Raw genomic sequence first — 55,271 nt, forward strand, 5'->3', positions numbered from 1 at the left:
CTAAAATGCCTGAAATCATAACCCTACCTTTTAATCACGATGGCTCATTGACCCAATGCGTTGCCACTGTCGCGGAGCAGTACTCTAAGGAAGCAATAACGCGGACAGGTTGTCCGCGATCAACATAATTGCACTCAATGGGGCAAAGGAGTCGGTTTAATGGCTTGCCGGAGCGGAATTACTCCAGTTCAGCCATCAGTTTGACCAGATGCTCAACCGCCTGCTGCTCGTCTTCACCTTCTGCAGAAAGCGTAACAACCGTACCCTGAGTCAGACCCAGAGTCTGCAGTTTGAACAGGCTTTTCGCGCTGGCAGATTTGCCGTTAGAAGTAACGGTGATTTCAGACTGGAAAGCCTTCGCTTCTTTCACGAACTGAGCTGCAGGACGGGTATGGAGGCCGTTAGGTGCGGTAATGGTAACTTCTTGCTGGAACATTCTATTTCCCCAACTTTATCAGGTTTGGTGTTATGGATCTAAAGTCTAGCCTGGAGCCGTAACTTTAGCCTGTGTAGGTGCGCTGGTACGGCATCACGCTGACCAAAAAATGCGCTTGAATGAAAAAGTCATTTTTTCGATGACGGATCAAAACTGCTGCAATACGTCACTCTGCTGATTATGCCGTGATTCGCCGTTTCACCAAATCAGTAAATCGATTCAGCTTGATCCACTTCAAAGGCAGATTAATTTCAGGCACCGAAATAATTGGCTGCTTAAATACCAGAGCCGCATCACTGAAATCAATCTGCCCGGTGGTAAAAGTGAGATCTGCGCCACAAAAAAGCACCCATTTGGGTGCTTTTTTCATCATTTTCAGACTCTGGCGTTTACTGTTGCAGCTCTTTTTCGGTGAACAGATCGGCAAACAGTGCGGTACTGAGATAGCGTTCGCCGGAAGAGGGCAGAATCACCACGATGTTTTTATTGGCGAAGGCTTCATCTTCCTGCAGCTTAAGGGCAGCCGCCACTGCTGCACCGGAAGAGATACCGGCCAGAATGCCTTCCTCTTCCATCAGCTGACGCGCGGTGCTGATCGCTTCTTCATTGGTGATGGCCACCACGCGGTCAATCAGTTTCAGGTCAAGGTTGCCCGGAATGAAACCGGCACCAATCCCCTGAATCTTGTGCGGGCCCGGTTTGATCTCTTCTCCCGCCAGCGCCTGCGCGATGACAGGGGAATCCGTAGGCTCAACGGCCACGGTGATCAAATCCTGCTTGCCTTTGGTGTTCTTGATGTAGCGGCTCACGCCGGTCAGCGTACCACCGGTGCCCACGCCGGCAATGAAGACATCTACGGCGCCGTCAGTGTCTTCCCAGATCTCCGGGCCAGTAGTCTTTTCGTGAATTTCCGGGTTGGCCGGGTTGCTGAACTGCTGCAGCAGCACATATTTGTCCGGATCGCTGGCAACAATCTCTTCTGCTTTAGCGATGGCGCCCTTCATGCCTTTTGGCCCTTCGGTCAGCACCAGATTGGCGCCCAGCGCTTTCAGCAGCTTGCGACGTTCAATCGACATGGTCTCAGGCATGGTCAGCGTCAGCTTGTAGCCGCGCGCAGCGGCGACATAGGCCAGCGCAATGCCGGTGTTGCCGCTGGTTGGCTCTACCAGCTCAACGCCCGGTTTCAGAATACCGCGTTTTTCTGCGTCCCAAATCATATTGGCACCGATACGGCATTTAACGCTGAAGCTCGGGTTACGCGACTCGACCTTCGCCAGAATGCGTCCATTACCGATGCGGTTCAGTCGAACCAGCGGCGTATGACCAATTGTCAGAGAGTTGTCTTCATAGATCTTACTCATAGCCCGTCCTTAACTGTATGAAATATTGGGAACCCTCAGAGCATACCTGTTCTGACCCCCGGCGGAAGGAAAGAAATCGTATATCTATATAGCCTGCGACCATAAGCCTGATGCAAAAATGCATAAGGCTTTTTGATGCATTATAGATGACGCGCATGCTGGCTGCGGTAGCGATCGACCCACATGGCGGTCGCGCCGCATACCGCGACCGGCATGATGGCGAGATTGAGGATCGGAATCATGGTGAACAGACTGACCAGCGCGCCAAACTGCATATTGGCGGTTTTATGCTGACGCAGCGCGTTACGCATCTGAGGAAAACTGACTTTGTGGTTGTCGAACGGATAGTCGCAATATTGTATCGATAGCATCCAGGCGCTAAACAGAAACCACAACACCGGCGCCACGGTCTGGCCAAAGCCGGGGATAAAATAGAGCAGCAGCAGGCCCAGTGCGCGCGGCAAATAGTAGCCGAGCTTCTGTAACTCGCGCTTCATGATGCGCGGGATGTCTTTCATCATGCCGAGCCAGCCACTGTCCGGCAGGGGTTTTCCGGTCAGACGCCCTTCCAGCTGCTCCGCCAGCAGGCCGCAAAACGGCGCGGCAATCCAGTTGGCGATGGTGGAGAAGAAATAGCTGAATACCAGCACAATCGAAATCACCGACAGCGGCCACAGCAGATAGCTCAGCCACTGCAGCCAGTCCGGCACGTGCGACATCAGCCGGGGAATCCACTGGCCGAGGCGCTGAAACAGCCAGATAAACGCACCGCCCAGCAGCACAATGTTTACCAGCAGCGGGATGATGACGTAGCGGCGGATACCGGGCAGACGCACCAGTTTCCAGCCCTGGGCAAAATAATGAATACCATTCATGGATGAGACCGAATTCTCAGCGGGCATAGCGAGCCTTTCTCCTTTATGTAGCGGCGCCAACATCATAACCTGGCTTTTTATCGGTGACAGGCGCACTTTGCGCGAAAAAACAGCAAAAAAGCGTGGGGCAGCTATCTTATTTGTCAGAAAATACTGCACAGACTTGCACTTGTGTAGCTGGGCAAATACAGTTAGAGGATAAAGTTTGCCGTGGTGGCAAGGTATTGGAACAACAGAGAATACAATGATGCAGGATTTGCGTCTGATATTAATCGTTGTTGGCGCGATCGCCATAATAGCGCTGCTTCTTCACGGACTGTGGACCAGCCGTAAAGAGCGCTCTTCCGTGTTTCGCGATCGCCCGCACAAACGTCTGAAACAGCGTGAAGAAGCGGATGACGATGATCTGCTGAACAGCGAAGACGATGGCGTCGGCGAAGTACGCGTGCGTCGTCAGCGTGATGCCGAAGACGAGCCGCAGTTCGATGCGCCGGTCACCAAACCTGCTGCTCCGCGTGCGCCGGAACCGGTGCGTCAGCCGTTTCCACGCCAGGAAACGCCGTTAAGCGGCGATCCGCTGCTGGACGATGAGCCGGTACGTCAGCCTGCACCTGCGCCACAACCGCAGGCGCCGGTGGCGCAGCCCGTGCCACAGCCACAACCGATTCAGGCCGATCCGCTGCTGGATAATGAACCGCTGTCCGCCACCCAGCCGGCTCCGGAGTTTACCGCCGCCGAGCCTGAGGTTAAACAACCTGAACCTGCGCCTGTGCAGGAAGCTGCACCGCAACCGCAGCCCGCTGCGCCGGGCAGTAAAAAAGAAGCGGTGCTGGTGTTGCACGTTGCCGCGCATGCCGGTGGCGCACTGAACGGTGAAGCGCTGCTGCAGGGCATTCTGCAGGCCGGCTTCCAGTTTGGTGAAATGAACATTTTCCATCGCCATCTTAGCCCGGCCGGTAGCGGTCCGGTGCTGTTCAGCCTGGCAAACATGGTCAAACCGGGTTCGTTCAATCCGGATGAAATGGGCGATTTCACCACGCCGGGCGTCTCAATCTTTATGATGGTGCCGTCCTACGGTGACGCCAATCAGAACTTTAAGCTGATGCTGCAATCGGCACAGCGCATCGCCGATGATGTCGGTGGCGTGGTGCTGGATGATGAGCGTCGCATGATGACACCACAAAAGCTGGAAACCTACAAAGCACGCATCCGCGAGGTTATTGGCTAAGCGCCGCCAGCAGTATCACCCTTTAACTAAATAACCCCCGCTTGCCGGGGGTTTTTTATCGGACGAGAGAATATGACATCGGTTCAGGAGCAGATCACCGCGCTGCGCACCACGTTACGCCACCACGAATACCTCTATCACGTGATGGATACGCCGGAAATCCCGGATGCAGAATATGACCGATTGATGCGCGAACTGCGTGAGCTGGAGAGCGCGCATCCAGATTTAATCACCCCGGATTCTCCCACCCAGCGCGTTGGCGCGGCACCGCTTGCCACCTTTGAACAGGTACGCCACGAAGTGCCGATGCTGTCGCTCGATAACACCTTTGATGAAGCCGGATTTCTTGCCTTCAATAAGCGCGTGCAGGATCGCCTGAAAAGCACTGACGATCTCACCTATTGCTGCGAGCTGAAGCTGGATGGTCTGGCGGTAAGTTTACTGTATGAAAACGGCCTGCTGGTGCGAGCCGCCACGCGCGGCGATGGCACCACCGGCGAAAACATCACGGCGAACGTGCGCACCATTCATGCCATTCCGCTGCGCCTGCACGGCGACAATATTCCGGCGCGGGTAGAAGTGCGCGGCGAAGTATTTATGACTGAAAGCGGCTTTGAGAAGCTGAATGAGGAAGCGCGACGCACCGGCGGCAAAGTATTTGCCAACCCGCGTAATGCGGCGGCCGGCTCGCTGCGCCAGCTCGATCCGCGAATCACCGCGAAACGTCCGCTGACCTTCTTCTGCTACGGCTTTGGCCTGCTGGAGGACGGCGAAATGCCTGCCAGCCACTGGCAGCGTCTGCAACAGTTTAAGGCCTGGGGATTACCGGTCAGCGATCGGATTCGCCTGGTGCACACCGCAGATGAAGTGCTGGCGTTTTATCGTCAGGTTGAGCAGGACCGTCCGTCACTCGGCTTTGATATTGACGGCGTGGTGATCAAAGTCGACTCGCAGGCGCTGCAGGAGCAGCTGGGCTTTGTGGCCCGCGCACCGCGCTGGGCGGTAGCATTCAAGTTCCCGGCGCAGGAGCAGATGACGGTGGTGCGCGACGTTGAGTTTCAGGTCGGACGTACCGGCGCGATTACGCCGGTGGCGCGCCTCGAACCGGTGCAGGTCGCGGGTGTGATAGTCAGTAATGCGACGTTGCACAACGCCGATGAAATCGCCCGGCTGGGGCTGCGTATCGGTGACAAAGTGGTGATTCGCCGCGCCGGTGACGTGATTCCGCAGGTGGTCAACGTGGTGGAATCCGAACGTCCGGCGGATGCGCGCGAGATTGTGTTTCCCAGCCACTGTCCGGTTTGCGGTTCTGACGTAGAGCGTGTGGAAGGCGAAGCCGTAACGCGCTGTACCGGCGGGCTGATTTGCGGCGCGCAGCGCAAAGAGGCGCTGAAGCACTTTGTCTCACGCCGTGCGATGGACGTGGACGGCATGGGCGATAAAATCATCGACCAGCTGGTGGAAAAAGAGTACGTCAAAACCCCGGCCGACCTGTTCCGTCTTACCGCCGGCAAGCTGACCGGACTGGACCGCATGGGGCCGAAATCAGCGCAAAACGTGGTGGACGCGCTGGAAAAAGCCAAACTCACTACGCTGCCGCGCTTCCTGTATGCGCTCGGCATCCGCGAAGTGGGCGAGGCGACGGCGGCCAACCTGGCGAACCACTTTGGCGAGCTGGAAGAGGTCATGAACGCTGACCTTGATGCGCTGATTGCGGTACAGGACGTCGGCAAAGTGGTGGCAGCGCACGTGCGCAACTTCATGGAAGAGGAGAGCAACCGTGAAGTGATTCGCCAACTGACGGAGGAGGTGGGCGTGCACTGGCCGGCGGTGGTGGTGGTCAAAGCCGAAGAGATCGACAGCCCGTTCGCCGGAAAAACCGTGGTACTGACTGGCTCGCTGTCGCAGATGAACCGTGACGATGCCAAAGCGCGGCTGACGGCGCTGGGAGCCAAAGTCAGCGGCAGCGTATCGAAAAAAACCGATCTGCTGATCGCCGGTGAGGCCGCCGGTTCCAAGCTGGCAAAAGCGCAGGAGCTGGGGATTGCGGTGATCGATGAAGCCGAGATGATTCGGTTACTGGGCGCCTGAGATGGATAAGCAGCAGCTGGTTGAGATTGCCAATACCGCAATGCCGTTTGGCAAATACAAAGGGCGGATGCTGATCGATGTGCCGGAAGAGTATCTGCTGTGGTTTGCGCGTAAAAATGAATTTCCCGCCGGCAAACTGGGTGAGCTGATGCAGCTGACGCTGGCGATCAAAATCGAAGGCTTACAGGGCTTAGTTAAACCGCTCAAGCGCAGTGAATAAGTGACAGGCCCGCGATTGCGGGCCTGATATATTTATGACTTCTGCGCTTCAATCTGCTGCTTCGCCAGCTTCTTCTCATTACCGACTTTATAGCGCTGGGCAATGAACGAGCACACCATCAGCTGGACCTGATGGAAGATCATCAGCGGCAGGACAATAATCCCCACTGCGCTGGCCGGGAACAGAATGTTAGCCATCGGCACACCGTTTGCCAGGCTCTTTTTCGAGCCGCAAAACAGCACCACAATCTCATCCGCACGGCTAAAGCCAAACAGCCGGGAAGCGCCAAGGTTGATCGCCAGTGCGACGAAAAGAATCAGCAGGCTGCCAGCCAGAATCCACAGCAGGGTATCAACGCCGACGCGATGCCAGATGCCGTTAACCACCGCTTCACTGAACGCCGAATAGACCACCAGCAGAATCGAGGTTTGATCGGTTTTGCCAATCAGGCTGCGATGCTTCTCCACCCAGCCACCAATCCAGCGGCGTGCCAGGTGGCCCAGCACAAAGGGCACCAGCAGCTGCAGCATGATTTTACCAATCTGCTCCAGACCGTTACCCGGCGCATCGCTGTGCACATTCATCACCAGGTTAACCAGCAGCGGCGAAATAAAGACGCCCAGCAGACTGGAGGCGGAGGCAGCACACACCGCCGCGGCAACGTTACCGCCCGCCATGGAGGTGAAAGCAATCGCGGACTGCACCGTCGCCGGCAGGATACACAGGTAGAGGAAACCGGTGTAAATCTCCGCGCCGACGTTAACCGGATGCCACCACACCAGCAGCAGGCCAAGGATCGGGAAAATCACGAAGGTGCTGCACATAATCCACAGATGAAGCCGCCAGTGGCTGCTGCCGGCGATGATCTTCTCACGCGACAGTTTGGCACCGTGCATGAAGAACAGCAGGGCGATGGCCGCAGTGGTCAGGTATTCGAAGAAATCGACAAACCCGCCTTTGGCCGGGAAGAAGCTGGCCAGCAGCACGGTGATGATGAGTTTGACCATCATCGGGTCAAGTCGTAAAAAGCCCATTGTTACAATCCGGTTAAATGTAATAAATGATGCTGCTGATTGTGCGTCAGACGCGTTTAGAAATAAAATTGATTTATTGCATTAATCTATGAGCGCAATAGATGAATTACACCTTACGACAGTTGCGCACCTTTGTGGCGGTGGTGCAGCACGGCAGTTTCAGCCAGGCAGGGCAGGCGATTGGGCTGAGCCAGTCGGCTGTCAGTCACAGCATTAAAGAGCTGGAAGCGGAGATGGGTGTACGGCTGCTGGATCGCACCACGCGCGAGGTGTTACTGAGTGAAGCCGGACAGCAACTGGCAACGCGGCTGGAACGACTGCTGGAGGAGCTCAATACCACGCTGCTCGATGTGCGCAGCTATGGCGAGCAGCGCAGCGGCACGGTGCGCGTGGCGGCCAGCCAGACGCCCTCGGCGCATCTGATGCCGCAATGCCTGGCCAGCAGCCAGCTGCGTTACCCCGACATTCGGGTGATTCTGCACGACCGCGTGCAGCAGTGGGTATTGCAGAGCGTGCGCAATGCGGAAGTCGATTTTGGCATCGTCATCGGTCCGCTGCAGGATGCGGATTTCGATAGCGAGGAGATTCTGCAGGAGCCGTTTTTACTGTTGTGTCATCAGGATGATGCGCTGGCGCAGGTGCCGCAGGCCCAGTGGTCAATGCTGGCTGGTCGCGCTATGGTGCTGCAGGATTACGCGTCGGGCAGCCGATTGCTGGTCGATGCCGCATTGCAGCGGCTGGCGCTGAACGTGCAGGTGGTGCAGGAGATTGGCCATCCGGCCACGCTTTATCCGATGGTGGAAGCGGGCATTGGCATCAGTATTTTACCGGCACTGGCGCTGCCGCTGCCGTCCGGACGTAAGCTGACGGTGCGCCGGCTCTATCCGGAGATCAATCGCAGCCTGATGCTGATTAAACGCAAAAACCGTTCACTCACGCCGGCAGCGGAGGCTATCTGGCAGGAAGTGCGTCAGCAGGCGGCGCTGCTGACGCAGGATCGCGCGCTTAATCCGGCGTTTTAAACATAAACGTCAAGTTGGTTGCTGTCGGTTGGGCGGTTGATGCCATCCGCTTTCACTGCAGTAACCTCCTGTTTCTCCTGCTTCTGCTCCGCTTTCTCCTTTTCCTGCTTCTGCAACTGCTGGATTTGCGCCTGCAGCAGCTGAATCTGCGCGTTAATCGTCTCCTGCTTATCCTTTCTTTGCTTCTCGGTCAGGCTTTTGTCCTTCGCAATGTCTTTCAGTTCATCGTTCAGGCTGGCAATTTGTTTGGTCAGGCTGGCGATTTTCGAGGCGCTATCGCTACTGCCGGATGCGCTTCCGGAGCCGGAAGTACTGCTGCTGCCAATATTGGTATTGGTCGAAATGGTGGTCATAACGTTCTCCTTGCAAATGTGCTCTTTGGTTATCGGAACGCAGCCGCTGCGGCTTGATAGTGAGAAGTGTTAAATTTGCGAAAAGGTTTCGCCAGGAACGAGGGCGGAAGGGGACAGGGCGGGCACGGCCTCAGGCAGAGCGGGTGCTTTCTTCACGGCTGAAGCAAAAAAGTGCCTTGAGAAAGTAAGAGCGGTCAGGTAAGGCAACCGCAAGTCGCACATTATTCGTAGCGGCGCGATTAATCGCGCAATAAATTGCGGCGCTACCAAACGTGCAACCGTGGTTGAATGCAGTTTCAGCTTTACTGGCAGCCCGGGGGAACGTGAAGAAACGAAAAAAGCGCCCGGTGGGCGTAAGGGCAACCAGGTAAGGCAACCGCAAATCGCACACCATTTGTAGCGGCGCGATTCATCGCGCAATAAATTGCGCCGCTACAACATGTGCAAACGTGGTTGAACGCAGTTGCAGCTTAACTGGCAGCCTGGGAAGTGGGATATGAAGAAACGAAAAAAGCGCCCAAAGGGCGCTCTTTTCTGAATTTGGTGGGTCGTGCAGGATATGCCTCGGCCCATCCGGGGCCTCGCCCTGCGGGTGATACTGGCGCATCAGCCTGAATCGCTCCCGGCGATTCAGTCGAACCTGCAGCAGGTCCTCATCCTGCACGTTCAGCATCGGTGCACAGAAACGAAAAAAGCGCCCAGAGGGCGCTTTTTCCAGAATTTGGTGGGTCGTGCAGGATTCGAACCTGCGACCAATTGATTAAAAGTCAACTGCTCTACCAACTGAGCTAACGACCCGAAGTGGTGGGTGATGACGGGCTCGAACCGCCGACCCCCTCCTTGTAAGGGAGATGCTCTACCAACTGAGCTAATCACCCACTTCGGTACTGCTTAACAAGAGTGTCATCTGACTAAGATATGGTGGGTGATGACGGGCTCGAACCGCCGACCCCCTCCTTGTAAGGGAGATGCTCTACCAACTGAGCTAATCACCCATATCTTATCTCTTGTTCACTGCGGGCCATCTCATTAAGAGTGGTGGGTGATGACGGGCTCGAACCGCCGACCCCCTCCTTGTAAGGGAGATGCTCTACCAACTGAGCTAATCACCCCCGCTGTGTGGAGTCGCATTATAGGGATCCTTCGAAGTGAGTCAACGCTTTTTAAAACATAAATGTGCGTTCGCTTTAAATTTAGACATCATGCAGCGCTTTTAGCCAATGTGCTGGTTTTATTAGCAGAAAAACGCACTTCTGCCCGCGCCGCCAGCGTGACAGTGATTGAGGAATCAGCCTCACCTGCTAGAATATGCGCACTGTTTTTCCGCGTTAACCCGTTTTTTTGTCATCCAGACAACGAAACCTGCGCATTTAAGGCAATGCTGAATGAAAATCAAAACTCGCTTCGCACCCAGCCCGACGGGCTACCTGCACGTCGGTGGTGCGCGTACTGCGCTTTACTCATGGCTTTATGCTCGCCATAACCAGGGCGAATTCGTCCTGCGTATCGAAGATACCGACCTGGAGCGCTCCACGCCGGAAGCGATCGAAGCCATTATGGATGGGATGAACTGGCTGAATCTCGACTGGGATGAGGGCCCGTACTACCAGACCAAACGTTTCGACCGTTATAACGACGTTATCGACGAAATGCTGGAAGCCGGTACTGCTTATAAATGCTATTGCTCGAAAGAGCGTCTGGACGCGCTGCGTGAAGAGCAGATGGAAAAAGGCGAGAAGCCCCGTTATGACGGCCGCTGCCGCGACAGCCATGAACATCATGCTGCCGATGAACCGTGCGTGGTGCGCTTCCGCAACCCGCAGGACGGTTCGGTGATTTTTGACGATCAGATTCGTGGTCCGATCGAATTCAGCAACCAGGAACTGGATGATCTGATCATCCGCCGTACCGACGGTTCACCGACCTACAACTTCTGTGTGGTGGTCGACGACTGGGATATGGGCATCACGCACGTTATTCGTGGTGAAGACCATATCAACAACACGCCGCGTCAGATCAACATCCTGAAAGCGATTGGTGCGGAAGTGCCAACCTATGCGCACGTATCCATGATCCTCGGCGATGACGGTAAAAAGCTGTCCAAGCGTCACGGCGCAGTGGGCGTCATGCAGTATCGCGACGACGGCTACCTGCCGGAAGCGCTGCTTAATTATCTGGTGCGCCTCGGCTGGTCACATGGCGATCAGGAAATTTTCAGCGTGGCGGAAATGACCGAACTGTTCACCCTCGATGCGGTGAGCAAGTCGGCCAGCGCCTTCAACACCGAGAAACTGCAGTGGCTCAACCACCACTACATTAATACGCTGCCGCCGGAATATGTCGCGACCCAGCTGCAGTGGCACATCGAGCAGCAGAATATCGATACCCGCACCGGACCGGAGCTGGCGAAGCTGGTGACGCTGCTGGGTGAGCGCTGCAAAACGCTGGTCGAAATCGCCGCGTCCTGCCGCTACTTCTATGAAGAGTTTGACGCGTTTGATGCGGATGCAGCGAAAAAGCATCTGCGTCCGGTGGCGCGTCAGCCGCTGGAAGTGGTGCGCGACAAGCTGGCGGCCATCAGCGACAGCGACTGGAATGCGGAAAACGTGCATCACGCCATTCAGGCTGCTGCGGATGAACTTGAGCTCGGCATGGGCAAAGTCGGTATGCCGCTGCGCGTTGCCGTAACCGGTGCCGGTCAGTCGCCTGGACTCGACGTGACGGTGGAAGCCATCGGCCGCAGCCGCAGCGTGGCGCGTATCGAAAAAGCGCTGGCGTTCATCGCGGAGCGTGAAGCACAGGCCTGATTGAGCTGAACAGCGGCCTGTCAGGCTGCTGTGATGAGGCAGGCAACAAAAAAGCCGGAAGCATCTCACTGCTTCCGGCTTTTCTATTCTTCCTGGATTCCTAACCGCTGTAATACGCCCCTGATCCCTTCCCGCAATAACAGCGCCGCCAGTTGTTCCTGTTCGGTGGCCGTCATTTGCTGGACAGAATTTATTAATAACGCAGGTAACGTATTTTGCTGAGCGCCGTAATTCGCCGCCGGTTCGTTTGCATGGCGGGTGGACTGAATGAAGCTTTTGACACGCTCATCAATGTGGATTAATCGCGCCTTACCGCCCTGTACACCGGGCTTGGGCGTGGTCGTCCAGTTTTCACGCTTGATCCATTTATTCACCGTCTGCCGACTGTAGCCCGTTTCCAGCGCGAGCTCTTCGGGAGTGAGCCATTCCTTTTTCACGATGCTGTCCCTGTTAAATACATTAGCTCTACATATTACAACAAAACGTTACGGGGAAAAGTAATCAAGGCAGAAAATGCCTTTTGCTGTGCGACAAAAGGCAAAATCGGTTTACTGCGCTTCGCTGACCGCCGCCTGTGCCGGACGGAAGGCGAGGAAATAGGTGAGGCCGACAAAGATCGCACCGCCCACACCATTGCCTAAAAATACCGCAACCACGTTAGGTGCAAATTCTGCCCAGCTCATCTGACCGGCAAAAATTGCGGCAGGCACGATAAACATGTTGGCCACCACGTGCTGGAAACCGATTGCCACGAAGGCCATCACCGGGAACCACATGCCGAAGATTTTGCCGACCATATCTTTACTGGCGAAGGCCAGCCACACCGCCAGACACACCAGCCAGTTGCAGCCGATGCCGGAGATGAACGCGTGCATGAAATCGGCGTTCACTTTGGCATGGGCGATCGCCACGGTTTTCTTCAGATAGTCGCCTTCGGTCATGCCGAGCAGATGGCCGAAGAACCATGCTACCGCAACGCTGCCAATAAAATTGGCGATGGTGACCCAAAACCAGTTACGCAGCACGCTGAAACCGCTAATGCGGCGCGCGAACCAAGCAATGGGCAGCGTCATCATGTTGCCGGTCAGCAGTTCGCCACCCGCCAGCACGGTCAGAATCAGTCCGACCGGGAATACCGCCGCACCGAGGAAGCCGGCAAACGAGCCCCATTCAGCAGGCAGCTGGTTAATAACGTGCAGATCGAGCAGGAAGCCGGTCGCGATAAACGCGCCAGCCATAAAGCCAAGAATTAATAAGGTGGAAACCGGCAGACGGCTTTTAGCCACGCCGGCCTGAATCGCCAGTTGCGCGATCTCTTTAGGTGTATGCAGCGACATAGTTCACTTTTCTTTTATTAAACAAGGAGGACGTGCTGGCCGGTTAGCGAGTGAATACCCTGGACGGCTAACCGGTTAATTAGCGCGCTAAGTTTTACACGCACCATTAACGAAAACAAGCCTGACGCTAACATCTTTAACCTAAAGTTAACCTCGGCGTGGTGCACCGTTGAGGCGGCGTTGAGATAACGGCTGAGGGCAGGGATGACGAGCACGCGCTGCGCTGAAAAAAAAGCCACGGCGACACAGGGTTGCCGCCTTTTTCAGCGATCGCACGCAGAACGAGAATTTGCCGTTGACACTCAAACAGCGGTCTCATATTATGCCGTCCGTCGAGGTAACTCGGCGGTTTTTTCGGTACGGGGCTATAGCTCAGCTGGGAGAGCGCTTGCATGGCATGCAAGAGGTCAGCGGTTCGATCCCGCTTAGCTCCACCAAACCGCTCCCAACGGTTTGCACTGAAAAAACGAATTCCAGATGTGGGGGTATAGCTCAGCTGGGAGAGCGCTTGCATGGCATGCAAGAGGTCAGCGGTTCGATCCCGCTTATCTCCACCAATTCTCTGTTCGTTCAGAACAAACGTATTCAAAACCCGATAATAATACTGCCCGTTTGCGCAGTGTGACGTTGCATTCGCCGACTGGCTGCGTGCAATGGCGCTGACCTGCAGCGCCTTTCCATGTTAAACCGTCACGGCTTGTGGCTGCAGCTGCAGCACGCGAAAACCGTGGGTACCGTCGCGATCCAGTTGCGCCACCAGACCATATTCCCAGTCGAGATAGGCCTGCATCACGTCCGGTTCAATATCGGTGCCTTCGTACGGGCGGCGATAACGATCGATGGGCGGCGAGAGCAGGCGCTGCTCGCCCTGTTCGGTGGGCAGACCGGCGGCACGCCAGGCTGCATTGCCTCCCGCCAGCACCCGCACTGGTTTGCCGGTCAGCGTGGCAATTTGCTCCACGGCATAGCTGGCCAGCAGGCTGCTGCCGCAGGTCAGCACGTAGCGGCCAGCATCGGGCAGTAGTGCCTTGCCCTGCTGCTGCAGGGTGGAACGCAGCAGCCAGGCCGCACCGGGAATATGGCTGTTGCGGTAATTGGCGAGCGTGGTGAAATCCAGCACCTGCGTGTCGCCAGTGGCCAGCCACTCGGCCAGCTGCGCGGGTGAGATCGATTCCGGCGCAGCAACCGGCGCGACCTGCGGCTGCCAGCTACCGACAGCGCTGAAATCGCTGGCCTGCAATGCGTCAGGCACCGCCACCTGCCAGCCAAGCTGCGCCAGCCAGGGGCCGGTCATATTGGCGCGGACACCGTCATCATCCACCAGCACGATACGCGCACCGCGCACGCTGGCGTAATGATCGGTCTCCTGTACCAGCTGGCCGCCCGCCACGTGGCGGCTGCCCGGCAGGTGACCGGCGGCGTACTCTTCGGCATCACGCACGTCAAACAGGTAGGTGGTGCGTGCTTCCTGCTGCCAACGCGTCAGCGTCGCCAGAGAAATGCGCGTCACGCCGGCGCGATCGGCAATGGCGCGGGCCTGGCTCGCGGCCTGACGTTGCGCGGTTTCGCTGGTGTTGCCATAGCGGCGGCTCTGCCCATGCTCCAGCGCATGACCGGCCAGCGTCCAGCCAATGGTGCCGTTGCGCAGCGCGAATACCGGATTACGAATACCGGCATTGACCAGCGACTGCGTGCCAATAATGCTGCGCGTGCGTCCGGCGCAATTCACAATCACTGTGGTGCGCGGTGATGGGGCTAAATCGCGTACGCGCAGCACCAGTTCGCCGCCCGGTACGCTGGTGGCGCCCGGAATGCTCATGGTGTGATATTCATCGAAGCGCCGCGCATCCAGCACCACCACGTCGGCATCATCGCTAATCAGCGCCTGTACCTCATCGGCGGAGAGCGAAGGCGTGCGGGCATGATGTTCCACCAGTTCGCCAAACGCTTTGCTGGGTGAATTGACATCGATAAACAGCTCGCCGCCAGCCGCCTGCCAGCCGGCTAAATCATCGGCCAGTAGCGTGACCTGCTGATAACCCAGCGCGGCGAGACGTTCAGCGGCGGTCTGCGCCAGGCCTTCGCCGTTGTCATACAGCGTAATGGCGGTGTGACGTTGGGGAATGCGGTCCAGCAGCTCCAGCTCCAGCTTTGACAGCGGAATGTTGACGGCAAACAGCGGATGCCCGGTGGCAAACAGCGCTTCATCGCGCACGTCAATGATCGCCACTTCCTGTTGCTGACGCAGCGCTGCCAGCAGTTCCGCCGCCTGGCGAAACGGGAAAACCGGTTTAGTCATGTGAAAGGTCCCAAATGTTAGGTAGATAACGGTTGCTGTAGCCGGAAATAAAGCGCTTTTCGTGGCCGTCGGCGGTGTAGACCGCGCGCTCAACCGCGCCGATATTCGCGCCATACACGTGGATACTGACAGAGACGCGATCGTCAAAGGCGTTGCTGACGCGATGGATATCACCGACCGTTGGCGACACCGCCTCCACGTTGCCGGGTTCAAGCCGCACCGGCGCACCTTCTGCCTGTAAACCGTGCGGGCCCGGCTGCCACGATTGTGAAATCTCGGCGCCGCGCAGCATGCCAATCAGTCCCCAGACGCGGTGATCGTGAATCGGCGTCTGCTGACCCGGCCCCCAGACAAAACTCACCACGGAAAAGCGCTGCTGCGCATCGGCATACAGCAGATATTGCTGATAGTGCTGCGGATGGGGCTGGGTAAACGCCTCATCCAGCCAGTCATCGTGGCGAATCAGTTCGGCCAGCCAGCCGCTGCCCTGCCGCAAAATGGTCGCTTCGTCCGGCTGGCTGTCGAGCAGGGTGGCCAGCCGGGCGACGAAGGTGCGCAGGCGATGGTGCTGATAATCACTCATGATTTGTCTCCCGGCGCGTGCTGGGCGATGCGGTTAGCGGCGGCGGACAGACTGAAGTCAAACGCCTGGCTGACATCGACCTGTTTTGGCAACACCTGATAACGATGGAAAAAGTCGGCGGATTTCTGCAGCGTGGCAATCAGGTGCGTGTCAAACACCAGCGGGCGGATGCGCGCATCGTCAATCCAGCTACGGGTAATGGCGGGGGGCATATTCAGGGTTTTGCTCAGCACGCCGGCGAATTGCTGCGGATGGTATTGCGCCCAGATTTGCGCCTTCGCCAGTCGCGCCAGCAGGTCGGCAATCGCTTCCCGCTTGCCGGCGTCCTGCAACGCTTCATTGCGGGCCAGCGCGTAGGAGTAACCGGACATAATGCCTTTACCGCCGCCGTCCGGCACGCGCACCGTGCCGTCGATGACGGTCGAGGTGGCGATATAAGGCTCCCACGGCGCCCAGGCCGCGACCGCACCGGACGTCAGCGCCGCGCGACCATCCACTGGTCCGAGGAAGCGCAGCGTGACATCCTGCGGCGTCAGGCCAGCGCGCTCCAGCAGGCCAAGCAGCAGATAGTGTCCCCAGCCGCCGCGGTTGACCGCGATCTGCTTACCTTTTAAATCCTGCAGCCGGTGAATGCCGGCGTCGGGGCGGGTCAGCAGGGCGATGCTGTCCGGGTTATTCTGCCAGGCACCCACGGCTTTCACCGGCGCGCCTGCCGCATAGACAAACAGAAACGGCAAATCGCCGGTAAAGCCAACGTCGAGCGCCCCGGCATTGAGCGCTTCCTGCACCGGTGCGCCGGAGTCAAAGGCGGTGAGCTTAAGATCGTAAGGCAGATTGTTCAGTTCGCCCGAGGCTTTCAGGGCGGCAAAACGATCGCCTTTCACATCGCCGAGGCGCAGTGTGACTTTATCGGCCGCCAGTAGCGGCTGGAGTGACGCGAGGGCCAGCGCAACACCGGCAAACAGAGCGACGAGACGCATCAGGCGCTCCTTTTTTCAGTTGCGCTGAGCGCAGCCACTTTTTCACGCGTCAGCGGCAGCAGTTCACGGCCGTATTCCACCGCGTCATTCAGCGGGTCAAATCCGCGGATCAGCACGCTATGAATGCCGAGGCGATAGTAATCCAGCAGGGCCTCAGAAACCTGATCCGGCGTGCCGACCAGCGCGGTGGAGTTGTAGCCGCCCTGCACCAGTTTTGCCACGCCGGTCCACAGCACTTTATCGTGGCGATCGCTCTCATGCGCCGCCGCCAGCAGACGCTGCGCACCGACACTCTGCGGCTTCGGCAAACCAAAGGTATAGCCGGTCTCCGCCAGCTGCTTCTCTGCGGTGGCGCGGATATGTTCGGCGCGCTCCCAGGCTTCTTTTTCGGTGTTACCCAGAATAGGCCGGAAGGAGATGTTAAACGCAATCTGGCGCCCCTGCGCGGCCGCCGCCGCACGCACGTTACGTACCGTCTCGGCCGCGCCTTTTAACGGTTCGCCCCACAGCGCGAAGACATCAGCATGCCGCGCCGCCACGTCAATCGCCTCCGGTGACGATCCGCCGAAATAGATCGGCAGCTTATGTTGCAGCGGTTTAATGGCAGAGAAAGCCTGCTCAGCCTGGTAAAACCGGCCCTGATGATCGTAAGGCTGTGGCGACTCAAGGCTCTGTTTCAGCACGCTGAGAAATTCGTCGGTGCGCGCATAGCGTTCAGCCTTGCTGAGAAAATCACCGTCGCGGCGCTGTTCGCTGTCGCTGCCGCCGCTGATAATATGCACGGCCAGGCGGCCGTCGGTGAGATGGTCGAGCGAAGCCAGCTTGCGGGCCGCCAGCGTGGGTGCGACAAACCCCGGACGGTGCGCCAGCAGGAATTTAATCTTCTGGGTATGCGCCGCTGCGTGAGCGGTGACCAGAAAGCCATCGGGTTGATCGGACCAGTAGCCGACAAGAATGCGATCGAAGCCGGCCGCTTCATGGGCGCGGGCAAAGCGGGCAATGTAATCTTTATCGAACAACGTGCCGGATGCGGGAATGATTTCTGAGGCAAGCCGGTGGCCAATCATGCCAAGGAACTGAATGCTCATGCGATTCTCCTGAGGTGAGGTCAGAAGGAAAAGCTACGGGCGCAGACGGCAACAACGGAAATTCGATATTGTGCAAAGGGTTTGCGGGAAACGGTGAAGCAGGGCGTGACGCGGCGGCAGGCTGACTGGCGCGGGATATAACGCTTAGGTATATAAAAGAAGAGAAGGGCGAGCCGCAGCCCGCCCTGTAGATCAGAAGCCCAGCACCAGACCGGCGATGGCGGCGGAAAGCACGCTCACCAGCGTCGAGCCGTACAGCAGTTTCAGGCCGAAACGTGATACCACGTTACCCTGCTCTTCATGCAGACCTTTGATCGCGCCTGCGACAATGCCGATGGAGGAGAAGTTGGCGAAGGAGACCAGGAACACCGACAGAATGCCTTCCGCATGCGGCGACAGCTGACCGGCGATTTTCTGCAGGTCCATCATTGCAACGAATTCGTTAGAAACCAGCTTGGTCGCCATGATGCTGCCCACCTGCAGCGCTTCGCTGGATGGTACGCCCATTACCCAGGCAAACGGATAGAACACATAGCCCAGCACGCCCTGGAAGCTGATGCCGAAGATGGTATCAAACAGCGCGTTGAGGCCGGAGATCAGCGCGATAAAGCCAATCAGCATCGCCGCAACGATAATCGCCACCTTGAAACCGGCCAGGATGTATTCACCCAGCATCTCAAAGAAGCTCTGACCTTTATGCAGATCCTGCAGCTGCAGGTCTTCTTCGCTGTCCACGCGGTACGGGTTAATCAGCGACAGCACGATAAAGGTACTGAACATGTTGAGCACCAGCGCGGCCACCACGTACTTTGGCTGCAGCATCGTCATGTATGCACCCACAATCGACATCGACACCGTCGACATCGCGGTGGCTGCCATGGTGTACATGCGGCGCTGTGACATTTTGCCAAGGATATCCTTATAGGCGATAAAGTTTTCTGACTGTCCCAGAATCAGAGAGCTGACGGCGTTAAAGGATTCCAGTTTGCCCATGCCGTTGATCTTCGACAGCACGGTACCGATAGCGCGAATCACCCACGGCAGGATGCGGAAATGCTGCAAAATACCGATCAGGGCTGAGATGAAGACGATAGGGCACAAAACATTGAGGAAGAAGAAGGCCAGACCTTTCTCGTTCATGTTACCGAACACGAAATTGGTGCCTTCTGCTGCATATTTGAGCAGATGATCAAACAGCCCGGCGAAACCTTTAACAAAACCGAGGCCTGCTTCGGAGTTAAGGAAGAACCACGCCAGCAGCACTTCAATCACCAGCAGCTGAACGATATAGCGAATCCGGATACTCTTACGATCGTGACTGACGAGTAACGCCAGCACGGCTACCACCACCAATGCTAAAAGGAAGTGCAAAATATGGGACATATCGGCTCCAAATTTGAGGAGGGTTGTATTTTGCTGCGTATTCTATGTAACGCGTTACTTAAAAACGAGATCAAAACCACAATATAAGTATTCGGTATCGCTTTATTTCTCGGATTAGTCTCACCGCTCACAACCTGTTTACAAATCGATCACAAGAAATATCCACAAAGAGATTGTCTATAATTTGACCCGGGAGTAGAGTGAAACCTGTTGCATAATTTTTAGCAAGCGCTAACTTTACCTTGTGGTATAGCAATGGCTATACTTTATAGCACCATCTATCAATGCGATAACTATAACCAAATTTCACTTGCCTTGAATGCCCCGTAAGCTGGATGGGTCAGACAAGCGTTAGGACAGGGTCAAAACTATGTCAGAAAGTCGCACCGCCGAGCGCGCCGCTCGCGGAGCCAGAAAGATCAAGCTCGCGCTGCTGGGACCGGCCTTCATCGCGGCCATTGGTTATATCGATCCCGGCAACTTTGCCACCAACATCCAGGCGGGGGCCGCGTACGGCTACAAACTGCTGTGGGTGGTGGTATGGGCCAACATTATGGCGATGTTGATCCAGCTGATGTCTGCCAAGCTGGGTATTGCCACCGGTAAAAACCTCGCCGAGCATATTCGCGATCGCTTCCCGCGCCCGGCGGTGTGGTTCTACTGGGTACAGGCGGAGATTATCGCCATGGCCACCGATCTGGCGGAATTCATCGGGGCTGCGCTCGGCTTTAAGCTGCTGCTCGGCATCTCGCTACTGCAGGGCGCGGTGTTAACCGGTATCGCCACGTTCCTGATCCTGATGCTGCAAAACCGTGGACAGAAGCCGCTGGAGCTGGTGATTGGCGGGCTGCTGCTGTTTGTCGCCGCCGCTTATATCGTTGAGCTGTTCTTCTCGCAGCCGCGCGTCAGCGATCTGGTGGTGGGCATGGCGCTGCCGAGCCTGCCTACTTCGGACGCGGTATTCCTCGCGGCTGGCGTACTGGGCGCGACCATTATGCCGCACGTCATTTATCTGCACTCGGCGCTGACGCAGTACGGTAATAAAGGCAGCAAGGCGGAGCGCTACTCCTCCACCAAGCTCGACGTGGCGATCGCCATGACCATTGCCGGTTTCGTTAACCTGGCGATGATGGCCACCGCAGCGGCCGCGTTTCACTTTAGCGGTCACACCAGCATTGTCGATCTCGACCAGGCCTATCTGACGCTGCAGCCGCTGCTGGGTCACGCGGCGGCGATTGTGTTCGGGCTGAGTCTGGTAGCGGCCGGCCTCTCTTCTACCGTGGTGGGCACGCTGGCCGGCCAGGTGGTGATGCAGGGCTTTATCCGCTTCCACATTCCGCTGTGGTTCCGTCGTACCATTACTATGCTGCCGTCCTTTATTGTTATCTGGGCGGGCTGGGATCCGACGCGCATTCTGGTGATGAGCCAGGTGCTGCTGAGCTTCGGTATTGCGCTGGCGCTGATTCCGCTGCTGTCGTTCACCGGGAACCGTGACATCATGGGCGATGAACTGGTGAACTCACGCCTGATGCAAAATGCCGGTCGGCTGATTGTGGTGCTGGTGGTGGCGCTGAATATCTATTTGCTGGTGGGCGAAGCGCTCGGCTGGTAAACAAATGACTGAATAAAAAAATCCCGGCTGCGTCTGCGCCGGGATTTTTTTTAATGGTGATGATGGTCGTGGCGGTCGTGCCGGTGATCGTGACGCCAGTGTTCGCGACGTTCGCGCTCGTGCCAGCGGCGCTCACGTTCACGCTCCCAGGCACGGTGGCGTTTCCACTCTTCGTGACGCCACCAGCGATGATCGTTGTACTGATAGCGATCGTGCCACCAGCGCGGTTCACGCCAGCGACCACCGTCCCAGTAGTAGCCGCGACGATCGCGATCGCCGAGATGCAGCGTGACGCCAGGGGCCAGATTGATGGTAGCGCTACTGGCTTCAGCTGTGTGCAGCGCCAGAGGGGATAACGTTGCCAGCAAAGCGGCAAACAAAATTGCACGTTTCATACTTTCTCCTCATCGATAGCATCGAGGCTACCGTGGCGCTAGTGTGCCATATCGGACCAGACACGCCTTGAGATTTAGTCTGAAAAAGTGTCAGCGAAAGGTTGTGCAGCGTTTTCTGCTAAAGACAGCGCCCGGAAAATTCCGGGCGGGTAAACGGTTACACCAGAATTTGCTCAATGGCAGCGATCTCGTCCGCCGTTAATTCAGGCTGGCTCAGCATGTCGACGGCATCATCAATCTGTGCGGTTTTACTGGCGCCGATCAGCACTGACGTGACGCGCGTGTCGCGCAGCACCCAGCGCAGCGCCATTTGCGCCAGCTTTTGACCGCGCTGCTGTGCCAGCGCCTGCAGTTGCTGCACCTTTGCCATCTTCTCTGGCGTTAGCTGGTTTTCGTTGAGGAATTTGCTGCCGCTGGCGATGCGCGAATCCTGCGGAATGCCCTGCAGATAGCGGTCGGTCAGCACGCCACCGGCCAGCGGCGAGAAAGCAATACAGCCGACGCCATTGTCACCCAGCACATCCAGCAGACCCTGTTCCGGCGTGCGTTCGAACATCGAATAGCGCGGCTGGTGGATCAGGCAGGGGGTGCCGAGATCGCGCAGCATGGCGATAGCGGCGGCGGCTTTATCCGCCGGGTAGTTCGAAATCGCCGCGTACAGCGCTTTACCCTGACGCACCACCTGATCGAGCGCGCGCATGGTCTCTTCCAGCGGCGTTTCCGGATCCGGACGATGGTGATAAAAGATATCCACGTACTCCAGCCCCATGCGCTTCAGGCTTTGATCAAGGCTGGAAATCAGGTACTTGCGTGAGCCCCAGTCGCCGTACGGACCGTCCCACATGGTGTAACCCGCTTTGGTCGAGATCACCAGCTCGTCGCGCAGGCCGTGAAAATCTTCGCGCAGAATGCGGCCAAAGTTGCTCTCCGCGGAACCGGGCGGCGGCCCGTAGTTATTGGCCAGATCAAAATGGGTAATACCGCGATCGAACGCGTGACGCAGCAGCGCGCGGCTGTTGTCGACGCGCGTGCTGTCGCCAAAGTTGTGCCATAGACCCAGCGAAATTGCCGGCAGCTTCAGGCCGCTGCGGCCGCTGCGGCGATACTGCATCTGGTGATAACGTTCGGCGTGGGGAAAAGTACTCATGCAGCGTTCCTGTCTCAGGTGGGAGAAAGTGGCATCAGCATAGCAGTGTATGCGTTTACACTGCGCCGTAACGCGGCAAAGATCGCAACTTACAGAATTTTCTGTCGTCGTAACGAATGCTTGCCATGCATTACAGCGCGATGATGGCGAAAATCTCGCCAGTTCAGCCACATCGCTAATACTCCTGATCATTCCCCCTCACAGGAGCGGTCGATGAACACTCTTAACGTTGGCGACTATTTACTGCATCGTTTGCACCAGGCGGGTATCCGCCATCTGTTCGGCGTACCCGGCGACTACAACCTGCAATTTCTCGACAGCGTCATTGACCATCCCGGTATTACCTGGGTCGGCTGCGCTAATGAACTCAATGCCGCCTATGCGGCCGATGGTTACGGTCGCTGCAACGGCGCGGCCGCGCTGCTGACCACCTTTGGCGTCGGTGAACTCAGTGCGATTAACGGCATCGCCGGCAGCTACGCCGAATATGTGCCGGTGATTCACATCGTCGGCGCTCCCGCCAGCCACGCCCAGCAGCAGGGCGACTGCGTGCATCATTCGCTCGGCGACGGCGATTTCGGCCATTTTCTGCGCATGGCCCAGGAAGTCAGTGCTGCCAGCGCGGTGCTGAGCGCCGACAACGCCGTGGCTGAAATTGATCGGGTCATCGCTAGCGCGCTGCAGCAGCATCGTCCGGGCTATCTGCTGCTGGCGGTGGATGTCGCCGCCGCCACGGTAACGTTGCCGTCAGCCAGCACCAACCCGGCACCGGCTGAAAACCGCGATGTGGCGCAGGCGTTTGCCGCAGCGGCGGAACGCCTGCTGGCACCGGCGCAGCGCGTGGCGCTGCTGGCCGATTTTCTCGCTGCCCGCTGGCAGCTGCAGGCACCGCTGGCTGAGCTGCGTGCGCTGCGCGCCATTCCGGCTGCCACGCTACTGATGGGCAAGGGCGTGCTGGATGAGCAGCAACCGGGCTTCGTCGGCACCTACGCCGCCAGTGGCAGCCGCGAAACCGTGCGCGCGGCAATTGAAGACACCGATGTCACCCTGTGCGTCGGCGTGCGTTTTACCGACACCCTGACCGCCGGGTTTACCCAGCAGCTGTCGGCGCAGCGGGTGATTGATCTGCAGCCGTTTCATGCCAGCGTCGCCGGAGAAACCTTCGCACCGCTGAGCATGGCGCAGGCGCTGGCCGCGCTGCTGCCGGTTTATCAGCGCCACTGCGCGCACTGGGCCACGGGCGTGGCCGACATGCCGGACGATGCACCGCCCGCTGCTGCCGCCGTAATCAGTCAGCAGGCTTTCTGGCAGGCGATGCAGCGTTTCCTGCAGCCTGGTGATATTATCCTTGCCGATCAGGGCACGGCGGCGTTTGGCGCTGCCGCGCTGCGTTTACCGCATGATGCGCAGCTGCTGGTACAACCTTTATGGGGTTCCATTGGCTATACTTTACCCGCCACCTTTGGTGCCCAGACGGCGCAGCCCGACCGCCGCGTCATTCTGATCATCGGCGATGGATCGGCGCAGCTGACCATTCAGGAACTGGGATCGATCCAGCGCGACGGCTTAAGCCCGATCATTTTTCTGCTGAATAATGAGGGATACACTGTCGAACGCGCGATACATGGAGCGGAACAGCGCTACAACGACATCGCGCAGTGGAACTGGACTGCGCTGCCGCAGGCAATGAGCCTGAATTGTGCGGCTCAGAGCTGGCGCATCAGTGAAACGGCGCAGCTCGACGCCGTGATGGCGCTGCTCAGCCAGGCGCGTTGCCTGTCACTGATTGAAGTGGTGATGGAGAAACAGGATTTGCCGCCGCTGCTGCGCACCGTCACGGCGGCGCTGCACCAGCGCAATAGCCACAAAGTTTAGGACAGTTGCCTCTGTACAGTTGGGCTGGCGACAGTCAGGCTGTGCGTCGCACTGAATGACCAACGCTCATCGTGCAAGGTGAGCGTTGTTGTTTTATTGGCAGGCTTTTATAGTGTCCTGCACTTGTTTATGACCCAAGCGGAGCAGCAGAAGAATGACAAAATACGCCCTGGTCGGCGATGTGGGCGGCACTAACGCTCGTCTCGCCTTGTGTGAGGTGGAGACCGGCGCCATCTCCCAGGCCAAAACATTCTCAACATCAGACTACGACAACCTTGAAGCAGTTATCCGTCACTATCTGGATGAGCAAAAACAGGACATTACCGACGGCTGCATCGCCATCGCCTGTCCGATCACCGGCGACTGGGTGGAGATGACCAACCATGACTGGGCCTTCTCAACGCGTCAGATGAAGGAAAGTCTGGGCTTTACTACGCTGGAAATCATCAACGATTTCACCGCGGTTTCCATGGCGATTCCAATGCTGACGGCGCAGGACGTACTGCAGTTCGGCGGCAAATCGCCGGTGCAGGATAAGCCGATTGCCATTTACGGTGCTGGCACCGGGCTCGGCGTCAGCCATCTGGTGCACGTTGATAAGCGCTGGGTCAGCCTGCCGGGTGAGGGCGGTCACGTTGACTTTGCGCCAAACAGTGAAGAAGAGGATGCGATTCTTGAAGTGCTGCGCGCCGAACTGGGTCACGTTTCTGCCGAGCGCGTGCTGTCGGGTTCCGGACTGGTTAACCTGTATCGGGCGATTGTGAAATCCGATCAGCGCGAGCCGGAAAACCTCAAGCCAAAAGATGTCACCGAGCGGGCACTGCAGGATAGCTGTATTGACTGCCGCCGCGCGCTGACGCTGTTCTGCGTCATCATGGGACGGTTTGGCGGCAACCTGGCGCTGAACCTCGGCACCTTTGGCGGCGTGTACATTGCCGGTGGCATCGTGCCGCGCTTCCTCGATTTCTTTAAAGCGTCCGGCTTCCGCGCGGCGTTTGAAGACAAAGGCCGCTTCCGCGATTATCTCGTCGATATTCCTGTTTACATGATTACTCACGACCAGCCGGGCCTGCTTGGCGCCGGTGCCCATCTGCGTCAGGCGCTGGGGCGCGTGCTGTAATCACCCGGGCGAACGGTTTCCTGCGCCGTTCGCCCTAAAGATGCATCAACTGGCGAAACGCCTTTACCTTGCTGCGACTCACCGGCACCTGCGCATCCATATCGCGCAGCTTCACCAGATAGGTGTTGTTAAACCACGGTTCGATCTCGCCAATCTTGCTCAGATTAACGCAGTAGGAACGGTGGCAGCGAAAGAACATCGACTCAGGCAAACGGCTGCAAAACTCGCTGATCGCCATCGACATCACATAGGCTTCGCGCCGCGTGTAGACAAACGTCAGCTTCTCATGTGCTTCAACGTAATAGATATCGTTAATATCGGTCACGATAATGCGCTCATCTTTGACTAAATTCACCGTTTGCGGCGCGCTGGCTGCCGGGTTGTGCTGCTGCGCCTGCTGCTGTTGTGCGCTGGCCTCCAGCTTGTTCAGCATGGTGATGATGCGCGACTCGTGATACGGCTTGAGGATGTAGTCAAACGCCTGCAGTTCGAAGGCCTCGACCGCGTGCTCTTTCCACGCGGTGATAAACACAATCAGCGGCTTATGGATAAACTGGTTGATGTTCTGCGCCAGCAACATGCCGTCAAGCGACGGGATGTTGATATCGAGAAAAATCACGTCCACCCGATGAGTCTGCAGATACTTCAGCACTTCCAGCCCATCATCAAAGCAGGCTTCGATGCTGATCTGGCTATGCTGCTGGATCATCCAGCTTAGCTCCTGCTGCGCCAGGAATTCGTCTTCGACAATAATGGCTTTCACGCTGAGGTTTCCGCTAACGGGGTGAGCGGGCCGGACAGCCGCTGACCACTTTTGCTGAGGGTAAAGGCGATTTCCGTACCGGGCTGATGACGGGTTATGGTTAAGCCGTGGCCGGACAGCAGTTTCACCCGGTGATGCACATTCAGCAGGCCAATTTTGTTGCCCGGCATTTCGTTGCGCGCCACCCGGCTGACCACCTCTTCGCTGATGCCGGCACCGGTATCGCGCACCGCCACGCGCACGCGATCGCCCAGATCTTTCACGCTTAGCGTGACCACGCCTTTGCCGCGACACGGCTGAATACCGTGCACGATGGCGTTCTCCACCAGCGGCTGAATCAGCAAGCTGGGCAGCGAAAAGTGCAGATCCTCATCAATGTCGTAAATCATCGACAGCTTGTCGCCAAACCGCGCCTGTTCAATGGCGATGTAGTCTTTCACCTGCCACAGTTCTTTTTTGATGTCGATGGGTTCATCGTCGTTGAGTTCCAGGTTGTAACGCAGGTAGCGCGACAGATTAATCACCAGCTGGCGCGCCGTGTCCGGATTCAGGCGAATCGATGAGGAGATGGCATTCAGCGCGTTAAACAGGAAGTGCGGGTTGATTTTGCTTTGCAGCGCGCGCAGTTCCGCTTTATTGGCCATCTCGCGTAACTGCTCGGCACGCGAGACTTCCAGCTGCGTCGAGATGATTTGCGACAGTCCGACCGCCATCTCTTTCAGCGAACCGGTAATGCGATGGGCGCGGCGATAGTAGATTTTCAGCGTGCCGGTCACTTCCCCTTTTTCCCAAAGGGGAATCACCAGCATTGAGTGAATGTCTTTGGTGCGGTGTGCCTCATCATTATTCTTAATGATAATTTTACCGCTGGCGATCGCCTGCGCGGTGGTAGGACTGATGCCGTCGTCGCCGTTGTGGTAGTTCTGCTCGCCGTAGCCGACGTAAGCCAGAATCTGTTTGGTGTTAGTGATCGCCACCGCATCGGCATGGATGTCGCTGCGAATGATGGCGCACACTTTGCGCAGCGAGTCGCTATTAACCTGACGAAACAGCGGCAGGGTTTTGTTGGCAATCTCCAGCGCCAGCTTGGCCTGACGCGCGGCAATCGCCTCTTTTTCCCCTTCGACGCTCTGCACCAGCAGCACAATCAAACCAATGCTCGACGCGCCGAGAATCATCGGCAGCGCAATTTCCGACACGATGGTTAAACCAAGTGACATCGGTTTCGCCCACAGCACGATCAGCAGCATGGTCAGGCTTTCACACAGCATGCCGCCAAGGATGCCGGCGCGCCAGCGCTGCTCTTTGCTGACGAAGCGGTTGATGGCGCCGGCGGCGATACCGGCGATGATGCTGGTAATCAGACAGGGCACCGAGGTGATGCCGTCGATATCAATCAGGAAGCGGTGCACGCCGGCAATCACACCGGTTGCAATGCCGACCCACGGCCCGAACAGAATGCCGCCCGCCATGACCGCAATCACCCGGACGTTGAGCAGTGAGCCGTCAACGTTGATGCCGGACCAGGTGCTGAACAGCGCAAACAGCGAGAAGATGGCGGTCACCACGGCTTTTTCGCCGATTGAGTGCTCATCTTTTTGCAGTAGCTGACGAAATACGCGGGTGCGGGTCAGGAAGAACAGGCAGATCAGCATCAGCGCGGCGCGGTCAAACACCGCCAGCAGCATGTCGAAATGGGAAGGCACGGTGTTCTCCGGAGCAGGCAAGGTTGCGGACATGATAAAAAATGTGATCGCGATCCGCCAGCGTCCCGGCAAGCTGCAGACGTTTCTCATAGCCTGGATCAATTTTTAAGGTGCGCGCTGCCGGTGCGCATGAATGCGCAACCTGCAAGACCGCGGATGCACTCCAGGGGCGCCATTTATGGCGACCAGATACGAAGATGCGCGCTGCCGGTGCGCATGAATGCGCACCCTACAAGACTGCGGATGCACCGTAGATACCGTCTTGCCGGTTACCTGGCAAGACATATTTCGGCATCGAACGGACGACCCGATTTCAGCACGCCATAAGCCAGCTGCAGCAGCTTCTTCATCGCCGCGCACACCACGACTTTTCCCGTTTTCTTACCCGCATCCAGCCGTTTCTTCAGCGCACTCACCGCCGGATTCCACTTCATCGCCACTATCGCAGGCATGTACAGGGCCTTGCGCATCGCGCTGTTGCCCATCTTCGATATCCTGCTTTTGCCCTTCCACTCACCGGACTCCTGCCGCATCGGATTCAGACCCACCCACGCCACAAGCGCCTTGCTGCTGCTGAACCTCGACATGTCCCCCAGATACGCCAGCATCGTGCTGCTCAGCACGCCCGCGATGCCCGGGATGGACTCCAGCAGTTCCCTGTTCTTTTTAAGGCCCGGATCATTGTCGATATGGTCGTTTATTGCCCGCTTCGTTTCGTCTATCTGCGCATCCAGCGCCGCAATGACCACGCGGATTGAGGGCTGCACCACCGCATCCGAGACCTCCAGCCGGTTCTCTTCCATCTGCCGCATTTCCTGAAGATTCGTCAGGCGCTTCACCAGCGCCTTCAGCCTGCGTTCATTCAGCGGCGCCGGCTGCCACAGCGACGGGCCGTGCAGTTTACAGTAGCGCGCTATCATGCGCGCATCGTCTTTATCCGTCTTGTTACGGCTCAGCTCCGCCTGTCCGAAGCGCCTGATGCGCGCGGGATTTTCCACGCTGACATCATAGCCTTCGTCGTGCAGGAAGGTGGCCAGCGGCTCACTGTACGCGCCGGTAGCCTCCATGCAGATATGGCAGCAGCCGAACGGCTCCAGCCATTTTTTCAGGGCGATAAAGCCCTTAGGGGTGTTGGGAAAGACTTTGGTTTTGTAAGACGTGTCGCCTTTCCAGACGGCCACATCAAACTTTCCGGAGGCAATATCAATGCCGACAGGCATACGGGTTTGCATAGATTCTCCTTAACAGCACAGGGAAACCGCCATGACCATCCTTATGGATGCGTGCTCGGGGCACAGGATACCGTCCGGTCTTGAAGGCGGGAGTTAAGTTGCCGGGGATGAATCTACGAAGCAGGCTTTATGCCCAGGGGGCGCCCCCATCTCACCAGCAACTTCCCGATGATCAGTCGGGGATCATCATACCCGGAGGAGAATGATCGGGATATAAGGGGCGCCATTTATGGCAACCTGATTCCTGGTGCGCATGAATGCGCACCCTACAGATATTCTGTGAACACTGTAGATACCGTCTTGCCGGTTACCTGGCAAGACATATTTCGGCATCGAACGGACGACCCGATTTCAGCACGCCATAAGCCAGCTGCAGCAGCTTCTTCATCGCCGCGCACACCACGACTTTTCCCGTTTTCTTACCCGCATCCAGCCGTTTCTTCAGCGCACTCACCGCCGGATTCCACTTCATCGCCACTATCGCAGGCATGTACAGGGCCTTGCGCATCGCGCTGTTGCCCATCTTCGATATCCTGCTTTTGCCCTTCCACTCACCGGACTCCTGCCGCATCGGATTCAGACCCACCCACGCCACAAGCGCCTTGCTGCTGCTGAACCTCGACATGTCCCCCAGATACGCCAGCATCGTGCTGCTCAGCACGCCCGCGATGCCCGGGATGGACTCCAGCAGTTCCCTGTTCTTTTTAAGGCCCGGATCATTGTCGATATGGTCGTTTATTGCCCGCTTCGTTTCGTCTATCTGCGCATCCAGCGCCGCAATGACCACGCGGATTGAGGGCTGCACCACCGCATCCGAGACCTCCAGCCGGTTCTCTTCCATCTGCCGCATTTCCTGAAGATTCGTCAGGCGCTTCACCAGCGCCTTCAGCCTGCGTTCATTCAGCGGCGCCGGCTGCCACAGCGACGGGCCGTGCAGTTTACAGTAGCGCGCTATCATGCGCGCATCGTCTTTATCCGTCTTGTTACGGCTCAGCTCCGCCTGTCCGAAGCGCCTGATGCGCGCGGGATTTTCCACGCTGACATCATAGCCTTCGTCGTGCAGGAAGGTGGCCAGCGGCTCACTGTACGCGCCGGTAGCCTCCATGCAGATATGGCAGCAGCCGAACGGCTCCAGCCATTTTTTCAGGGCGATAAAGCCCTTAGGGGTGTTGGGAAAGACTTTGGTTTTGTAAGACGTGTCGCCTTTCCAGACGGCCACATCAAACTTTCCGGAGGCAATATCAATGCCGACAGGCATACGGGTTTGCATAGATTCTCCTTAACAGCACAGGGAAACCGCCATGACCATCCTTATGGATGCGTGCTCGGGGCACAGGATACCGTCCGGTCTTGAAGGCGGGAGTTAAGTTGCCGGGGATGAATCTACGAAGCAGGCTTTATGCCCAGGGGGCGCCCCCATCTCACCAGCAACTTCCCGATGATCAGTCGGGGATCATCATACCCGGAGGAGAATGATCGGGATATAAGGGGCGCCATTCATGGCGACCAGATCCGCCCGTAACATCCGACCCTGAAAGGAAGCAAGGCTGATTATCCGGTTCGAAACCTGAAAAGAGGAAATCCTGAGTGCCAAAAAGAGGATTGCTGAAAGCGTGCAGCGTTCACTGGTTGTCACGGATGCGGTTTGCTATTTTGCCGTAAGCACAACAGCGGAGCGTGGCCATGCAATTACTCACCCCTCGTTTGTCCCTCAGCCGGTTACAGCCGGAAGACTGGCAGATTTTCAAAGCGGTACATGAAGATGCCGCGACCATGACCTGGGTGAGCGAGATCCCCGATGAAAACGACATCCGCCAGCGCTTTAACGAGCGGCTGGCACCGTGGCAACCCAGCAGTTTTCACATGCTGTGCCTGGTGGCGCGCCTGCGCGACAGCGGTGAAGCGATTGGCCTGTTTGGCTGCAGCGCCGAATGGCATCCGTATCGTCAGGCCGAAGTGGGTTACATGCTGCGCCACGCCTGTACCGGTCAGGGCTACGGCAGCGAAGCGTTGCAGGCATTGTGCACGTTCCTGCTGCAGGCCGACTTCCACAAACTCAAAGCGCTGGTGATTGAGGGCAACTGGCCGTCGCGGCGCATTCTGGAAAAGAACGGTTTCGCGCTGGAAGGCACGCTACGCGATAACTACCGGCTCAACGGCCAGTGGGTAAACGATTGGGTGTTTGGGCGCTTAAACGAAGCAGGCTAAGAAAATTTGCCGTCCCCCCTCGACAATATTGTTATCAGCGCGTTATGTTCTTGTTTCGGTCACGGCAGTGACCAGCGTCGCTCGGACGGTCCGGGCGCTAACGTAATCCAGAGGACATCATGGCTGATAACAGCACACCCCGTCGTTTCTCGCGTATTGAACGTCTCCCCCCCTATGTATTTAACATCACGGCTGAATTGAAGATGGCTGCGCGCCGGCGCGGCGAAGACATCATCGATTTCTCCATGGGCAACCCGGATGGCGCGACACCGCCGCACATCGTGGAAAAGCTCTGTCAGGTGGCACAGCGTGAAGACACGCACGGCTACTCTACCTCCAAAGGGATTCCGCGCCTGCGTCGCGCCATTTCGCGCTGGTACGCCGAGCGTTACCAGGTGGATATCGATCCGGAATCCGAAGCTATCGTTACCATCGGCTCGAAAGAGGGCCTGGCGCACCTGATGCTGGCGACGCTCGATCACGGTGACACCGTGCTGGTGCCCAATCCCAGCTACCCGATTCACATCTACGGTGCGGTGATCGCCGGCGCGCAGGTGCGCTCGGTGCCGCTGGTCGCGGGCGTCGATTTCTTCAATGAACTGGAACGCGCCATCCGCGAAAGTTACCCGAAACCGAAGATGATGATCCTCGGCTTCCCGTCCAACCCGACATCGCAGTGCGTGGAGCTGGACTTCTTCGAGCGCGTCATCGCGCTGGCGAAGCAGTACAACGTGCTGGTCATCCACGATCTGGCCTACGCCGACATCACCTATGATGGCTGGAAAGCGCCGTCGATTATGCAGGTGCCGGGCGCGCGCGATGTGGCGGTGGAATTCTTTACCCTGTCAAAAAGCTACAACATGGCGGGCTGGCGCATCGGCTTTATGGTCGGCAACAAAGAGCTGGTGGCGGCACTGGCACGCATCAAAAGCTATCACGACTACGGCACCTTCACACCGCTGCAGGTGGCGGCGATTGCGGCACTGGAGGGCGATCAGCAGTGCGTGCGTGATATCGCCGAGCAGTATAAACGCCGGCGCGATGTACTGGTGAAGGGGCTGCATGAGGCAGGCTGGATGGTCGATCTGCCGAAAGCGTCCATGTACGTCTGGGCGAAAATCCCCGACCATTACGCGCATTTAGGCTCGCTCGAATTCGCCAAGCTGCTGCTGCAGGAGGCGAAAGTGTGCGTCTCGCCGGGCATTGGCTTTGGTGATTACGGCGATACCCACGTGCGTTTTGCCCTGATTGAAAACAGCGATCGTATTCGTCAGGCGGTGCGTGGCATTAAAGCGATGTTCCGCGCCGACGGTATTTTGCCGGGAACGGTAAAAGCGGTGGAAGAAGCAGAGTAACTACAAATCGGGGCGACTGAGCGGTCGCCCCGGCTGGCGTCTTTACAGCATCAGCACGAAGGTGCCGACCCAAAGTAAGACGAAGAAAGAGATTCCCATCAAGGCGTATTTCACAAAACAACTCCTCTGAGCGGTTACAATGATGGCGATCCCAAACCAGCGTAACCCGAACAGAATAAGAGAAAGGTGGAGTTCATCATCGCTACACGCTTTCTACTCAGGTCGCTTCGGGCTGCCCCGAAACAGGATCGAGCGCTAATTTACGCGGAATCGATCCGAAAATAAATAGGTCACTTCTGAGAAGTTGCTCACATTTTCATCGGGTCTCAATCTGCGGAATCGCCGACATGCCGACACGTAATTGCGCCAGATCGCTCTGATGCGGATCCAGCACAATTTTCACCGGCAATCGCTGAACCACTTTAGTGTAGTTGCCGGTGGCGTTATCGGGGGCAATCGCGGAAAACGTGGCGCCGGTAGCGGGGGCGATACTGTCAACGTGACCGGTGAAGATCTTGCCGGGCAATGCATCAATCTTCACTACCACTTTCTGGCCCGGGCGCACATCCGCCAGCTGCGTCTCCAGATAATTGGCGGTGATGTAAGTCTGCTGTAGCGGCACCACGGCCAGCAGACGCGTACCCGCGCTGACCCAGGCTCCTACGCGCACCGAACGCTGACCCACCATGCCATCCACCGGCGCAATAATACGCGTGTAAGAGAGATTCAGCCCGGCCTGATCGACGCTGGCCTGCGCCGCCGCGACATCAGCCTCCGCCTGACGCAGCGCGGCCTCAAGTACCTTCACCTGCTGTTCGGCCGCCGCCAGCGCCGCTGCGCTCTGGCGCACCGTAGCGGCCGCAGAACGCTGGGTTGAGCTGGCTTTCTGCTGATCGTCAGCGGCTATGGTGCCGCTCTTGTACAGCTGGTTGTAGCGCGCCGCGCTCTGTCCGGCATACTGTGCCGATGCCTGACTGGCGGCCAGCGTGGCGCGGGCCTCGGCAATGGTGGACTGCTGCTGGTCGAGCTGCGCCTGCGCGCTCAGCCGTTTGGCGTCGCTGACCTGCAGATTAGCCCGCGCGGTCTCCAGCGCCACGCGATAGTCGCGGTCGTCGAGCGTCGCCAGCACGTCGCCAGCCCGCACGCGCTGGTTATCCTGCACGTTGACGTGGGCAATGTAGCCGGACACCTTCGGGGCCACCAGCGTGTAATCGGCATTCACCCAGGCATCATCAGTGCGATGGTCGTTGCCGGTCATGGCTGACCACAGCCAGAACGCCATCGCCAGCAAAACCAGCAGCAGGGCGCTCAGCAGGATTGTTCGTTTCATAGCAAAAGCGTGCATAACAGTTATTCCGGAGTTTTGGTAACAGGTTGAATCAGGGTTTGCGGTGGCCAGACGCGTTTCGCCAGGCACAGCGTCAGCACTAACAGCCCGGCAGCGAAGGCGATCAGCATCAGATACGCATCGCTCAGGCTCAGCACCATGGCCTGATGCTTCAGCAGGGTGGCGAAGCCGCTGAGATTGGCCGCGCTGCTGGCGCTGCCGTCGGCCAACAGCGGCAGGCTGCTGCTGGCCTGCTGGCTATCCGCTGCGGTCATCAGCCAGCTGCGACTGGCAGCCTGATCGACCAGCACGCTGGAGTGAAACTGCTCGCGATGGCTGATAAACCACTCCACCAGCGTGCTGGCGGCGATGCTGGCAAAGCCGCGTACGGTATTGAACATGGCGGAGGCGAACGGTCCTTCCGGCGGCGCGACCACACTGGTGGCGCTCATCAGCACCGGCAGAATCACCATCGGCTGACCAAACGCCTGCAAGACCTGCATCAGCCAGAAGTTTTGCCGCGCCCAGTCGGTGGTGATCTGCATGCCGAGCAGGCAGGCGGTCGTCAGCAGCAGCACACCGGCGCTCAGCACCCAGCGGCAGTCAATCCAGCGGATATTCAGCAGGCTGGCGACCAGCGGTGCAATCAGCAGCTGCGGCAGGCCGATGGTCAACGCCAGCGGCGCGAACTGCAGCGTGCGAAACCCCTCCACCTGACCAAAATAGGCCGACGGCAGCGCCGAACCGGACAGCGCCAGAATCAGTACACCCGCCAGCGCCAGCAAACCGTGCGACAAATTATGGCGGCGCAGCATCTGCAACTTAAACAGCGGCAGCGGGTGAAACCATTCATTAATAAAGAACACAATCAGCAACGCCAGCGCGCTGAATAATAGGGCGACAAACAGCGGCGAGCTGAGCCAGTCGAGACGCTCACCCTGCGTCAGCGCCAGAATCAGCAGCGCCATGCCCGAGCAGCCGCTCAGCATGCCGAACAGGTCAATCTGTTTAAATCGCTCAGTGCGCAGCGGATCCTGCGGCAGACCCCAGCCGATCAGCAGCATGGCGATCAGCATGGCCGGCACCACCTGCCAGAACACAAACATCCAGCTGACGTCATCGGTCCAGAACGCCGCCAGCGACGCCGCCAGATTCGGGCCAAACGTGGCGGTGAGGGCGTAAGCACTCAGCCCATAAAGTTTGATCGGCGGTGGCAGAAAGCGCAGCGCCACCGTCATCAGCAGCGGCGGCAGGGCGCCGCCAAACAGTCCCTGCACCACGCGCAGCGCAATAAACAGCGGGACCGTGGGCATAAAGGGCAGCAGGACACCGCACACCATGAAACCGGCCGACACCGCCAGCGCGAAGCGGCGCAGCGAAAAGGTGACGGCGAACCACGGTGCAATCATCATCGCGGCGACTTCCGCTGCCTGATAAGCCGAAATAATCCAGCTGCCGTCATCGTAGCTAATGCCGATTGCGGCACGGATATCGGCCAGCGCGATGTCGGTAACGCGATCGTTTAATCCGGAGGTCAGCGCGGCGATCAGCACTCCCACCAGCCCCAGCGCGAGGCGCAGGGTAAAAGGATGCGGTGCCGGTGCCGCCACGGGCTGGGCATTCATAACAGGTGTCTCGTTATTGGTTGATGCAGTGTATTGCGATGTGATACAGCTCGCATCTTACATTTCGATATGGTGTATTGCAATGTGATACAGGGTGTAAAAGTGCGATCGTTCGCGCTAAAGTAGGGCAGGCCAAAAAGGAACGTATCATGGTAGAACCTCCCTCAAGCCGTGAGGATGAAAAAGCGGGTGGCATTCAGGTCATTGCGCGTGCGGCAAAAATTTTAAATGCGCTCGGTGAGCATCCGGGCGGCATGAGTCTGGGTGAAATTGCGCAGGTGGTCGATCTGCCGCGCTCGACGGTGCAGCGCATCGTGGCGGCGCTGGATAGCGCGCAGCTGGTGCGCAGCGGCGGGGCTGGCGGGCTGCGCCTCGGTCCGGCGTTGCTGAAGCTGATCTCCAGCGTGCACAGTGACGTGGTGGAAATTGTCCGGCCGTTCCTCGAACAACTCTCGGCGGAAATCAATGAAACGGTGTCGCTGGCGCGGGCCAGCGGGACGCAGCTGGCGATTGTCCATTACGTGGTGGCCACGCGTGAGCTGCGCGTGGTGCCCCACATCGGCCTGAATCTGCCGCTCTACAGTACGTCCGGTGGTCGGGCGCTACTGGCGCTGGAGAGCGACGAAGATGTGCGGGTGATGGTCGGTGAAGCCTATGCGGAACTGACGGAAATGACGGTAAAAACGCTGCCGCAGTTGCTGACGCTGATTGCGGAGGTGCGCGCTAGCGGACTGGCTATCGATCGCGGCGAAACGCTGGAGGGCATTTCCACCATGGCGGTAGCGATTGATACGCTGTTCGGGCGCTTCTCGATCTCACTGCTGGTGCCGACGGCACGTTTTCACCGCCAGGAAGCGCATTACCGGACAGCGCTGATAAAGTGTAAAGAGGCGCTGATTCGCGAAATTGGCAAAATAACTGCTGCGGAAGGATAACCGACTGATGAAAACCTTGCTGATGGCCATTGATAACTCACCGGTGGCGGAAAAAGTGATCGCCCTGACCATTGAACAGGCTCTGGCGCAACAGGCGCAGGTCACCGTGCTGTGCTGTGTCGATCCGGCTTATTCGTCGTGCAATCAGCCGATTGAGATCGACGCCGGGGAAGACCCGGACGATTTTGTCGTGGCGCAGGATGAACAAAACACGGCTGAAATGGTGGTACGCCATGCGCTGGCACCGCTGCTGCGCGCTGGCATTGACGCACGCGGGCTGATTCTGGCCGGTGAAGCGGCGGAAACCATTGTGGCGCAGTCTGAGGCGTTGCACGCCAGTATGATTATAATGGGCCGTCGTCACCTGTCGCCGCTCAACCGCCTGCTGAAAGGCTCGGTAAGCGCAGCAGTGATTGAACGCGCCAGCTGTCCGGTTTTAATTGACGTTCGCAAGGATTAATGTCGCTCCATGTTCTCGCTTTTCCCGCTCACGCTGGCTGCTTTTGTGCTGCTGGCGATCATCATCGTGGTACTGCTGCGCACCACCGCGCTGCGCGTCTGGCAGGGTGTCCTGCTGTTTTTGCTGCCTGTGCTGCTGGCTAATCTGCTGTGGTTTAGCTGGCTGCATCCGCGTCAGGAGCGCGAGGCGCTGGCGGCGCAGGTGGCTACCCAACTGAGCGACGCGCCGGGTTATCGCGTACTGAAAGTGCAGGAGCCGGCGCTGTGGCAACTGCTCAATCGCGAGCTGCAGCACAAACTGGCAGAGGGCGTACCTGCGGAGCAGGCGCTGGGCGATATGCGCGGCTGGCTGATGGATTTGGTGAATCAGCGCATGGCGCGCGCCAGCGATGCGGCGATCATCAACTACATCCGCGTTTCGGTGCAGGAGATGCAGGCGCTGCAGCAGCAGGATACGCAGCGCTGCTTCCGTTTCCTCTATCCGCAGGTCAGCGGTGGCGTCAATCTGCAACAGGTGCTGTCGCCGGAGCTTAATCAGCGCGATGGTGAAGCGCTCGAGGCACTGCTGCAAAACAGTACCGGCGATGAGCTGGCGGTGGATCAGCCTCAGGCGCAGCGCGATCTGCAGCGCGTGGTGGAAAAACTGTATGGCAAGTGGGGCGATAAGCTGCAGCAGCTGAATATGCCGGCGGATACGGCGGTGGATCGCGGCACGATGTGCGCGATGTCGATAGATCTTTACAGCGGAATTCTCGCATTGCCGGACAAACAAGCGGCCAATCTTTTGCGTAAGATGGTCAGCCTTACCGGATAACGGGCGAAAAAAAGCCCGCTCAGCACGGGCATAAAGGTCACTTTCAGTATGTCTTTTTGTGGGTATCACCTGGTGTGGTGCAGACTTCGTTTTGTCTGAAGTCATCTTCTCACTGCTGATGTGATAAGGAAAACCGTTTGGTTTTATTGATTTGATTGGCGAAAACTTTGCATTAATCGGACATTTCGCGTCTTTTTCCTATAGAGGCGTGTGGCGTTGCCTTTTACACTGCAACGTCTGATGAGGACACCCTAATGAATAAAATGCTTATTAGCGCGTTAGCGCTTTTTATGCTGGCCGGTTGTAGTGTCAGCAAACCCGGGGGTTTTGAGCGCGTGGATGAAGATGCCCGTTCAAATACCGTACAGTATCGTTACGATCCACAGAAGCTGGATAAAGATGCGCTGGAACTTGATCTGGCGAATTACTGTAACCAGCGCGGCTTCGATAAAGTCGAATCGCTTCCGGCGCAGGACAGCAATTTGCCTGGCCTGAAGAAAGTCTGGTATCAATGTAATTACGCGGTGAAAAGCTAAAAAATAAGGGCGGGATTGATTCCCGCCCTTTCTTTATTCATTTTTTATTATGTGCTGTGTGTGCTTTGCCCAATTACCAGTGACGATAGCCGCCATGGCCGTGATGCCAGCCGCCGCCGTGCCCGTGGCCCCAGCCGGGACCGCGTCCATGATCGTGTTCGATAATACACCCGCTTAGCATGGTCATAATCGCCACCACCGAAGCGACTTTTATTAACTTCTTCATGGAGAGTCCTCCTCTTTTCCAATGAGGCCAGATTAACCGGGAAAAGTGGAGTGAAGATGCAGTGAATGTAGAGTTATTTCCGTAATTATTACCAGATATGTCAATTAAAAGCTAAAAGTGACAGGGCGGGAAATAAACCAATCGGAATAAGCTGAATAGCGCCTGATAATAACCCGATTACTCTGAAATGCAAGGTTAAATAACAGTCATTCTCAACGCGTGATCAATTCTGTGTTTATCAGTAAAAAGCCTGCCGTGCATTTACACGGCAGGGTGGTGAATTAATTATGCAGTACCGGCGCGACCAGGTTTTGACGATTTGGCAGACGGATACTGAGCGACAGCACCAGCGAGATCACCAGCAGCGTCATAATCAGACTGAAGGTCACGGTGAAGCCGCCGAACACCGAAGCTACCAGCGAGCCAAGCACGCTACCGATGCCGAAGCCGAGATAGATCAGGCCGTAGTTTTTGGTCAGGTTGTTGAGGCCGAAGAAATCGCTGACCAGTGACGGGAAGACGGTGATGGTGCCGCCAAAGCTGAATGCAACGCAGGCCAGCGACAGGAAGAAGGTGGTTTCATTCATGTGGGTGAATAGCAGGATGCTCATACCGCTCAGCGAAACCAGCTGTGCCAGCGAAATGACCCGGATGCGCGCCATTTTGTCCGACAGCACGCCGAGAATCAGTCGTCCGCTCAGGTTGGCAATGGCAATTATCGTCACCGCATTGGCCGCCGTTTGCGTGCTCAGATGCACCAGGCCTTCACCAATGTCTTTCGCGACACCAATCACATACAAACCACTCATGCAGGCCGTCAGGAACATCAGCGCCAGCATCCAGTACTGCGGCAGGCGCACCGACTGCGCCAGCGTAAACTCCTGTGTGGCCTGTTGCTGACGTGAGCCAGCCTGCTGCAGCGGCGCATCGCGCATCATCAGTGCACCGGCAATAATCATCGTCATCGCCAGCACACCCCAAATCACAAAGGTATTTTCCAGCCCCTGAGTGCTGAGCAGCGCGCCACAGATAAATTTAAAGCCGAGACTGCCGAGGCCGTAAGCGCCGATCGAACAGGCCGAAATCAGCCCTTTGCGCTGCGGAAACCACTTCACGCAGTTAGAGAGCGTCATCAGATAGCCCGCGCCATCGGCCAGCCCGACCAGAATGCCGGCGCTCAGGTACAGCATCATCAGGTTGTCAGCATGGGCGGTCAGCCAGAAGCCAATCGCCATCAGAATGCCTGCACCGATAGTGACATTGCGCACGCCAAAGCGCTCCTGCAGCTTGCCGGCCAGCGAGGAGGCAATCGCCAGACCGAGGCTGAGCAGACCAAAGGAAAAAGCCACCTGGCTGACCGGCGCATCCAGTTTCTGTGCCAGTTGGCCATTAAACAGGCTCCAGGTATAAACCGAGCCGAGCGCGAACTGGGTAATGATGGTGCCTGCGAGGGTAAGGATACGGACACGCTGATGATTAGGGGTAACGGCTGTTGTCATTTTTCTCTCTCCCATCCGGGAATACGGAATCTGCAGCGATAATAAGCCTCACGCGGGCGCGGGTGGTGCGGACGGGCGTGAACGGAGCGGGAGACGGAATGAAATGCTGTGAAAACGGTATGAATGGCATTGCGCCTTTGCTTAAGCGCAGCGCGGATGTCGTCACATGAACAGGCATTGCGACAGGTGAGCATGTGTAACAGGGTGTTTTAAGCGCAGCATCTGCGCGGCAAAACACAGGAACTTTGCCAGGCTTATAGTTCACTCAATAGGAGGAAATATGAAAGACCGGGCATATGAATCCGTATCCAGCGGGGATGAGGTTTGCTGCATCATCGGTCAGGCGGTTATCGAGTTAAGCGATGAACAGCAGCCTGTGACCAGGTCCACCCTGTCGCTGAAATTACTGGCGATGGCCGACCGCGACAGAGATGATGAACGCGTTCTGCTTTACTGGATTGCCAGAAAAGCCATTAACCAACCTCACCAGCTCAACATCGGCGTCGGGGGCTGGCGCTAGAGGAGTGACAGAGCGGGCGCTATGCCCGCTCTTGCTTCAGGCCAGACGTAACCGGCGATGAGCCGGCCAGCGCACGAACATCACCATGTTCCCTGCCAGAATCATCACCAGCCCGACGATAGCATTGCTATGCCACTGATAGCCTTCATACAGCGTCGAAAGCGTCAGCGCCACCAGTGGAAACAGCAGGGTGCTGTAAGCCGCCTGGCTGGCACCGATGCGCCCCACCAGCGTGAAGTAGGCACCGAAGCCCAGCACCGAGCCAAACAAAGCCAGATAGCTCATTGCGCCCAGCCACTGCAGATTGAGTGCCGGTGCCAGCGCGTCGCCATTCACCAGCGCCAGCACGGCCATGATCAGCGCACCGTATAGCATGGCGTAGCTGTTGGTGGTCAGCACGTCGCGCTGACGACGCTGATGGCGGGTAGAAATCATATTGCCGAAGGAGAAACCGAGCGTGCCCAGCGCGCTCAGCCCCACGCCCCACAGCAGCTGCGGCGCAACCTGGGCTGACTGAATATCCTGCCAGAATAGCGCAACAATCCCGCCGAGGCCCAGCGCGGCGGCGGGCAGCAGGCGGAAAGGCGGGCGATGGCGGAAAAAGATCCAGCTGTTGAGCGCGTTATACAGCACCGCCATCGAAAAAATCACCGACTCCAGTCCGGTGCTGATCATCGCTGCCGCATGGTAAAAGCAGACAAAATTAAAACCGAATACGCAGCCGCCCTGTAACAGACAAAACAGGTGGTCACGCGCATCCAGCGTACGCAGACGTTTCAACAGCCGGAGAAGCACCAGCATGGTCAGCGAGGCGAACAGGAAGCGCCAGAATACCGCCACCAGTACCGGCGTATCGGCGGCCTGCTGCTGCAGAAAAATCGCAATCCAGGTGGTGCCCCAAATCAGCACCACCGCGAGGTATAACATCAGGTTCATCAGAAACTCTCCGGCGGAATCAGGCTCGCAGTGTGCCTGAGTGACAGGAGCGCGGCTTGCATGGCTTTGCGCAGCACTTGCAAATTCTTGCGCTTTTTCCCGCCTGGTCCGGCATTGGCCTGTTTTCTGTCCGGTCAGTTGCGTAAACTACAGGACATCAATCCAGAGAGCGATGTCAGACCATGCCGGAATATCAGACGTTTACTATGCTTCAGCGTCACAAAGCGCAGCTGCGCGATAGCGTGCAGCTGAGCGGCGGCATTCGGCTGGCGGCGTGGTTCAACAGTGGCGATCGCGTGACCAACCTCAGCGATCACCATACGCTTAGCCTGTACGTGGCTGACGGTTACGATACCTGGCACAAAACGCCGCACGGCTGGCGCAACGGCGGCGCGCCGGATCGCTTTTGCCTGATGCCGTCTGGCACTGAGTCGACCTGGGATCTGCGCGCGGATTTATCCTTCGTGCACCTCTACTGCACCGATGCGCATTTGCGTCACCTCGGTGAGCAGGTGTGGGATCGCAGCCCGGCGCAGCTTAACCTGCATGAGAAGATTTTTGCCGACGATGACCGCATCACCCAACTGTATCGTCATTTTCTGCTGAGCGCCGACTGGCAGCAGCCGGCTAACCAGCTGATGCTGAGCAGCGCCTCAACACTGCTGATGACCCATCTGCTGCAGCGCTACAGTCAGGTACAATGGCAGCTGCCGCAGGTACGCGGCGGACTGGCGCCGGCGGTATTGCGCCGCGTGCTGGCGCTGATCGATACGCAGCTGGATCAGCCGTTAACGCTGGCCCAACTGGCGGCAGAGGCGGCGCTTAGCGAATACCATTTTGCACGTATGTTCCGCAGTAGCACCGGCGAAGCGCCGCACCAGTATGTGATGCGCCGCCGTATGGAAGCCGCGCAGCAACTGCTGCAATTCAGCACGCTGTCGCTCACCGAGATTGCCCTGCGCTGCGGTTTCCACTCCTCCAGCCATTTCAGCAACCGCTTCCGCCAACTGCACGGCATGGCACCCTCGGCATGGCGTCAGCGCTGACGGGGCAGTTGTTGTGAATTTTGCGAGGAATAGATTACTGAATTAGCAGCGGCGCGATTGATCGCGTACGTCATTATTGCATGAACCCCGCTATCCTGATTGATTCCCTCTGATCGCATCCGAACGTTATTTATACGAAATTTCCCACATGGGTGGTTAATTATACGATTACGTTGAACTGATGTAGCACGGGCTTAAGTGCGCTCTGTTTTACCTGAAATCTTTACTTCATCTCATTACCCTCCTGTATGAAATTCCGCACTGCTTTTATCCGCAATTTTTATCTTTTTATGTCATTTCTTTCTTGATGGAGTGATGGTTTTGGGCTGGTTTTTTATTTTGACCTGAATCAACAAATTCACGCTTTATTAATATTAATCCACAACTTTATTTTTTATTGGCATTAATGTGTGGCCTTTAATGTCTTTGCCAGTTTTTTTAGCTGGTTTCTGGTGACAATGATCTGCATTTTTTAGTGTTAATGGCTTGTATGTGTCACTTTTGCAGCTTAAAGATTTGGCTATTTGATTTTTTGTCGATCATTGCTCTGTTGTTACCTCTAAAGTAGTATGGCGCGGGAAATGTGCGCTGAGATAAACAGAGGGATGATGAAATGGCAGATAGTTTCCAGAATGAAGTGCCAAAGGCACGTATTAACTTAAAACTTGACCTGCATACCGGGGGCGCAAGCAAGAAAACCGAGCTTCCGCTGAAATTACTGGTGGCAGGCGACTTCAGTCATGGTCAGGCGTCCGCACCATTATCAGAGCGAGCCAAAGTTAATCTGAATAAAAATAATTTTGACGCAGTGCTTTCCGAATATTCGCCCAAAGTCACGGTTGCCGTTAAAAATACGCTGGCCGATGACGGCAGCGAAGACAGCATCAGTCTAACTTTCCAGAGCATGAAAGATTTCTCTCCGGAACAGGTCTCCCGGCAAATACCTCAGCTGAAGGCCATGCTTTCCATGCGCAATTTACTGCGTGATTTAAAAGCCAACCTGCTGGATAACCAGGCCTTCCGAAAGGAGCTGGAAAAAATTCTGCTGGACCCGGCGTTAAGCGCAGAACTGCGCGCTGAGCTCTCAACCCTGGCACCAAAACAGCCATAACCATCACGATGATTTAACGGATTAATAAGGAAGATGCTGATGTCTGTAAATAATGAGAATGCGACGGGTGGCGAGAGCGTGGTGCTGGAACGTCCGGCAGCCGGTGGGGTTTATGCCACCCTGTTTGAAAAGATCAATCTCAACCCGGTTTCTGAGCTGAGCGCGCTGGATATCTGGCAGGATGCGCAGGCGATGTCGGATGCAACGGCGGATGAGCGTTTAACCGCCGGCATGCAGGTATTTCTGGAGTGCCTGAAAAAATCAGGCGCAAAAGTTGAAAAACTCGACAAAAACCTGATTGACCATCATATCGCCGCGCTGGATCACCAGATCAGTCGTCAGCTGGATGCGGTCATGCACAGCGAAGAGTTCCAGGCAGTGGAGAGCCTGTGGCGCGGCGTGAAATCGCTGGTTGATAAAACCGATTTCCGCCAGAACGTGAAAGTCGAACTGCTGGATATGTCTAAAGAAGATCTGCGTCAGGACTTCGAAGACAGCCCGGAAATTATCCAGAGCGGCCTGTATAAACACACCTACATTGATGAGTATGACACACCAGGCGGCGAGCCGATTGCGGCGCTGATTTCCGCTTATGAGTTTGATGCGTCTGCGCAGGATGTTGCCCTGCTGCGCAATATTTCAAAAGTGTCTGCTGCGGCGCATATGCCGTTTATCGGCTCTGCCGGCCCGCAATTCTTCCTCAAGGATTCAATGGAAGACGTGGCGGCCATCAAAGATATCGGTAACTATTTTGACCGCGCTGAATACATCAAGTGGAAATCCTTCCGCGAGACGGACGATTCACGCTACATCGGTCTGGTGATGCCGCGTGTGCTGGGTCGCCTGCCGTATGGCCCGGACACCGTACCGGTGCGCAGCTTCAACTACGTTGAAGAAGTCAAAGGCCCGGATCACGACAAATAACTGTGGACCAACGCCTCGTTTGCCTTCGCATCCAACATGGTGCGCAGCTTCATTAACAATGGCTGGTGCGTGCAAATCCGTGGTCCACAGGCCGGTGGTGCGGTGCAGGATCTGCCGATTCATCTGTACGATCTGGGCACCGGTAATCAGGTGAAGATCCCGAGTGAGGTAATGATCCCGGAAACCCGTGAATTTGAGTTCGCCAATCTCGGTTTCATTCCGCTGTCCTACTACAAAAACCGCGACTACAGCTGCTTCTTCTCAGCCAATTCCACCCAGAAACCCGCGCTGTATGACACTGCGGATGCCACCGCCAACAGCCGCATTAACGCCCGTCTGCCGTATATCTTCCTGCTGTCGCGTATCGCGCATTATCTGAAGCTGATTCAGCGTGAAAACATCGGCACCACCAAGGATCGGCGTCTGCTGGAACTGGAGCTGAACACCTGGGTGCGCAGTCTGGTGACCGAAATGACCGATCCGGGCGATGAGCTGCAGGCTTCTCACCCGCTGCGCGACGCGAAGGTGGTAGTGGAAGATATCGACGACAACCCGGGTTTCTTCCGCGTCAGGCTGTACGCGATTCCACATTTCCAGGTGGAGGGCATGGACGTCAACCTGTCACTGGTTTCCCAGATGCCGAAGGCGAAATCGTAAGCGAAGGCAGGAAGCCAATGAAAACGGAACAACCGTTATGGGGCAGGGGCGTTATGGTCTCTCCTCAGCACTTCCAGCAACAGGTCGCCTATGCGGCCTGGTCTGCGGAATGCATCGCCCGGCTGGGCCTCTCCCATCCCTGGGGGATGATTGCTGCCACCTTCGAACCTGATGCACTGAAGCTGGGCCGCCTGCAGGCCCGTCATCTGCACATCCGTTTCCCCGATGGCACGCTTATCGACACCGATAATGCCGATGACCTGCCACCGGTGCTGATGCTTGAGGGCGAATCACAGGACGTGGTGGTGGTGCTGGCGCTTCCGCTGCTGCGCGCAAATGGCGGCAACTGTCTTAAACCCGATGAGGTGGCCGAGCGCCCTGTGCGTTATCGCCAGCGCTGGCGGGATGTCCGCAACACCTTTGGCGACGATACCCGGCAGATTGCAGTGATGCAGCCAGAGCTGACGCTGCGTTTTGCCCATCAGAACAACAGTGATTATCTGACCTGTCCGGTCGCCCGTCTGCAGCAGGATTCACAGGGCAGCTGGGCACTCGATGAAACCTGGCTTCCGCCACTGCTGGCTCTGCAGGGCAGCCGCTAACCCCGCGGCTGGAAGCCGACCTTCACCGCATCAACTTTTACCGCTTATGCCAGCTGCTGGAGAAGCGTAATCCTGGCAGGCCGCTGCTGGGCTCGACCAGCCACCCGGCGGATGACCCGGTGCGGTTTGCGCCACATCCGGGGATGGGATTTCCGGCCAGCGAAATAAAGGCTGTCGAATATGACGAGGAGGATGACAGCAAGCCACCGCTCATCCGCACGACCTTTATGGGGATGTACGGGGTTGATTCCCCCTTGCCGACCGCCTATCTCGACGACATCACTCAGCGTCGCGAAGGTCACGAAGCGCTGCAGGGTTTTCTGGATATCTTCAGCCACCGTATCCTGACGCAGTTTTACCGTATCTGGCGTAAATACTCCTACCCGGCCACATTTGAGCCCGGCGGTACTGACCCTATCTCGCAGTCACTGCTGGGTCTGGTGGGACTGGGGATACCGGGCACCGCAGAGCACATCGCCACCCCGGTATCCCGATTTCTGGCGCTGCTGGGTGTGCTGCAGCAGCCAGGTAAAACCCAGGAGGGAATACAGGCCCTGGTGAGCCTGCTGGCACCCGACACGACGGTGCAGGTGAGCCCGTATTGCCTGCGACCAGTGGCAGTCAGCCAGCCGCTGGGCTTTTACGGCGATGACGATTTTCTGCTGGATGGCAACACACCGCTGGGTGAAGAGGCGATGGATGCCAACAGCCAGCTGTTGATTGCTCTGTCCACCGATAACGAGCAGGAATCACAGGGCTGGAAACCGGACGGCCTGCTGTATCAGGACTTTCTGGTGATGCTGCGTGTGTATCTCGGCTGGCGCTTTAAAGCAAAAATCACTCTGACCACCCGAACCCGCCTGCTGGTTGCGCCGCCGCTCGGCGAAGGCCCATTCTGGCTGGGGATGAATGGTGTACTGGGCGCGCAAGATGAAGATCTCCCGGAGGATATTCCGCAGACCTTTACCACGGAACTGGGTTATTACGCCGGGCTGGAGCCTGCATCATCACAACAAGGAAACCGACGTGTTACGTACAAGTTTGATTAAATCCGCATGCTGGCTACCTGCGCTACTGGTGTTCAGCCTGACGGGGTGTGGAGTGACGCAGGGGATCACCGATGGCACCAAATCGGCATTTAACGCCGTGTTTTACAAAAAGATTAAGGTGCTGCACCTGGATTTTACCGCCCGTGAGGCGCTGAACACCGATTCCCGCGAAAGTAACTCGCTGTCTGAGCCGGTGGTTATTCGGGTCTGGCAGCTGAAAGACCGTAAAACCTTCGACAAAACGGTCTATCAGCAGCTCCTCAGGGATGGCGACACGATCCTGAAAGCCGATCTGCTGGCGACCCGGGATGTGGTGGTAAAACCTGGCGGTGATGCGAACCTCGATATGCCAATGGAAGAAGATGCGCAGTTTGTCGCCGTGGCAGGGCTGTTCCGCCATCCGGATAGGGTTAACAATACCTGGAAGCTGGTGATAGGGCGTGAAGACCTTGACCCGGATAAGCCGCGCATTCTGGAAGCCGGTAACAACCATCTGACGCTACAACCGCTCAAGGACGACTGATGCCCCAGGGACATAACACACCTTCGCTGTATGAAATGCTCACCGGCAACTTCACCGGCGGCCTCGACCTGCATCAGGTCAGCGAACAGAATCAGGTGATTTTGTCCGTGCTCGATAACATGCAGCGCATCCTCAACTGCCGCGCCGGCACGCTGGCGCATCTGCCGGACTATGGTCTGCCTGATATGACCAAAATCCTGCAGGGCATGCCGGGTACTGCCCATGAGCTGATTGGCACCCTGTCTGCTGTTCTGCTCAGGTATGAGCCGCGCCTGAAGAGCATCAGAGTGGTGCTGCTGGAGCAGAATGTCCCCGGCGAGTTGCGTTATGCCATTGATGCTGAATTGAAAGGCATTGGCCTCGTACGCTATGGCACCGAGTTTATGCCCGAGGGACGGGTTCTGTTGAGGCATCTTAAGCAGCAGCAGTATCTTGCTCACCAAGCCAGAGTTTAGCCCGGTTAGTGAATGAATATCCGTAACAAAAACTGGCAGCAAGTGATGTCGTGCAATGGGCATGATTAGGACATCCCATGAATTATCAAAATGGCTAAATACGACCGGACCTTACGTGTTAAAAAAATGACATCAGAATTCAGGGAATGGAGCCAATTAGTAATACATACACAAAACTATATGTTGAATTTCCTTTGCTGTAGCAAGCCGTTCGTCAGCATCTACTGTTATTTTTTTTCATTATAGGTCAGGTGCTGATATCTCCATCATAATGTATGCCTTGTTAATTTTTTGTCGCCACTCACGAGTGCAAATCCATGCCAATAAACAGGGGGTGCTATTTTATTGATTATAATTTAATGATGTGAAATGAAATTGCGCTGATTTCCTTAGTGATGAGAAAGTGTTTGACGCATTGGAGATATAACAAGCAAATCTGTGTTAATCCTATCCTGAAACCTGAAGGTATTTCTGTTCGCCAAAGTGAATCATTTAACCAATTGAAAGTAGTGTGACCTATCAGATGGCAATGATAACCCAAAGAGATTGAATATTTAATCAATTTTACGGGGTTTAATATTGATGTTTTTACTCAGTAACCACTGCGCCAGTATGTTGTTATCGTGGAGCATGTATTGTAATTAAGATGTCAGAAATATAGTGGCTTAGGACCGTCTTGCTCCGGTTGATGTCCGAATTATTAAAGTAGCCAACTCATCATTGGTGGCTGATAAAAGGACTGATGTTATAAAAGTTGATCACTGATGCATTCATTGTTGAATGATAGGTGATTTCAAATAGGTGTATTAAAAAGAGAGATGGTAATGAAAAAAGTAAAGTTAATGATAGTAGTGGCGTGTTTCCTTTCGTCTATATTTGTAGCCGCAGTTGCCAGTGTTAATCACGATGGTGAACCATCAGCGCCATACAATTTAAGGTGGGGTATGAGTTACGATGAGGCAAGGAATATTCCGTTGTACTCATTAGAAGTCCAGGATATTAACTACGCAGGGATGGATCCTAACCTAATCTCTGCAGAGGTAGAACCATCTGAATTGAATGCTAATGAATTCCAGCATGTGATTTTATATTTTGATAAGAAAGCCGGACTGATAGGTGCCGTATTTACAGCATCAGTCGATGAACAGCATGATAACAAAAATAAATTAGCGAGAGTTGATAATGGAAAAGAGGGGCTTGAGATTTATCAAAAACAAACTAAATTTCTGGAAAAGCAATATGGTCTGGCTAAAAATAAAGAAGAGACAGTTACTGACAAGAGGAATTTTTATAAAAGCCTTTCTGAATGTAAGAGAAAACAGAAGGAGTGGTATAATAAAGGACTGGATGTTAGCAAAATAACAAATTGCCCAAAATGGCAGAGCGACTACGAAAAAGGCCGCACAGTTGTCTTGCTTACACTTGAACCATATCAAATAACAACGCAATATATATATAAGTAAAGGGGATCTCATGAATAAAATTAAAAGGGTCGCGATTTCTGCTTTTTTTGTGGTGTTTTCTAGTGTTATGTCTTCCGGATGCAGACCTATAATCAATACTGCAAAAAATATTAAAAATAATACATTGACACTTTCCGATCATGCTCGGGCAGTTTCAGCAATTGACAACGGGGATCTAAAATCTGCAGAAGGATTCCTTACAGGAAATCTTTATCCTCATCGTTATAGACCAATCAGCGGCGCAGAATCCTGGGGGAGTTTGCAATATCGTGCTGCAAAAATAGTTGCAACAGCTAAAGATAACGGAAGAACAGTGCAAAATGATGCACTTTATTTATCATATCTTAGCTTGTTTAATGCAGAGGAAGGATTGCCGGAGCATCCTGAAATCATGCTTGGTTATATGCATAAAGCAATGGCTATGTTGCTGGCAGACCCGCATTTGCTTGACCATGTTAATTCTGCACACGCCAGTGAATTACCCAGTCAATTTGAACTTGAGCGCTATGCAATATGGCAATATTTAAGTGATGGTGGCGAGGTTAATTGGAAGAAAACAAACACAAATGGACGAGGGAGATATATTGCTGGCATAAGTTATCGAGAGTGGAATATTCGAATAAGAAAAGCAATTTGGAATCGAGGTGATAAATTCCTGAGCAATATAGGTAAAGATCAGTTCATTAGTGAGTCAATAGATTATTCCCTTTTTCCTGTTGTTGTTTGCGTGTCAAAGCTAAAAGGATGGTCCCTGACGCTGCCTGATAACTATCCTAAACAGAATTTTAGAGGGGGTGGTTATTTTGATTGGAAAACTTGTAAAAATATCTAAATCAGTAAGCGCTAATCATTCCCTTTATTGGTTATCAGTATTACTTTAAAAATGGATGAAAAGTGCAGCGCATTGCTATTGCCGAACCCAATATATTCGTAAGAATAACTGGCAAAGTAAATACTACCAGCTGCTCAGGAAAAGAGAGGCTTACTCTGCCTTTAGTGAGAAAATCACCTTTCTGGAACTCGAAGATAATGCTGCCTGGGAAGGCGTCAGGCAGTAGTTTCTGGATAAAGTTGTCCTGTTGAAAAAGCGCAGGAAGACAAAGAGTATCAGACTGAGATTAAGCGTCAGATGCGGGAAGAGAAACAGCGTCAGGATGAGTTGGACCAGCAACAGCGCGAAGCGGAAGAGGAAGAGTAACGCCTTGCTGAGCAGCAGTGTTTACAGGAAGTACACCAGCAATACGAACGTGTCAAATCTATGGTTCAGCTTACAAAACAGGGACATGTGTATATGATTTCGAATATTGGATCCTTCGGTGAAAATGTCTTCAAAATTGGCATGAAATGACGACTGGAACCCAAGAGGTGTGTAAAAAACGAGCGGGACTGCCGTACCTTTTTATTTTGATGTTCACGCTATGATTTCATGCGATGACGCACCCGCATTTGAAAAGATCCTGCATGACTATTTGGAAAGTTACCGGATTAACAGGATCAACCTGCGTAAAAAGTTTTTCCGCGTCGGACTCAGTCGCATTATCGATGAAGTGGAACGCCATCATGAGCTGGTGGAATACCTTGCAGATTCGATCGCTTTGCAGTATTTGCAAGCCCTTGAATATGCAGAAAGTTAAGCCGCATAAATAATAATTGCCACTGCTTAAACTACGCCAAATGGATATCTGGCCATGAACATTCTTTCCCAACGTAAAATTAAAACCGGCAGCGACCCGCGTAAGCTGCCGGATTATGCTGCTCTGCGTGAAGAGCTGAGCAAATTGACCCATCCGGCACGGCCGGATATAGACTGGCTTTACGTTGAACAACGCTGCCTTTCTCTGTTCGAACAAAATGGAGTGGAGTTGCAGACCGCGGCCTGGTACACGCTTGCCCGCCTGCAGCTGGCCGGCCTGGTCGGGTTGAATGAAGGTCTGGCGCTACTGGAAGCGCTAGTGAGCCACCAGTGGGGGGGGCTGTGGCCGCAACCGATCCACGCGCGCATGGACATTCTCACCAGCCTGAGCCAGCGCGTGCAGCAGCAGATGCGCACCCTTTCCCTGAATTATGACGATCTGAGTCAGCTTTATCGTGCTGAACAATTGCTTACCCGGCTGGGGACCGTGTTACAGCGGCTGGAGCTTAAACATCTTAGCCAGCTTGATACATTGCGTGCTCTGATGCACAACAGTGCCGCCAGGCTGGAAAGCCGTGACGATACGACCAGCGACATCTTGCCCGGCACCACGCTAGATAACGGGGCGATATCCGCACACCCGCATGAAACGAAAACTCCGCATAGCGCCAGATGGGTGTATGTCGCGCAGCAGCAACATCAGCCAAAGATTAAGGTACAGACGGCGGCGCCGGCCCGCGGCAATAAGTGGCAATTTTTCAGTGCCGGGATGTTTACCATGCTGCTTATCAGCGTGGTCGCGGTGAGCGGCTGGCAATATCTGCACCGGCCCGATCCACTGCAGGCTCAGCTCGCGGCATCGCTGGCGGCTGTGCCCGCCACACTCACGCCACAGCAGCGGGATGTGCTGCGGCAGCGGACGTCCTTACCACCAGCTTTGCTTGCCGACACGCAGCAGCAGTTATCTCGTCTGGAGCAACTCGCGCCCGACTGGAATATTGCTTACGGTCAACAGCTGGTGGAGCAGGCGCAGGCGCTGTGGCCGGAACAGGCGGGTTCGTTATCAGCACGGTGGCAACATCAACTTGAGGCCAGCATGTTGCCAGCGCAAAACCTTGCGGCCTGGCATCAGGGAATGATGAAGCTGGCGCAGTTAAGCGAGCGGCTGAATGGACTGGATGAGCAAAAAGGAAAATACATCACGGTGAGTGAGCTGAAGTCCTCGGTATTTGGCATGATGACCCGTTTTCAGCAGGCTGAGCCCATCGAGGAACAATTGCGGCAAATCCACTCACTACCAGCCAGTGCCCCCCAGCGGCAGCAGCTTATCCGCCAGCTCGAACAGCACCTGCGATCACAGATTTACACCTTGTGGCAGATGAAAAACAGCATTGAGGTGGCAGAGGGAGAGGAGCAATAAGCGAAGCGGTAAACCAAAGCAGAAGAGGCGTTACTGGTGTCCCCTGCAGGAATCGAACCTGCAACTAGCCCTTAGGAGGGGCTCGTTATATCCATTTAACTAAGGAGACGTGCGGCGCGCAGTATAGCGCACCGTGCAGGGGATTTTAACCGTGGGCCGCCTGTTTGCTCAAAGTGTCAGCAATCAGGCGGTGGCGATCACGCTTTTTCCTGATCTTTCTGCTTTTCCTGCCTCTCTTTACGCTTCTGTTCGGCTCGCGCTTTGGCTTTGGCCGCTTCGCTCATGTCGTTACGGATCTGCGCGTGACTGATCAGGGCAAAAATCAGCGTACCGCCGGTGATGTTGCCCAGCAGGGTGGGCAGTGCAAACGGCCACAAAAACTCCTGCCACGGCAGCGTGCCAGCAAACACCAGATACAGCACTTCAACCGAACCGACCACAATGTGGGCCAGATCGCCCAGCGCCACCAGCCAGGTCATCATCACGATCACCACAATTTTGGCGCCGCCAGCGTAAGGAAACATCCACACCATGGTGGCGATGATCCAGCCTGAAATCACTGCGTTGGCAAACATTTCGCCCGGCGTGTGCTCCATCACTTTTTCGCTGATGGCGGTGAAGGCCTGGCGCGTGGCGTCATCGAAAATCGGCATATGATTAAACGCCAGCGCGCCCAGTGCGGTACCAATCAAATTGCCGATCAGCACCACGCTCCACAGCCTCAGTAGCAGCATAAAATTGCCGCCGGTGGGTTTATGCATCACCGGCAGTACGGCGGTGACGGTATTCTCGGTAAACAGCTGCTGGCGCGCCATAATCACGATGACAAAACCAAAGGTGTAGCCAAGATTCTCCAGAAGATAGGCACCGGGTACGCCAGCGAGGTGTACCTGAAAAATGCCTTTCGCCATCAGCGAGGCGCCCATTGATAAGCCGGCGGCAATCGCTGACCACAGCAGCGCCATGCCGTCGCGTTCCAGCTCCTTTTCCCCATCCTGTCGAATCTCTTCATGGATCGCCGCAGCCCGCGAGGGCAGGGCGTCTTCGTCCACTTCAATATCCGTGCCTTGTTCTTTTTCTTCACTGTCCACGTCATTGTCATGCGTGTTATTTGATGGCGATGGCTTCATTTTTTCTCCCGGTGATAATGCCAGTGCGTAATAAGCGTAGACGCTTTTAGCAAGGGCGAAATGTTACAAAGATTCAAATTAAGAGTAACAAGAGATTAGCAAAGGTGGTTTTTTGAGCGCTTTCTTGATCTGATGCGCATGAATACCCCATTTGGGGGAAGGGGGAGCTTGCGCACAGACTTCGGCCCCTGGTTTGAGTGTGGTATTATTCCCGCCTCATTTATTGCTATGAATCTCCCTTCTATGCTCGAAGTGATTAATCTCGCCTGCGTTCGCGATGAGCGAACCCTGTTCCACGGACTGAGTTTTCAGGTGCAGGCGGGCGATGTGGTGCAAATCGAAGGGCCCAACGGCGCAGGCAAAACTTCACTGTTGCGACTGCTGGCCGGGTTAAGCCGGCCAGAGCAGGGCGAAGTACGCTGGCAGCAGCAGTCGATTCGCCGGCAGCGCGAAATATGGCAGCAAAACCTGCTGTATCTCGGCCATCATCCGGGCGTGAAATCGGTGCTGTCGCCGCGGGAGAATCTGCATTTCTGGCACGGCGATCGCAGCCAAGACACGCTGTATGACGCGCTGGAGCAGGTCAATCTGCTGGGCTATGAAGAGGTGCCGGTGGCTCAGCTTTCTGCCGGGCAGCAGCGGCGCGTGGCGCTGGCGCGACTGTGGCTCAGCCCGGCTCCGGTGTGGATTCTGGATGAGCCGCTGACCGCCATCGACAAACACGGCGTGGAAAAATTAATGGGGCGCTTCGCCGATCATGCCGATAACGGTGGCGTGGTGATTCTGACGACCCATCAGGACCTGCCGGACAGCCAGGCGCGCGTGCGCAAAATTCGTCTTACATCGGAGTGCGCGTGATGCTTGGCCGGGTTATTCAGCGTGAGTTAAAGATTGCCTTTCGCAGCGGCGCGGAAGTGGTTAATCCGCTGTGGTTTTTTCTGATTGTGATTACGCTGTTCCCGTTAGGCATTGGCCCTGAGCCGCAGCAGCTGGCGCGCATCGCGCCTGGCGTCGCCTGGGTAGCCGCGCTGCTGGCATCGCTGCTGGCGCTGGAGCGGCTGTTTCGCGACGACTTTCTTGATGGATCGCTGGAGCAGCTGCTGTTGCTGCCGACGCCGCTGCCAATCACCGTGCTGGGCAAAGTGATTGCGCACTGGCTGATTACCGGGCTGCCGCTGATTTTACTCTCACCGCTGGCGGCGTTGCTGCTGTCGCTGGATTTTGCTGGCTGGCGGGCAATGGCGCTGACGCTGCTAATCGGCACGCCAACCCTGAGTTTTCTCGGTGCGATTGGCACCGGCCTGACCGTCGGGCTGCGGCGCGGCGGCGTATTGCTGAGTTTACTGGTGTTGCCGCTGTCGATACCGGTACTGATTTTTGCCAGCGCGGCGATTGATGCGGCCGGTCAGGGGTTACCGATCGGCGGTTATCTGGCGATTCTCGGCGCCATGCTGGCGGTCAGCGCCACGCTGTCGCCGTTTGCGACCGCCGCCGCGCTGCGCATCAGTCTGCATTAAGGCGGACCTCCGGCAGAGAGGCCGCCATCCGAATTCTTGTTTAGTGTGAGCAATGTCAATGTGGAAATGGTTACACCAGTGGGCAAAGCCTGAGCGGCTTTACCAGCTATGCGGTCGCTTGATTCCCTGGTTCGCAATCCTGGGTGTCGGCGCGTTGCTGCTCGGCTGGATTTGGGGATTCGGCTTTGCGCCGGCGGATTATCAGCAGGGCAACAGCTTCCGCATCATGTACATTCACGTGCCAGCGGCGATGTGGTCGATGGGCGTCTATGCCTCAATGGCCATCGCCGCCTTCATCGGTCTGGTGTGGCAGATGAAAATGGCCGATCTGGCGGCGGCGGCGATGGCGCCAGT

53 protein-coding genes, 7 tRNA genes, 1 other RNA gene and 3 pseudogenes (2 of these 64 running past the window's edge) are annotated in these 55,271 nt (G+C 56.3%); 31 read left to right on the forward strand and 33 right to left on the reverse strand.

Features of this window, described 5'->3' with window-relative positions; all coding sequences use genetic code 11:
• The 5 genes from ptsI to cysZ all read right to left on the reverse strand — a co-directional run.
• Positions 1 to 19, reverse strand: partial view of a phosphoenolpyruvate-protein phosphotransferase PtsI gene (ptsI, locus tag C1N84_RS05665; protein ID WP_021508081.1) — the start only. The gene continues 1,709 nt to the left of window position 1, outside the view; 19 of the gene's 1,728 nt are visible here — the first part of the coding sequence; the start codon lies at positions 17 to 19; its stop codon lies beyond the left edge, outside the window.
• Positions 20 to 178: 159 nt separating this feature from the next.
• Positions 179 to 436 carry a phosphocarrier protein Hpr gene (gene ptsH, locus C1N84_RS05670; RefSeq protein ID WP_007889063.1) on the reverse strand — a complete coding sequence of 86 codons (258 nt, stop codon included), beginning with the start codon at positions 434 to 436 and terminating at the stop codon, positions 179 to 181.
• Positions 437 to 614: 178 nt separating this feature from the next.
• Positions 615 to 809, reverse strand: coding sequence for a hypothetical protein (locus tag C1N84_RS05675; RefSeq protein ID WP_021508082.1), 195 nt, complete (start codon positions 807 to 809; stop codon positions 615 to 617).
• A 16-nt stretch (positions 810 to 825) separates the two neighbouring features.
• Positions 826 to 1,797, reverse strand: coding sequence for a cysteine synthase A (gene cysK / locus C1N84_RS05680; RefSeq protein ID WP_021508083.1), 972 nt, complete (start codon positions 1,795 to 1,797; stop codon positions 826 to 828).
• 140 nt (positions 1,798 to 1,937) lie between these two features.
• Positions 1,938 to 2,699, reverse strand: a complete 762-nt coding sequence (gene cysZ / locus C1N84_RS05685) for a sulfate transporter CysZ (protein ID WP_021508084.1) — start codon at positions 2,697 to 2,699, stop codon at positions 1,938 to 1,940.
• Positions 2,700 to 2,916: 217 nt separating this feature from the next.
• On the opposite strand from cysZ, the gene zipA reads away from it, so the two are divergent.
• The 3 genes from zipA to C1N84_RS05700 all read left to right on the forward strand — a co-directional run bounded on the left by zipA (position 2,917) and on the right by C1N84_RS05700 (position 6,211).
• Positions 2,917 to 3,900 (forward strand): cell division protein ZipA, encoded by a 984-nt coding sequence (gene zipA, locus C1N84_RS05690; RefSeq protein WP_058775693.1) that lies wholly within the window; start codon positions 2,917 to 2,919, stop codon positions 3,898 to 3,900.
• 72 nt (positions 3,901 to 3,972) lie between these two features.
• A complete protein-coding gene (gene ligA / locus C1N84_RS05695) occupies positions 3,973 to 5,991 on the forward strand; it encodes an NAD-dependent DNA ligase LigA (protein ID WP_264442353.1) in 2,019 nt (672 codons plus the stop codon).
• A gap of 1 nt (position 5,992) precedes the next feature.
• Positions 5,993 to 6,211: a DUF3820 family protein gene (locus tag C1N84_RS05700; protein ID WP_021508087.1), complete on the forward strand. Its 219-nt coding sequence runs from the start codon at positions 5,993 to 5,995 to the stop codon at positions 6,209 to 6,211.
• A gap of 32 nt (positions 6,212 to 6,243) precedes the next feature.
• Here C1N84_RS05700 and C1N84_RS05705 read toward each other — a convergent pair whose 3' ends face one another.
• Positions 6,244 to 7,245 carry a bile acid:sodium symporter family protein gene (locus tag C1N84_RS05705; protein ID WP_058775696.1) on the reverse strand — a complete coding sequence of 334 codons (1,002 nt, stop codon included), beginning with the start codon at positions 7,243 to 7,245 and terminating at the stop codon, positions 6,244 to 6,246.
• 101 nt (positions 7,246 to 7,346) lie between these two features.
• Between C1N84_RS05705 and C1N84_RS05710 the strand changes: the two genes are divergently transcribed.
• Complete coding sequence (locus C1N84_RS05710) at positions 7,347 to 8,267, forward strand: LysR family transcriptional regulator (RefSeq protein WP_264442358.1); 921 nt, start codon at positions 7,347 to 7,349, stop codon at positions 8,265 to 8,267.
• Here the strand turns inward: C1N84_RS05710 and C1N84_RS05715 are convergent.
• From C1N84_RS05715 to C1N84_RS05740, 6 genes are all read right to left on the reverse strand, one after another.
• Positions 8,264 to 8,620, reverse strand: coding sequence for a FlxA-like family protein (locus C1N84_RS05715; protein ID WP_021508090.1), 357 nt, complete (start codon positions 8,618 to 8,620; stop codon positions 8,264 to 8,266). The genes C1N84_RS05710 and C1N84_RS05715 overlap by 4 nt on opposite strands.
• Positions 8,621 to 9,161: 541 nt before the next feature.
• Positions 9,162 to 9,298, reverse strand: a non-coding RNA gene (locus C1N84_RS05720) — RtT sRNA.
• Between the two features lie 44 nt (positions 9,299 to 9,342).
• Positions 9,343 to 9,418, reverse strand: a tRNA-Lys gene (locus tag C1N84_RS05725).
• Between the two features lie 4 nt (positions 9,419 to 9,422).
• Positions 9,423 to 9,498, reverse strand: a tRNA-Val gene (locus C1N84_RS05730).
• Positions 9,499 to 9,539: 41 nt separating this feature from the next.
• A tRNA-Val gene (locus C1N84_RS05735) sits at positions 9,540 to 9,615 on the reverse strand.
• Positions 9,616 to 9,656: 41 nt separating this feature from the next.
• Positions 9,657 to 9,732, reverse strand: a tRNA-Val gene (locus tag C1N84_RS05740).
• A gap of 273 nt (positions 9,733 to 10,005) precedes the next feature.
• Here C1N84_RS05740 and gltX point away from each other — a divergent pair.
• Complete coding sequence (gltX, locus tag C1N84_RS05745) at positions 10,006 to 11,427, forward strand: glutamate--tRNA ligase (protein WP_058776541.1); 1,422 nt, start codon at positions 10,006 to 10,008, stop codon at positions 11,425 to 11,427.
• An 83-nt stretch (positions 11,428 to 11,510) separates the two neighbouring features.
• Here gltX and C1N84_RS05750 read toward each other — a convergent pair whose 3' ends face one another.
• The gene (locus C1N84_RS05750; protein WP_058758359.1) at positions 11,511 to 11,864 is read right to left on the reverse strand and encodes a YfeC-like transcriptional regulator; all 354 of its coding nucleotides are present in this window, start codon (positions 11,862 to 11,864) and stop codon (positions 11,511 to 11,513) included.
• A gap of 111 nt (positions 11,865 to 11,975) precedes the next feature.
• Complete coding sequence (locus tag C1N84_RS05755; RefSeq protein WP_021508241.1) at positions 11,976 to 12,764, reverse strand: formate/nitrite transporter family protein; 789 nt, start codon at positions 12,762 to 12,764, stop codon at positions 11,976 to 11,978.
• Positions 12,765 to 13,125: 361 nt separating this feature from the next.
• On the opposite strand from C1N84_RS05755, the gene C1N84_RS05760 reads away from it, so the two are divergent.
• Both C1N84_RS05760 and C1N84_RS05765 read left to right on the forward strand, forming a co-directional pair.
• A tRNA-Ala gene (locus tag C1N84_RS05760) sits at positions 13,126 to 13,201 on the forward strand.
• Positions 13,202 to 13,245: 44 nt separating this feature from the next.
• A tRNA-Ala gene (locus tag C1N84_RS05765) sits at positions 13,246 to 13,321 on the forward strand.
• Positions 13,322 to 13,446: 125 nt separating this feature from the next.
• Here C1N84_RS05765 and C1N84_RS05770 read toward each other — a convergent pair.
• From C1N84_RS05770 to C1N84_RS05790, 5 genes are all read right to left on the reverse strand, one after another.
• Positions 13,447 to 15,063, reverse strand: coding sequence for a rhodanese homology domain-containing protein (locus C1N84_RS05770; RefSeq protein ID WP_264442366.1), 1,617 nt, complete (start codon positions 15,061 to 15,063; stop codon positions 13,447 to 13,449).
• Positions 15,056 to 15,646 carry a cysteine dioxygenase family protein gene (locus C1N84_RS05775; protein WP_059012166.1) on the reverse strand — a complete coding sequence of 197 codons (591 nt, stop codon included), beginning with the start codon at positions 15,644 to 15,646 and terminating at the stop codon, positions 15,056 to 15,058. The genes C1N84_RS05770 and C1N84_RS05775 overlap by 8 nt, the downstream gene beginning before the upstream one ends.
• Positions 15,643 to 16,626, reverse strand: coding sequence for an ABC transporter substrate-binding protein (locus C1N84_RS05780; RefSeq protein ID WP_264442369.1), 984 nt, complete (start codon positions 16,624 to 16,626; stop codon positions 15,643 to 15,645). The genes C1N84_RS05775 and C1N84_RS05780 overlap by 4 nt, the downstream gene beginning before the upstream one ends.
• On the reverse strand, positions 16,626 to 17,714 hold the full coding sequence (locus C1N84_RS05785) for an LLM class flavin-dependent oxidoreductase (protein ID WP_211727347.1): 1,089 nt from the start codon (positions 17,712 to 17,714) through the stop codon (positions 16,626 to 16,628). The genes C1N84_RS05780 and C1N84_RS05785 overlap by 1 nt, the downstream gene beginning before the upstream one ends.
• A 192-nt stretch (positions 17,715 to 17,906) precedes the next feature.
• Positions 17,907 to 19,097 carry a NupC/NupG family nucleoside CNT transporter gene (locus C1N84_RS05790; protein ID WP_031279840.1) on the reverse strand — a complete coding sequence of 397 codons (1,191 nt, stop codon included), beginning with the start codon at positions 19,095 to 19,097 and terminating at the stop codon, positions 17,907 to 17,909.
• A gap of 370 nt (positions 19,098 to 19,467) precedes the next feature.
• Between C1N84_RS05790 and C1N84_RS05795 the strand changes: the two genes are divergently transcribed.
• A complete protein-coding gene (locus C1N84_RS05795; protein WP_021508247.1) occupies positions 19,468 to 20,709 on the forward strand; it encodes an Nramp family divalent metal transporter in 1,242 nt (413 codons plus the stop codon).
• 50 nt (positions 20,710 to 20,759) lie between these two features.
• Here the strand turns inward: C1N84_RS05795 and C1N84_RS05800 are convergent, their stop codons facing one another.
• Together C1N84_RS05800 and mgrA are read right to left on the reverse strand one after the other, a co-directional pair.
• Positions 20,760 to 21,104, reverse strand: coding sequence for a DUF2502 domain-containing protein (locus C1N84_RS05800; RefSeq protein WP_059012163.1), 345 nt, complete (start codon positions 21,102 to 21,104; stop codon positions 20,760 to 20,762).
• Positions 21,105 to 21,261: 157 nt separating this feature from the next.
• On the reverse strand, positions 21,262 to 22,251 hold the full coding sequence (gene mgrA, locus C1N84_RS05805) for an L-glyceraldehyde 3-phosphate reductase (RefSeq protein WP_021508249.1): 990 nt from the start codon (positions 22,249 to 22,251) through the stop codon (positions 21,262 to 21,264).
• Between the two features lie 213 nt (positions 22,252 to 22,464).
• Between mgrA and C1N84_RS05810 the strand changes: the two genes are divergently transcribed.
• On the forward strand, positions 22,465 to 24,126 hold the full coding sequence (locus tag C1N84_RS05810) for an alpha-keto acid decarboxylase family protein (protein WP_264442377.1): 1,662 nt from the start codon (positions 22,465 to 22,467) through the stop codon (positions 24,124 to 24,126).
• A 154-nt stretch (positions 24,127 to 24,280) separates the two neighbouring features.
• Positions 24,281 to 25,246 carry a glucokinase gene (glk, locus tag C1N84_RS05815; protein ID WP_104188602.1) on the forward strand — a complete coding sequence of 322 codons (966 nt, stop codon included), beginning with the start codon at positions 24,281 to 24,283 and terminating at the stop codon, positions 25,244 to 25,246.
• A gap of 34 nt (positions 25,247 to 25,280) precedes the next feature.
• On the opposite strand, the gene C1N84_RS05820 is transcribed toward glk, so the two are convergent.
• The 4 genes from C1N84_RS05820 to C1N84_RS05835 form a co-directional block, all read right to left on the reverse strand.
• The gene (locus C1N84_RS05820) at positions 25,281 to 26,009 is read right to left on the reverse strand and encodes a LytR/AlgR family response regulator transcription factor (protein WP_021508252.1); all 729 of its coding nucleotides are present in this window, start codon (positions 26,007 to 26,009) and stop codon (positions 25,281 to 25,283) included.
• A complete protein-coding gene (locus tag C1N84_RS05825; RefSeq protein ID WP_021508253.1) occupies positions 26,006 to 27,697 on the reverse strand; it encodes a sensor histidine kinase in 1,692 nt (563 codons plus the stop codon). Before C1N84_RS05825 ends, C1N84_RS05820 begins: the two co-directional genes overlap by 4 nt.
• Positions 27,698 to 27,984: 287 nt before the next feature.
• Positions 27,985 to 28,947, reverse strand: coding sequence for an IS110 family RNA-guided transposase (locus C1N84_RS05830; RefSeq protein ID WP_104189859.1), 963 nt, complete (start codon positions 28,945 to 28,947; stop codon positions 27,985 to 27,987).
• A 307-nt stretch (positions 28,948 to 29,254) separates the two neighbouring features.
• The gene (locus C1N84_RS05835; RefSeq protein ID WP_104189859.1) at positions 29,255 to 30,217 is read right to left on the reverse strand and encodes an IS110 family RNA-guided transposase; all 963 of its coding nucleotides are present in this window, start codon (positions 30,215 to 30,217) and stop codon (positions 29,255 to 29,257) included.
• 413 nt (positions 30,218 to 30,630) lie between these two features.
• On the opposite strand from C1N84_RS05835, the gene C1N84_RS05840 reads away from it, so the two are divergent.
• Both C1N84_RS05840 and alaC read left to right on the forward strand, forming a co-directional pair.
• The gene (locus tag C1N84_RS05840; RefSeq protein ID WP_031280018.1) at positions 30,631 to 31,155 is read left to right on the forward strand and encodes a GNAT family N-acetyltransferase; all 525 of its coding nucleotides are present in this window, start codon (positions 30,631 to 30,633) and stop codon (positions 31,153 to 31,155) included.
• A gap of 119 nt (positions 31,156 to 31,274) precedes the next feature.
• Complete coding sequence (gene alaC / locus C1N84_RS05845) at positions 31,275 to 32,510, forward strand: alanine transaminase (RefSeq protein ID WP_058758368.1); 1,236 nt, start codon at positions 31,275 to 31,277, stop codon at positions 32,508 to 32,510.
• Positions 32,511 to 32,552: 42 nt separating this feature from the next.
• Here alaC and ypdK read toward each other — a convergent pair whose 3' ends face one another.
• The 3 genes from ypdK to C1N84_RS05860 form a co-directional block, all read right to left on the reverse strand.
• Positions 32,553 to 32,624 carry a membrane protein YpdK gene (gene ypdK, locus C1N84_RS05850; protein ID WP_006120362.1) on the reverse strand — a complete coding sequence of 24 codons (72 nt, stop codon included), beginning with the start codon at positions 32,622 to 32,624 and terminating at the stop codon, positions 32,553 to 32,555.
• Between the two features lie 202 nt (positions 32,625 to 32,826).
• A complete protein-coding gene (locus C1N84_RS05855) occupies positions 32,827 to 33,855 on the reverse strand; it encodes an HlyD family secretion protein (RefSeq protein WP_267412301.1) in 1,029 nt (342 codons plus the stop codon).
• Between the two features lie 5 nt (positions 33,856 to 33,860).
• Positions 33,861 to 35,462: an MFS transporter gene (locus C1N84_RS05860; protein ID WP_394541784.1), complete on the reverse strand. Its 1,602-nt coding sequence runs from the start codon at positions 35,460 to 35,462 to the stop codon at positions 33,861 to 33,863.
• A 149-nt stretch (positions 35,463 to 35,611) separates the two neighbouring features.
• Here C1N84_RS05860 and C1N84_RS05865 point away from each other — a divergent pair, with 149 nt between their 5' ends.
• From C1N84_RS05865 to C1N84_RS05880, 4 genes are all read left to right on the forward strand, one after another.
• Entirely contained in the window at positions 35,612 to 36,397 is a 786-nt protein-coding gene (locus C1N84_RS05865) for an IclR family transcriptional regulator (RefSeq protein WP_021509102.1), read from the forward strand.
• 7 nt (positions 36,398 to 36,404) lie between these two features.
• The gene (locus C1N84_RS05870; RefSeq protein ID WP_058758371.1) at positions 36,405 to 36,857 is read left to right on the forward strand and encodes a universal stress protein; all 453 of its coding nucleotides are present in this window, start codon (positions 36,405 to 36,407) and stop codon (positions 36,855 to 36,857) included.
• 9 nt (positions 36,858 to 36,866) lie between these two features.
• Positions 36,867 to 37,670: a hypothetical protein gene (locus tag C1N84_RS05875; protein ID WP_058770795.1), complete on the forward strand. Its 804-nt coding sequence runs from the start codon at positions 36,867 to 36,869 to the stop codon at positions 37,668 to 37,670.
• Positions 37,671 to 37,924: 254 nt separating this feature from the next.
• Positions 37,925 to 38,206 carry a membrane lipoprotein lipid attachment site-containing protein gene (locus C1N84_RS05880; protein ID WP_021509105.1) on the forward strand — a complete coding sequence of 94 codons (282 nt, stop codon included), beginning with the start codon at positions 37,925 to 37,927 and terminating at the stop codon, positions 38,204 to 38,206.
• A gap of 73 nt (positions 38,207 to 38,279) precedes the next feature.
• Here C1N84_RS05880 and C1N84_RS05885 read toward each other — a convergent pair whose 3' ends face one another.
• Both C1N84_RS05885 and C1N84_RS05890 read right to left on the reverse strand, forming a co-directional pair.
• Positions 38,280 to 38,432: a hypothetical protein gene (locus C1N84_RS05885; protein ID WP_166711810.1), complete on the reverse strand. Its 153-nt coding sequence runs from the start codon at positions 38,430 to 38,432 to the stop codon at positions 38,280 to 38,282.
• A 281-nt stretch (positions 38,433 to 38,713) separates the two neighbouring features.
• Positions 38,714 to 39,931: an L-lactate MFS transporter gene (locus tag C1N84_RS05890; protein ID WP_166711808.1), complete on the reverse strand. Its 1,218-nt coding sequence runs from the start codon at positions 39,929 to 39,931 to the stop codon at positions 38,714 to 38,716.
• Between the two features lie 280 nt (positions 39,932 to 40,211).
• On the opposite strand from C1N84_RS05890, the gene C1N84_RS05895 reads away from it, so the two are divergent.
• The gene (locus tag C1N84_RS05895; protein ID WP_021313687.1) at positions 40,212 to 40,451 is read left to right on the forward strand and encodes a hypothetical protein; all 240 of its coding nucleotides are present in this window, start codon (positions 40,212 to 40,214) and stop codon (positions 40,449 to 40,451) included.
• A gap of 36 nt (positions 40,452 to 40,487) precedes the next feature.
• On the opposite strand, the gene C1N84_RS05900 is transcribed toward C1N84_RS05895, so the two are convergent.
• Positions 40,488 to 41,387 carry a DMT family transporter gene (locus C1N84_RS05900; RefSeq protein ID WP_264442400.1) on the reverse strand — a complete coding sequence of 300 codons (900 nt, stop codon included), beginning with the start codon at positions 41,385 to 41,387 and terminating at the stop codon, positions 40,488 to 40,490.
• Positions 41,388 to 41,569: 182 nt separating this feature from the next.
• On the opposite strand from C1N84_RS05900, the gene C1N84_RS05905 reads away from it, so the two are divergent.
• From C1N84_RS05905 to C1N84_RS05955, 11 genes and pseudogenes are all read left to right on the forward strand, one after another.
• Positions 41,570 to 42,433, forward strand: coding sequence for a helix-turn-helix domain-containing protein (locus C1N84_RS05905; protein WP_127834390.1), 864 nt, complete (start codon positions 41,570 to 41,572; stop codon positions 42,431 to 42,433).
• Between the two features lie 613 nt (positions 42,434 to 43,046).
• Positions 43,047 to 43,544, forward strand: coding sequence for a type VI secretion system contractile sheath small subunit (gene tssB / locus C1N84_RS05910; RefSeq protein WP_127834389.1), 498 nt, complete (start codon positions 43,047 to 43,049; stop codon positions 43,542 to 43,544).
• Between the two features lie 33 nt (positions 43,545 to 43,577).
• A pseudogene (gene tssC / locus C1N84_RS05915) lies at positions 43,578 to 45,125 on the forward strand (type VI secretion system contractile sheath large subunit).
• A gap of 17 nt (positions 45,126 to 45,142) precedes the next feature.
• Positions 45,143 to 45,724 (forward strand): annotated as a pseudogene (tssK, locus tag C1N84_RS05920) (type VI secretion system baseplate subunit TssK); the annotation flags it as partial.
• Positions 45,688 to 46,776 carry a type VI secretion system baseplate subunit TssG gene (gene tssG, locus C1N84_RS05925; RefSeq protein WP_394541846.1) on the forward strand — a complete coding sequence of 363 codons (1,089 nt, stop codon included), beginning with the start codon at positions 45,688 to 45,690 and terminating at the stop codon, positions 46,774 to 46,776. The pseudogene tssK and the gene tssG, both read left to right, overlap by 37 nt.
• Positions 46,754 to 47,299: a type VI secretion system lipoprotein TssJ gene (gene tssJ / locus C1N84_RS05930; RefSeq protein ID WP_394541786.1), complete on the forward strand. Its 546-nt coding sequence runs from the start codon at positions 46,754 to 46,756 to the stop codon at positions 47,297 to 47,299. Before tssG ends, tssJ begins: the two co-directional genes overlap by 23 nt.
• Positions 47,299 to 47,754 (forward strand): type VI secretion system baseplate subunit TssE, encoded by a 456-nt coding sequence (gene tssE / locus C1N84_RS05935; RefSeq protein WP_150361576.1) that lies wholly within the window; start codon positions 47,299 to 47,301, stop codon positions 47,752 to 47,754. The genes tssJ and tssE overlap by 1 nt, the downstream gene beginning before the upstream one ends.
• 824 nt (positions 47,755 to 48,578) lie before the next feature.
• Positions 48,579 to 49,217, forward strand: a complete 639-nt coding sequence (locus C1N84_RS05940; protein ID WP_394541788.1) for a hypothetical protein — start codon at positions 48,579 to 48,581, stop codon at positions 49,215 to 49,217.
• Positions 49,218 to 49,284: 67 nt separating this feature from the next.
• Positions 49,285 to 50,049, forward strand: coding sequence for a transcriptional regulator (locus C1N84_RS05945; protein WP_338119618.1), 765 nt, complete (start codon positions 49,285 to 49,287; stop codon positions 50,047 to 50,049).
• A gap of 103 nt (positions 50,050 to 50,152) precedes the next feature.
• Positions 50,153 to 50,851 (forward strand): annotated as a pseudogene (locus C1N84_RS05950) (GIY-YIG nuclease family protein); the annotation flags it as partial.
• Positions 50,852 to 50,905: 54 nt separating this feature from the next.
• Positions 50,906 to 52,270 (forward strand): VasL domain-containing protein, encoded by a 1,365-nt coding sequence (locus tag C1N84_RS05955; protein WP_264442459.1) that lies wholly within the window; start codon positions 50,906 to 50,908, stop codon positions 52,268 to 52,270.
• A 34-nt stretch (positions 52,271 to 52,304) separates the two neighbouring features.
• Here C1N84_RS05955 and C1N84_RS05960 read toward each other — a convergent pair.
• Together C1N84_RS05960 and C1N84_RS05965 are read right to left on the reverse strand one after the other, a co-directional pair.
• Positions 52,305 to 52,379: transfer RNA gene (locus C1N84_RS05960), tRNA-Arg, on the reverse strand.
• Positions 52,380 to 52,467: 88 nt separating this feature from the next.
• Positions 52,468 to 53,400, reverse strand: a complete 933-nt coding sequence (locus tag C1N84_RS05965; RefSeq protein WP_058775841.1) for a formate/nitrite transporter family protein — start codon at positions 53,398 to 53,400, stop codon at positions 52,468 to 52,470.
• A gap of 243 nt (positions 53,401 to 53,643) precedes the next feature.
• Here C1N84_RS05965 and ccmA point away from each other — a divergent pair, with 243 nt between their 5' ends.
• The 3 genes in view from ccmA to C1N84_RS05980 are tightly spaced (at most 58 nt apart) and all read left to right on the forward strand, a layout consistent with a single transcriptional unit that may run on beyond the window.
• The gene (gene ccmA / locus C1N84_RS05970; RefSeq protein WP_264442464.1) at positions 53,644 to 54,258 is read left to right on the forward strand and encodes a cytochrome c biogenesis heme-transporting ATPase CcmA; all 615 of its coding nucleotides are present in this window, start codon (positions 53,644 to 53,646) and stop codon (positions 54,256 to 54,258) included.
• Positions 54,258 to 54,917 (forward strand): heme exporter protein CcmB, encoded by a 660-nt coding sequence (gene ccmB / locus C1N84_RS05975; protein WP_058758454.1) that lies wholly within the window; start codon positions 54,258 to 54,260, stop codon positions 54,915 to 54,917. The genes ccmA and ccmB overlap by 1 nt, the downstream gene beginning before the upstream one ends.
• A gap of 58 nt (positions 54,918 to 54,975) precedes the next feature.
• Positions 54,976 to 55,271, forward strand: the 5' portion of a protein-coding gene (locus C1N84_RS05980; RefSeq protein WP_058782040.1) for a heme ABC transporter permease. 445 nt of this gene lie beyond the right edge of the window; 296 of the gene's 741 nt are visible here — the first part of the coding sequence; the start codon lies at positions 54,976 to 54,978; its stop codon lies beyond the right edge, outside the window.

This window comes from Pantoea sp. SGAir0418, from assembly GCF_043529865.1.

What these genes read in the sequence shown, in the direction of transcription:
- C1N84_RS05780 (WP_264442369.1), bottom strand. Translation starts at nt 16,626, where the DNA reads ATGCGTCTCGTCGCTCTGTTTGCCGGTGTTGCGCTGGCCCTCGCGTCA.
- C1N84_RS05860 (WP_394541784.1), bottom strand. Translation starts at nt 35,462, where the DNA reads ATGAATGCCCAGCCCGTGGCGGCACCGGCACCGCATCCTTTTACCCTG.
- C1N84_RS05880 (WP_021509105.1), top strand. Translation starts at nt 37,925, where the DNA reads ATGAATAAAATGCTTATTAGCGCGTTAGCGCTTTTTATGCTGGCCGGT.
- tssE (WP_150361576.1), top strand. Translation starts at nt 47,299, where the DNA reads ATGCCCCAGGGACATAACACACCTTCGCTGTATGAAATGCTCACCGGC.
- alaC (WP_058758368.1), top strand. Translation starts at nt 31,275, where the DNA reads ATGGCTGATAACAGCACACCCCGTCGTTTCTCGCGTATTGAACGTCTC.
- C1N84_RS05755 (WP_021508241.1), bottom strand. Translation starts at nt 12,764, where the DNA reads ATGTCGCTGCATACACCTAAAGAGATCGCGCAACTGGCGATTCAGGCC.
- ccmB (WP_058758454.1), top strand. Translation starts at nt 54,258, where the DNA reads ATGCTTGGCCGGGTTATTCAGCGTGAGTTAAAGATTGCCTTTCGCAGC.
- cysK (WP_021508083.1), bottom strand. Translation starts at nt 1,797, where the DNA reads ATGAGTAAGATCTATGAAGACAACTCTCTGACAATTGGTCATACGCCG.
- C1N84_RS05675 (WP_021508082.1), bottom strand. Translation starts at nt 809, where the DNA reads ATGATGAAAAAAGCACCCAAATGGGTGCTTTTTTGTGGCGCAGATCTC.
- C1N84_RS05900 (WP_264442400.1), bottom strand. Translation starts at nt 41,387, where the DNA reads ATGAACCTGATGTTATACCTCGCGGTGGTGCTGATTTGGGGCACCACC.
- C1N84_RS05840 (WP_031280018.1), top strand. Translation starts at nt 30,631, where the DNA reads ATGCAATTACTCACCCCTCGTTTGTCCCTCAGCCGGTTACAGCCGGAA.
- C1N84_RS05855 (WP_267412301.1), bottom strand. Translation starts at nt 33,855, where the DNA reads ATGCACGCTTTTGCTATGAAACGAACAATCCTGCTGAGCGCCCTGCTG.
- C1N84_RS05905 (WP_127834390.1), top strand. Translation starts at nt 41,570, where the DNA reads ATGCCGGAATATCAGACGTTTACTATGCTTCAGCGTCACAAAGCGCAG.
- C1N84_RS05795 (WP_021508247.1), top strand. Translation starts at nt 19,468, where the DNA reads ATGTCAGAAAGTCGCACCGCCGAGCGCGCCGCTCGCGGAGCCAGAAAG.
- C1N84_RS05955 (WP_264442459.1), top strand. Translation starts at nt 50,906, where the DNA reads ATGAACATTCTTTCCCAACGTAAAATTAAAACCGGCAGCGACCCGCGT.
- C1N84_RS05770 (WP_264442366.1), bottom strand. Translation starts at nt 15,063, where the DNA reads ATGACTAAACCGGTTTTCCCGTTTCGCCAGGCGGCGGAACTGCTGGCA.
- zipA (WP_058775693.1), top strand. Translation starts at nt 2,917, where the DNA reads ATGATGCAGGATTTGCGTCTGATATTAATCGTTGTTGGCGCGATCGCC.
- C1N84_RS05835 (WP_104189859.1), bottom strand. Translation starts at nt 30,217, where the DNA reads ATGCAAACCCGTATGCCTGTCGGCATTGATATTGCCTCCGGAAAGTTT.
- C1N84_RS05875 (WP_058770795.1), top strand. Translation starts at nt 36,867, where the DNA reads ATGTTCTCGCTTTTCCCGCTCACGCTGGCTGCTTTTGTGCTGCTGGCG.
- glk (WP_104188602.1), top strand. Translation starts at nt 24,281, where the DNA reads ATGACAAAATACGCCCTGGTCGGCGATGTGGGCGGCACTAACGCTCGT.
- ligA (WP_264442353.1), top strand. Translation starts at nt 3,973, where the DNA reads ATGACATCGGTTCAGGAGCAGATCACCGCGCTGCGCACCACGTTACGC.
- C1N84_RS05785 (WP_211727347.1), bottom strand. Translation starts at nt 17,714, where the DNA reads ATGAGCATTCAGTTCCTTGGCATGATTGGCCACCGGCTTGCCTCAGAA.
- C1N84_RS05870 (WP_058758371.1), top strand. Translation starts at nt 36,405, where the DNA reads ATGAAAACCTTGCTGATGGCCATTGATAACTCACCGGTGGCGGAAAAA.
- C1N84_RS05830 (WP_104189859.1), bottom strand. Translation starts at nt 28,947, where the DNA reads ATGCAAACCCGTATGCCTGTCGGCATTGATATTGCCTCCGGAAAGTTT.
- C1N84_RS05775 (WP_059012166.1), bottom strand. Translation starts at nt 15,646, where the DNA reads ATGAGTGATTATCAGCACCATCGCCTGCGCACCTTCGTCGCCCGGCTG.
- ptsH (WP_007889063.1), bottom strand. Translation starts at nt 436, where the DNA reads ATGTTCCAGCAAGAAGTTACCATTACCGCACCTAACGGCCTCCATACC.
- C1N84_RS05945 (WP_338119618.1), top strand. Translation starts at nt 49,285, where the DNA reads ATGTCTTCCGGATGCAGACCTATAATCAATACTGCAAAAAATATTAAA.
- gltX (WP_058776541.1), top strand. Translation starts at nt 10,006, where the DNA reads ATGAAAATCAAAACTCGCTTCGCACCCAGCCCGACGGGCTACCTGCAC.
- C1N84_RS05895 (WP_021313687.1), top strand. Translation starts at nt 40,212, where the DNA reads ATGAAAGACCGGGCATATGAATCCGTATCCAGCGGGGATGAGGTTTGC.
- C1N84_RS05965 (WP_058775841.1), bottom strand. Translation starts at nt 53,400, where the DNA reads ATGAAGCCATCGCCATCAAATAACACGCATGACAATGACGTGGACAGT.
- C1N84_RS05715 (WP_021508090.1), bottom strand. Translation starts at nt 8,620, where the DNA reads ATGACCACCATTTCGACCAATACCAATATTGGCAGCAGCAGTACTTCC.
- C1N84_RS05705 (WP_058775696.1), bottom strand. Translation starts at nt 7,245, where the DNA reads ATGGGCTTTTTACGACTTGACCCGATGATGGTCAAACTCATCATCACC.
- C1N84_RS05885 (WP_166711810.1), bottom strand. Translation starts at nt 38,432, where the DNA reads ATGAAGAAGTTAATAAAAGTCGCTTCGGTGGTGGCGATTATGACCATG.
- ccmA (WP_264442464.1), top strand. Translation starts at nt 53,644, where the DNA reads ATGCTCGAAGTGATTAATCTCGCCTGCGTTCGCGATGAGCGAACCCTG.
- C1N84_RS05940 (WP_394541788.1), top strand. Translation starts at nt 48,579, where the DNA reads ATGAAAAAAGTAAAGTTAATGATAGTAGTGGCGTGTTTCCTTTCGTCT.
- C1N84_RS05800 (WP_059012163.1), bottom strand. Translation starts at nt 21,104, where the DNA reads ATGAAACGTGCAATTTTGTTTGCCGCTTTGCTGGCAACGTTATCCCCT.
- C1N84_RS05890 (WP_166711808.1), bottom strand. Translation starts at nt 39,931, where the DNA reads ATGACAACAGCCGTTACCCCTAATCATCAGCGTGTCCGTATCCTTACC.
- tssB (WP_127834389.1), top strand. Translation starts at nt 43,047, where the DNA reads ATGGCAGATAGTTTCCAGAATGAAGTGCCAAAGGCACGTATTAACTTA.
- C1N84_RS05700 (WP_021508087.1), top strand. Translation starts at nt 5,993, where the DNA reads ATGGATAAGCAGCAGCTGGTTGAGATTGCCAATACCGCAATGCCGTTT.
- C1N84_RS05825 (WP_021508253.1), bottom strand. Translation starts at nt 27,697, where the DNA reads ATGCTGCTGGCGGTGTTTGACCGCGCCGCGCTGATGCTGATCTGCCTG.
- mgrA (WP_021508249.1), bottom strand. Translation starts at nt 22,251, where the DNA reads ATGAGTACTTTTCCCCACGCCGAACGTTATCACCAGATGCAGTATCGC.
- C1N84_RS05810 (WP_264442377.1), top strand. Translation starts at nt 22,465, where the DNA reads ATGAACACTCTTAACGTTGGCGACTATTTACTGCATCGTTTGCACCAG.
- C1N84_RS05790 (WP_031279840.1), bottom strand. Translation starts at nt 19,097, where the DNA reads ATGTCCCATATTTTGCACTTCCTTTTAGCATTGGTGGTGGTAGCCGTG.
- cysZ (WP_021508084.1), bottom strand. Translation starts at nt 2,699, where the DNA reads ATGCCCGCTGAGAATTCGGTCTCATCCATGAATGGTATTCATTATTTT.
- C1N84_RS05865 (WP_021509102.1), top strand. Translation starts at nt 35,612, where the DNA reads ATGGTAGAACCTCCCTCAAGCCGTGAGGATGAAAAAGCGGGTGGCATT.
- C1N84_RS05710 (WP_264442358.1), top strand. Translation starts at nt 7,347, where the DNA reads ATGAATTACACCTTACGACAGTTGCGCACCTTTGTGGCGGTGGTGCAG.